28 protein-coding genes and 1 pseudogene are annotated in these 42,562 nt (G+C 40.5%); 26 read left to right on the plus strand and 3 right to left on the minus strand.

What is annotated here, in order from left to right:
- The first annotated feature begins 332 nt into the window (after nt 1-332).
- Together ACZOVS_RS09530 and ACZOVS_RS09535 are read left to right on the plus strand one after the other, a co-directional pair.
- Nucleotides 333-3,983, plus strand: coding sequence for a C25 family cysteine peptidase (locus ACZOVS_RS09530; protein ID WP_483996999.1), 3,651 nt, complete (start codon nt 333-335; stop codon nt 3,981-3,983).
- A 64-nt stretch (nt 3,984-4,047) separates the two neighbouring features.
- On the plus strand, nt 4,048-7,629 hold the full coding sequence (locus ACZOVS_RS09535) for a C25 family cysteine peptidase (RefSeq protein WP_483997000.1): 3,582 nt from the start codon (nt 4,048-4,050) through the stop codon (nt 7,627-7,629).
- Between the two features lie 167 nt (nt 7,630-7,796).
- Here ACZOVS_RS09535 and ACZOVS_RS09540 read toward each other — a convergent pair whose 3' ends face one another.
- Nucleotides 7,797-9,140 carry a sodium-dependent transporter gene (locus tag ACZOVS_RS09540; protein WP_483997001.1) on the minus strand — a complete coding sequence of 448 codons (1,344 nt, stop codon included), beginning with the start codon at nt 9,138-9,140 and terminating at the stop codon, nt 7,797-7,799.
- 497 nt (nt 9,141-9,637) lie between these two features.
- Between ACZOVS_RS09540 and ACZOVS_RS09545 the strand changes: the two genes are divergently transcribed.
- From ACZOVS_RS09545 to ACZOVS_RS09600, 12 genes are all read left to right on the plus strand, one after another.
- A complete protein-coding gene (locus ACZOVS_RS09545; protein WP_483997002.1) occupies nt 9,638-13,120 on the plus strand; it encodes a C25 family cysteine peptidase in 3,483 nt (1,160 codons plus the stop codon).
- 7 nt (nt 13,121-13,127) lie between these two features.
- The gene (locus ACZOVS_RS09550; RefSeq protein WP_483997003.1) at nt 13,128-14,531 is read left to right on the plus strand and encodes an MBL fold metallo-hydrolase RNA specificity domain-containing protein; all 1,404 of its coding nucleotides are present in this window, start codon (nt 13,128-13,130) and stop codon (nt 14,529-14,531) included.
- Nucleotides 14,532-14,692: 161 nt separating this feature from the next.
- Nucleotides 14,693-17,734, plus strand: coding sequence for a tetratricopeptide repeat protein (locus ACZOVS_RS09555; RefSeq protein ID WP_483997004.1), 3,042 nt, complete (start codon nt 14,693-14,695; stop codon nt 17,732-17,734).
- 17 nt (nt 17,735-17,751) lie between these two features.
- Nucleotides 17,752-19,464 carry a TonB-dependent receptor gene (locus ACZOVS_RS09560; RefSeq protein ID WP_483997005.1) on the plus strand — a complete coding sequence of 571 codons (1,713 nt, stop codon included), beginning with the start codon at nt 17,752-17,754 and terminating at the stop codon, nt 19,462-19,464.
- Between the two features lie 442 nt (nt 19,465-19,906).
- Complete coding sequence (gene gyrB, locus ACZOVS_RS09565; RefSeq protein WP_483997006.1) at nt 19,907-21,871, plus strand: DNA topoisomerase (ATP-hydrolyzing) subunit B; 1,965 nt, start codon at nt 19,907-19,909, stop codon at nt 21,869-21,871.
- A gap of 29 nt (nt 21,872-21,900) precedes the next feature.
- Nucleotides 21,901-22,512, plus strand: a complete 612-nt coding sequence (locus tag ACZOVS_RS09570; protein WP_483997007.1) for a V-type ATP synthase subunit E — start codon at nt 21,901-21,903, stop codon at nt 22,510-22,512.
- 49 nt (nt 22,513-22,561) lie between these two features.
- Nucleotides 22,562-23,395, plus strand: a complete 834-nt coding sequence (locus tag ACZOVS_RS09575; RefSeq protein WP_321584783.1) for a DUF2764 family protein — start codon at nt 22,562-22,564, stop codon at nt 23,393-23,395.
- A 29-nt stretch (nt 23,396-23,424) separates the two neighbouring features.
- Entirely contained in the window at nt 23,425-25,188 is a 1,764-nt protein-coding gene (locus tag ACZOVS_RS09580; RefSeq protein WP_483997008.1) for a V-type ATP synthase subunit A, read from the plus strand.
- Between the two features lie 26 nt (nt 25,189-25,214).
- Nucleotides 25,215-26,534: a V-type ATP synthase subunit B gene (locus ACZOVS_RS09585; RefSeq protein WP_483997009.1), complete on the plus strand. Its 1,320-nt coding sequence runs from the start codon at nt 25,215-25,217 to the stop codon at nt 26,532-26,534.
- 32 nt (nt 26,535-26,566) lie between these two features.
- Nucleotides 26,567-27,166 (plus strand): V-type ATP synthase subunit D, encoded by a 600-nt coding sequence (locus ACZOVS_RS09590; RefSeq protein ID WP_483997010.1) that lies wholly within the window; start codon nt 26,567-26,569, stop codon nt 27,164-27,166.
- A gap of 8 nt (nt 27,167-27,174) precedes the next feature.
- On the plus strand, nt 27,175-28,980 hold the full coding sequence (locus tag ACZOVS_RS09595; RefSeq protein WP_483997011.1) for a V-type ATP synthase subunit I: 1,806 nt from the start codon (nt 27,175-27,177) through the stop codon (nt 28,978-28,980).
- A gap of 37 nt (nt 28,981-29,017) precedes the next feature.
- Nucleotides 29,018-29,464 (plus strand): V-type ATP synthase subunit K, encoded by a 447-nt coding sequence (locus ACZOVS_RS09600; RefSeq protein WP_483997012.1) that lies wholly within the window; start codon nt 29,018-29,020, stop codon nt 29,462-29,464.
- A gap of 85 nt (nt 29,465-29,549) precedes the next feature.
- On the opposite strand, the gene ACZOVS_RS09605 is transcribed toward ACZOVS_RS09600, so the two are convergent.
- Both ACZOVS_RS09605 and prmC read right to left on the minus strand, forming a co-directional pair.
- On the minus strand, nt 29,550-29,879 hold the full coding sequence (locus tag ACZOVS_RS09605; protein WP_483997013.1) for a cupin domain-containing protein: 330 nt from the start codon (nt 29,877-29,879) through the stop codon (nt 29,550-29,552).
- Between the two features lie 24 nt (nt 29,880-29,903).
- Nucleotides 29,904-30,773, minus strand: coding sequence for a peptide chain release factor N(5)-glutamine methyltransferase (prmC, locus tag ACZOVS_RS09610; RefSeq protein ID WP_483997014.1), 870 nt, complete (start codon nt 30,771-30,773; stop codon nt 29,904-29,906).
- A 246-nt stretch (nt 30,774-31,019) separates the two neighbouring features.
- Between prmC and ACZOVS_RS09615 the strand changes: the two genes are divergently transcribed.
- The 12 genes and pseudogenes from ACZOVS_RS09615 to ACZOVS_RS09670 all read left to right on the plus strand — a co-directional run bounded on the left by ACZOVS_RS09615 (nt 31,020) and on the right by ACZOVS_RS09670 (nt 42,461).
- A complete protein-coding gene (locus tag ACZOVS_RS09615) occupies nt 31,020-31,634 on the plus strand; it encodes an IMPACT family protein (RefSeq protein WP_483997015.1) in 615 nt (204 codons plus the stop codon).
- A 193-nt stretch (nt 31,635-31,827) separates the two neighbouring features.
- Nucleotides 31,828-33,258 carry a chromosomal replication initiator protein DnaA gene (gene dnaA / locus ACZOVS_RS09620; protein WP_483997016.1) on the plus strand — a complete coding sequence of 477 codons (1,431 nt, stop codon included), beginning with the start codon at nt 31,828-31,830 and terminating at the stop codon, nt 33,256-33,258.
- A 4-nt stretch (nt 33,259-33,262) separates the two neighbouring features.
- Nucleotides 33,263-33,985, plus strand: coding sequence for an SAM-dependent methyltransferase (locus ACZOVS_RS09625; protein ID WP_483997017.1), 723 nt, complete (start codon nt 33,263-33,265; stop codon nt 33,983-33,985).
- A gap of 3 nt (nt 33,986-33,988) precedes the next feature.
- Nucleotides 33,989-34,312, plus strand: a complete 324-nt coding sequence (locus tag ACZOVS_RS09630) for a hypothetical protein (protein ID WP_483997018.1) — start codon at nt 33,989-33,991, stop codon at nt 34,310-34,312.
- Between the two features lie 45 nt (nt 34,313-34,357).
- Nucleotides 34,358-34,792: a C-GCAxxG-C-C family protein gene (locus tag ACZOVS_RS09635; protein WP_483997019.1), complete on the plus strand. Its 435-nt coding sequence runs from the start codon at nt 34,358-34,360 to the stop codon at nt 34,790-34,792.
- Nucleotides 34,793-34,919: 127 nt separating this feature from the next.
- Nucleotides 34,920-36,206: a site-specific integrase gene (locus ACZOVS_RS09640; RefSeq protein ID WP_483997020.1), complete on the plus strand. Its 1,287-nt coding sequence runs from the start codon at nt 34,920-34,922 to the stop codon at nt 36,204-36,206.
- Between the two features lie 70 nt (nt 36,207-36,276).
- A complete protein-coding gene (locus ACZOVS_RS09645; RefSeq protein WP_483997021.1) occupies nt 36,277-37,572 on the plus strand; it encodes a PDDEXK nuclease domain-containing protein in 1,296 nt (431 codons plus the stop codon).
- A 7-nt stretch (nt 37,573-37,579) separates the two neighbouring features.
- Nucleotides 37,580-38,599 (plus strand): hypothetical protein, encoded by a 1,020-nt coding sequence (locus ACZOVS_RS09650; protein WP_483997022.1) that lies wholly within the window; start codon nt 37,580-37,582, stop codon nt 38,597-38,599.
- A gap of 222 nt (nt 38,600-38,821) precedes the next feature.
- The gene (locus ACZOVS_RS09655) at nt 38,822-39,130 is read left to right on the plus strand and encodes a DUF3853 family protein (RefSeq protein WP_483997023.1); all 309 of its coding nucleotides are present in this window, start codon (nt 38,822-38,824) and stop codon (nt 39,128-39,130) included.
- A gap of 14 nt (nt 39,131-39,144) precedes the next feature.
- Entirely contained in the window at nt 39,145-40,221 is a 1,077-nt protein-coding gene (locus ACZOVS_RS09660) for an AAA family ATPase (protein WP_483997024.1), read from the plus strand.
- 207 nt (nt 40,222-40,428) lie between these two features.
- Nucleotides 40,429-40,839, plus strand: a pseudogene (locus tag ACZOVS_RS09665) (CHC2 zinc finger domain-containing protein); the annotation flags it as partial.
- 236 nt (nt 40,840-41,075) lie between these two features.
- Nucleotides 41,076-42,461 (plus strand): IS110 family RNA-guided transposase, encoded by a 1,386-nt coding sequence (locus tag ACZOVS_RS09670; protein WP_483997025.1) that lies wholly within the window; start codon nt 41,076-41,078, stop codon nt 42,459-42,461.
- The last annotated feature ends 101 nt before the right edge of the window (nt 42,462-42,562 follow it).

Here is a 42,562-nt window from a genome sequence, read left to right on the forward strand (position 1 = left end):
AAATTAACCGAAGACCAAGGGAAAAATTAAACTTCTCCACTCCAAAAAAGGAGTTCTTCAAATTTATTTCGTAATATTGCACTTGCTGTTTGACTCTACCAGTTTTAAAAAAACCAAAAAAATATTTATTTTTTTTGATAGAATGATTATCTTTGCAAATTGAAAAGTGTGATTGTGAAAAGTGCTTTTGCTTGTAAAGTGTGGTTGAAAGGACAAAAACAGGAATTATACTTTATGTTGAGATCTTTTGAATAGATGCGTTTTCGTAAAACATATTTCAGAAATTAAGATAGATATAAATAATTTTTAACCAGTAATTTAACAAGTTTCAGATGAAAAGATTACAGAATTTTACTTTTAGGAAAATGGCAATGACTTGTGTCATGTTATTGTTAAGCATGTCACTTTTTGCTCAAAGTCATATCGACCTTAATCCGTCGAATGCCAAAGGCGTTCAGTCATCAAACATGTCGATGAAAGGTTTTAATGCCACATTCTCTATCAATAGCATAGAGGCTGGTAATGTCAATACCGAAAAAGGCGTGTTTTCAATCTTAAGTTTTAACAACTCAATTCCATCAGGAGAGGCAGGATCACCTCAATTGCCTGTTATTCGCGAGTTGTTGGCAGTTCCTTTCGGTTCGACACCGGTAGTCACAATTAAAAATTATACTACTAAAGAGTATAAATTATCAGAATACGGTATTGAAAAGGTGTATCCTAATCAACCGTCTGTAAGAAAAGATATTAATCCTGAGGATGTAGAGTTCGTTTACAATGCAGCATCATATAATGCAAGATCTTATAACGAACGACCCATAGCGGAAGTCGAGGTTCTCGGAACTATGCGTGGCATACAAATAGGTACTCTTCAGGTTAATCCTGTAAGTTATAACCCTTCAAACAATACTATCCGTGTCTATAATGACATTGAAGTGGAAGTGACTTTCAACGATGCAGATATCCAGTTGACTGAGAATACATTAATTAATACGTTCAGTCCTTATTTTAGTATAGTTTACCAACAGTTATTCAACAACAGGGCAATACAGGATGTTTATGATGATCATCCTGATTTATGGATGTCACCTGTCAAAATGCTTGTTATTGCAAACCGTATGTTTGAAGAATCCATGCAGCCATGGATTGAATGGAAAACCATGAAAGGTATTTATCTTGACGTTAATTATACTGATGAGATTGGTACTTCAAGTGCTGATATAAAACAATTTATAAAAGACAAATATGATGAGGGGGTGGCAGCAGGTCAGGCTCCAACCTTTGTTGTCATTTTCGGCGACAAAGACCAGGTTGCTCCTTCGACGAATTCTGCTTCTGAAACTCACATGGTGTCAGACCTTTATTATGGTACTGTCGATGATGATTATTTCCCTGATATGTATTACAGCCGTATGTCGGCCGAGACTACGGCACAGATGGACGCTATTATCAATAAAATTTTGGTTTATGAACAATATACCATGCCGGATCCTTCATATCTGAATAATGTATTGTTGATTGCCGGTGCTGATAGTTATTGGAATCCGTTGGTGGCACAACCAACCATAAATTATGCTACAACATATTATTTTAATGAAGAACACGGTTTTGATAATGTATATGCATATCTGAATAATTATACAGGATGTTATGAACATTTGAATACCGGTGTCGGTTTTGCCAACTATACTGCTCATGGTGGTGACACAAGTTGGGCAGATCCTTCATTTACAGTTAACGATGTACATAACCTCACCAATACAGGCAAATATTTTTGGGCAATGGGAAACTGCTGTGTTGCCGGTAACTGGGGGTATTCATCGGAGTGTTTTGCTGAGGCAATGATTCGTGCTGAAGAAAAAGCTGCTTTTGGTTACATAGGTTCTGTACCTAATTCATATTGGTATGAAGATTATTATTTTGGTGTAGGTGCTACATCTCAGGTAAACGGCCAGATGCCGTTGTATGAAAATACCACAATGGGTACTTATGATGCCATGTGGATTGATGGTATGTATAATACCCTTTCATCAACAGCTTTTGTCGGTAATCTAGCAGTATGTTATGCGACAGAAAGTGGTTATGAGATTTCTGTAGGTCCTTTGTATTATTGGGAAGCTTACCATGTATTTGGTGACGGTTCAGTGATGCCTTATCGTACACAGCCTGTCGTGAATGATGTTTCACACCTTCCAACATTGCCGATAGGTGTTTCGACATACTCTATCACAGCAGCTCCAGGTTCTTATGTGGGTATTTCTAAAGATGGTATCCTTTATGGAGCCGGTATGATTGATGAGACCGGAACAACGGAGATTCCGTTGACACCTATAACATCAGGCGGTGATGTAAATATTGTTGTGACACATCCTCAGTATGAACCATATATAGTTACAGTTCCTGCTGCAGCATTGGATGGTCCATACATCGTATGCAAAGGTGTTGATCTTAAAGATGAAAACCAACAGGCAGATTATGGTGAGACATTGTCATTCGATATGGTTCTCGAAAATGTTGGTACCGAAACTGCAAACAATATGACAGTGACACTTTCAACAGAATCAGAATATGTAGAATTGTTGAACAGTACGGCTTCAGTGGCTACAATAGAAAATGGTTCGACATATACTATTGAAGGTGTATTTGATCTCTCAGTTAATGTCAACGTTCCTGATAAAGAAAGTGTAGTGATATTTGTTAATGTTACAGACGGTACGGATGTATGGGAGAGTAGATTTACTCTTACATTACATGCACCTAAACTTAATATAAACGCTATATCTGCGACAGCAAATCTTGCAGCAGGTTCTGAAGGTGTTATGACAATAGAACTTGCAAATAATGGAACGAGTCCTGCCTATAATATTGTTGCTGATGTATTCTCGGCAGCTCAGAATATTGAATTCGAGACCATTTCATATACAGTGGAAGTTTTAGCTGCAGGAGAAACAGCAGTTGTTGAGGCTCCTTTCAGAGTATCGGATGATACCGGAATAGGTTCTATGTTTGAAGTGGCAGTATCCGCAAATGCAGGTCATTACGGAGCTGAGGCTTCGTATCAAATTATGGTAGGTGCCATTGCTGATGACTTTGAGACAGGAGACTTCTCAAAATTCGATTGGACTTTCGAAAATTATGATTGGACAATAGATAATGAAAATTATCATTCTGGAACATATTCTGCCAGAAGTGCTCAAATATCGAACAGTCAGACAACAACGATGAAGGTTTCTGTGGAGGTGTTGGCAGAGGGAGAGTTCTCCTATTATTATAAAGTGTCTTCAGAGGAGGATTATGACATTTTGTTATTTTATATTGATAGAGAACTGGTAGATCAATTCAGCGGTTCTATAGATTGGAGTATGGCTACTTATACGGTGACGCCGGGAATCCACGAGTTCAAATGGACTTATTATAAGGACAATTCGATATCTTCAGGAGAAGATTGTGTTTGGATTGACGATGTTAAATTTCCTGCCTCTTTTGTGGTATTATCATTAGACCCGGTCACAAATCTTACTGCTGATGTGGAAGGCAATACAGTCGATTTGACATGGACAGGTATAGCCGAGGCAGCTCATTATTTGGTATATCGCAATGGCGAACAAGTGTCGGAACAGTCATCGACAACATTCAGTGAGGCTCTTGCTGATGGTATTTATACTTATACTGTGGTTGCCGTCAATAATGAAGGTGTCATGTCAAGACCGGCTTCTGTCACTGTCAACGTCGGTACTGTTGATGTAATTGAGATAGAAGAAATACAGTTCTCTGTATATCCTAATCCTGTAAATGGCATATTGAATATCAATGCAGATGCTTGTTATGAGTATTCAATGATGAACAGTCTCGGACAAGTGGTGATGAAAGGTGTTGCATCGGGTTCAGAGCAACTTAATGTAAGTGCACTCGAACAGGGCGTTTATTTCTTGCGACTTGTAGTAGATAAAAATGTTATCGTTAAAAAAATATTGGTAAAGTAAATTAATCTATAGTTTTATTGGGAGACTCGTGAAAGCGAGTCTCTTTTAACTTTAAAAATTAAATATGAGAAAAGTTCTATTAATTGTTGCAGCATTTTTATTGCTATCCTTTAATGGATATTCGCAAAAATGGCATGGTATCACTGCTGAAAATCCTGTAAAACCCAAGAAAGTATTGGTGTCTTCTACAGAAAAACAAACAGTGGTTGATTTTTATTTGTGTGGATACTATTCCACTACCGTAAACACACCGGAAGGTGAGAAAATCGTGGTTACCGTTGATGACATGTATCCTATGCTTGAAGCCGGAGCACCGGATGTGCCATTGGCATATATACCTGTGTTGATAGGAGATAGAGCAGAGATGTCGGTAAGAGTATCCAATTCAGAATATGTTGATATAGAGGATGTGGAGGTAGCTCCGTCAAAAGGTAATTTCAGCCGACAGATAAATCCTGAAGATGTACCATATACATACGGAGAGATGTATCAGCAGGATGCCTTCTTCCCTTCGTCACAGGTGTCTTTGGAGTCTCCTTATATTTTGCGCGATTTCAGAGGTCAGAATATTATGATTTATCCGTTTGCATATAATGCTGTTACTAAGACATTACGTGTTTATACACGTCTTGAGATCGTAATGGAGAAAGTGAGTGACAATGGAGTCAATGCAAAGACAGCTCGTAAGGGTAATGTCATATCGATGGATCCGGAAATCAAATCGGCATACAGTAGAAGATTTATCAATTTTGAAGAAGCGACAGCAGCTAAATATGAGTTTTTGGATGATGCGGGAGAGATGCTTGTGGTATGTGCAGACAGTTACATGGAAGCAATGCAACCATACGTAAATTGGAAAAACATATCCGGTCGTCCAACAACAATAGTACCAACATCAGAGGCGGGTACTACTGGTGAGGCAGTAAAAGAGTATGTCAGTGCAATTTATGAAACGAATCCAAATCTTACTTTTGTACTCCTCGTTGGAGAATATAATGATATCAGACCGCATTCCATGTCTGGAGGTTGTTCTGACAACTATATAGGTATGTTGGAAGGAAACGATTATTATCTTGAGGTTTTTGTCGGCAGATTCTCTGTAAGAAATGTGCAGGATGTGGAGACACATGTTAATAAAGTATTGTATTATGAAAGAGACATGAAAGATGTTACATGGGTCACTACAGGTCTTGGTGTTGCAGCTAATGAAGGTGCGGGCGGCGGTCATCAAGGAGGTGAAGCTGACTATGTACACATGAATTATATTCGTGATACCTTGTTGCATTATACATATAGTGATGTGAAATGTCAATATTCCGGGGTAGGTTCCGGTACATCTTCTTCAGCAATAAGTGCAGATGTCAATGCAGGAACAAGTATCATCAACTATTGTAATCACGGCTCGGCAACAAGTTGGGCAGTAGGCAGTTATAGCGTAACACATGTTAATGCACTGACAAATGACAATATGTGGCCTGTTATATGGTCGGTGGCATGTAACAACGGACAATTTGATTATGATGAATGTTTTGGAGAGGCATGGATGAGGGCAACAAATTCCGAAACAGGCAATCCTACAGGAGCAATAGGAGGAATGTTCTCATGGATTTCCCAACCATGGACACCTCCGATGACAGGTCAGGATGAGATGGTTGACATCATGTGTGGTTGGATAAATGATTCTCATAAACATACTTTGGCAGGAACTTCTCTTAATGGCAACATGAAGATATTGGATGCACATCCGAGTGATAACGGTAGTACGCATAACACCTGGATTCTTTTTGGAGATCCATCGTTGATGATGAGAAACGATAATCCTACAAGCATGAATGTGTCATGCAATCCATCTGTCTTGATGCTTGGCATGTCTAATATGCAGGTTACGGCAGATGCAGAGTTCGGTATTGCGACATTGTCGAGAGAAGGAGAAGTGATAGCAAGTGCTAATGTTGTAAATGGTGTTGCAGATTTGTCATTTGAACCTCTTAATCAAGTCGGATCTTATGATTTTGTAGTAATTGGATACAATAAAGAGACTTATGTTGGTAATATAGAAGTCGTTCCGGCGGAAGGACCTTATTTAGTGTTCGATAGTTATGATTTCGAGGATGAGAATGGTCAGTTTGATTATGGAGAGAACGTGGAACTTAGTATGTCGGTTAAAAATGTTGGAGTAGAGACAGCCAATAATTTAACTGTGACCCTTTCAACAGATTCAGAATATATCGATATGGTGAATAATACTTTAGAAGTGTCTTCTGTTGCGGCAAACGAAGTTAAGGAGATAGAAGGACAATTTACTTTTAATGTAGCTGTAGATGTGCCGGATGGGCAAGATGTGACATTCGTTCTTTCAATTACAGACGGTAATGATGTTTGGGAGAGCTCTTTTAAAGCACAGTTACATGCTCCTGTTTTCGAGATGGTAGGCGTGACATTGGATAATAATTCTATACAACCTGGCAGTAATGGTGTGATGAATTATAGTTTTGTCAACTCTGGTTCAAGTTCTGCATATAATGTTTCATTTGAAGTGTTTAGCAGTTCTAATGATGTTGTATTGACGACGAATAATGTTAGTTTTGACGTTGTGGCAGCAGGAGAAACAGTAGTTGCAGAAATTCCGTTCACAGTATCTGATGGAGTTGAACTCGGCTCAACATACGAAATGGTATTTGGTGTCAATGCAGGTCACTATCTAATGGAAGGTAATTATGTATTAAGCGTTGGTGCTATTATGGAAGATTTTGAGACAGGTGATTTCTCGAAATATGATTGGCAATTTTCAGGCAATCAGCCTTGGATAATCTCAACAGATGCAGTTAATGGTACTTATTCTGCACAATCAGGAGAAATCAATGATAGTCAGTCTTCATCAATGCAAGTCGAATTAAATGTTTTGATGACTGGCGAGATGACATTCTATTATAAGGTGTCATCAGAGTCAAACTATGATAAACTTACTTTCTATATAGATGGTAATAAAATGGATGATTTTAGCGGTTCAATAGAATGGACACAGGCTAGTTATACAGTAACTGCAGGTGAACATGTTTTTGAATGGATATATTCTAAAGATTCATCAGTGAGCTCCGGCTCAGATTGTGCTTGGATTGATGACATTGAATTCCCTCCAACCAATGTGGTGCTTGCCATAGAGCCTGTATCCAACCTTGTTGCTGATGTTATGGGCAATACTGTTAACTTGTCATGGTCAGCAAGTCCTCAGGCTGCAGAATATGCGGTATATCGTAATGGCGAAGAGTTGACGGTACAGGCAGGGACATCATTAAGCGATGATGTTGATAATGGCGTTTATACATACAGTGTGGTCGCAAGATCTGCTGATGGAGCAAATTCCAGACCTGTATATGCTACTGTTAATGTCGGTACTGTTGATGTGGCTGAAGTAGGAGAACTGATGGTGTCAATTTATCCTAATCCTTCAAATGGTATTGTGAACATTGCCGGTTCAGATAACATGGAAGTTTCTGTGTTCAATTGCCAAGGTCAAATAGTTGTGAATCAAGTAATGTCCGACAAACTTACCCAAATTGATTTGTCAGGTCTCACAAAAGGCATCTATTTCTTGAGATTGACAAATTCAGATGGTGTAGTCGTGAAAAAAGTTGTACTTGAATAATATTATACTTATGACATTTGAAAAAAGTGCATCTTTATGATGCACTTTTTTTTATCAACACTACCTAAAAACTGAGGTAAAGCATGATGTTCTTGTCATGAGGACATATTTACCGAAATACGATCGGTTTCAATTTGTTTATTATCGTGTTTTTGTTTTTAGATTCTTTACAACAACCCTGTTATCATTATTGACAGAATGACAAAAGGTGCCACATAACGTATTATATAATAAACAAATGTGTATATACATTTCGAAATCTTTAGAGTGTGATTATTGGACATTTCATCTATTACTTCCGGTTTTTTCATTATCCATCCAACGAATATTACCAAGAACAATCCTCCTAAAGGCATTAGGATATTTGCCGACAGATAGTCGAATGAATCGAAGAAACTAAGTCCGAAAATCTTGACATCCGATAATATACCTTGAGACAATGAACTGAGTGAGCCGAGCACGGTACAAATGACAAGTGATAAAAGTATAGCAACCTTGCGTTTTAAATGGAATTCTTCTATTATAAAAGTTACAGCTACTTCGATAAGTGATATTGAAGAAGTAAGTGCTGCAATTAATAAGGTGAAAAAGAACACTATGGCTATTATGGAACCACCAGGTATCTGGCAGAATATTTCAGGTAATATGATGAATACGAGACCGGGACCTTCACTTGGTGACATGTTGAAAGCAAAAACTGCAGGCATTATGGCTATACCGGCTATCAAGGCAAAGACAGTGTCGGAGATGGCTGTCAGTGATGATGTTTTAAGCATATTGTCATTTTTTTTTACGTATGATGAATATGTGAGTATTGTGCCGCAACCAATACTTAAAGAGAAAAACGCCTGTCCAAGAGCTTTTATCAATGTGTCTCCGGTTATTTTTGAAAAATCGGGCTTAAAAAGGAAGGAGATACCTTCTGATGCACCTGGTAATGTGACAGAACGTATTGCAATCATAATCATCATAAAAAACAATACAGGCATCATTATCTTTGAAAACTTTTCTATTCCGTTTTTAATTCCACCAAGTATTACTCCACCGGTGAGCAGTAAAAATATCAACATGTATATCAGCGGTTCCCATGAGGATGTCACCATATTGTTGAACATGTTTGTGGCAGATTCTCCATCTATATGAAGTTTGAAGGTAAGTGCCTTGACAAGATAATTGACAGACCAACCCCCAACAACAGAGTAAAATGCAAGGATACATATAGCGGATGCCACTGCCAATATGCCTATGAATTCCCATTTGCCTTCAGGTTTCAATATTTTAAATGCCCTGAAAACATTTGTTTGACTTTTTCTTCCTACTACAAATTCAGAAATCAAAATGGGAAGACAGAGGACAAAAACAAAAATCAGATAAATAATAATAAATGCTGCTCCTCCGTTGGTACCAACCAAATAGGGAAATCTCCATAAATTTCCTAATCCGATGGCAGAACCCGCCATCGCTACTAAAACACCAAATGATGTTGTAAAATTATCTCGATTTGATTTCATTGAAGTTGTTTTTGCAAATATACGCAAATATTCATAATTCCATAGTTTTTTGTGGCTTTTAACTTCAAAAAGTTATGAAAAAAGAATTTAGTTCTCATAATATTAATTTGTCATAAAATAATATGTCATATTAGGTATAAATATTTGTATATCAATATTTTATATTTATGATTTATGTGTTTTTCTGTAATTTGTTGTTTTAATTGAAAATCTTGAGTTGCTTCCACAATTTATACTGTTGAAAATAACTTCTTCAGTGGAATAAGATACAATATGGTGTTATTGTCAACTTTTTTTAAAAAAAACATATTATTATTAGTTGTTTTGTTATTTTCGACAAGATATAAAATTTTTGTAAAAAACAAAACTGAATTGACGTAAATAATGTATATTTGCAAAAATATGTTATTATTATGAATAAACTTTATTTAATGTTAATCTTGTTATTTGGTGTACAAATAACATTTGCCCAAAGAGTGAATATAATAAATTCAACTATGTCAAATGTTTATGACGTTGAATTGATTACTTCTTCGGAAGAGGAAGTTGTAGTTGATTTTTCTATGGGTAGTTTTAAGATGAATGATGTTGTTACTCCAAGAGGTAATTCTGTTGTTTTGGAATGTGACGACATGATGTCTATTGTTGATGCAGGGCAGCCTGCTGTTCCGAGTTTCCCTGTAAGAGTGATGATAGGAGATAATGCAGATATGAAAGTTAAGGTGATATCATCGGAATATATGGATTATGAGAATGTGGACTTGGCTCCTTCTAAGGGAGACTTCCCCCGTAGTATCAATCCTGATGATGTGCCCTATACCTATGGCGAGATCTATGATAGCAACGCATTTTTTCCGGCAGATATGGTGACTCTTAACGAACCTTATATTCATCGTGACGTGAGAGGACAGAATATGATAGTGACTCCATTTGCCTATAATCCTCAAACAAAAACGCTGAGAGTATATCATCATATCGTTATGAGCATGTATAAGGTAGGGGATAGTGATGAAAATGTGAAGTCGCGTCGTTCTTCAACGGTTAAGATAGACCCGGAAATGATTGCGGTGTATGAGAACCGTTATATAAATTATGGACAGTCCATGGCAAAGTACACCGTACTTGAAGAAGAAGGTGACTTGCTTGTAATATGTCATGACGCTTTCATGAATGCAATGGAGCCTTTCGTTGAATGGAAAAACAGCATCGGTCGCACTACAACTATGGTATCTACCTCGGTTACAGGTACTACCAATGATGCAATAAAAGGTTATATCACGACACAATATCAGAATAATGACAATCTCACACATGTTCTTCTTGTTGGTGATGATGCTCAGATACCGGGTAAATATATGTCATTAGGTTCTTATAGTGGTAAATCGGACTATTGGTATGGACAAATAGAAGGTTCTGATTATTATAATGAGTTGTTTGTAGGTCGTTTTTCTGCCGAGACTGCAGATCAGGTTACAACACAGGTGAACAAAACTATAACTTATGAGAGAGACCTTACTGCTTCTGCTACTTGGCTGTCTGTAGGTCAAGGTGTGTCTAAAAATGAAGGTTTAGGTTCAGGTCATTATGGAGAGGCTGACTATCAACATATTGACAATATCAGAAATGACATGTTGGATTATACTTATACAGAAGTACATCGCGATTATCAAGGCGTGTCAGGCGTCACATCATCTGCCGCAATAGTAAGTGAGCATATAAATAGTGGTGTTGGCATGATAAATTATTGCAATCATGGCTCTGAGACTAGTTGGGGAGTGTTTTCTTACAACAACTCGCATGTCAATGCTCTTACCAATGACAATAAATTGCCTTTTGTCGTTTCAGTAGCATGTCTAAATGGAAAATATGATTATTATACACCATGTTTTGGAGAAACATGGCTGAGAGCAACCAATAACAGCACCGGAGAACCTACAGGAGCAATAGGCGGAATGTTCTCTTATGTATCGCAGCCTTGGCAACCACCACAATATGGTCAAGATGAGATAACTGATATTTTGGTGGAAAGTTATAGCAATAACATTAAACGTACAGCCGGCGGCGTGACACTTAATGGCAATATGAAAATATTGGACCTTTATGGTAGCAATACATCAGGAACGGGAACATATAACACCTGGATTCTTTTCGGAGACCCTACTCTTATGTTGCGTACCGAAGCTCCGTCAAATATGACTGTATCGCATTCCAACACCGTCAGTGCCAATGCAACATCTTTCCCTGTCACTGTCAGCAATGCCAACGGAGCTGTGGCAACTCTTTCGCGTGATGGCGTTATTCTTGGTACTGCAATGGTGAATAATGGAACCGCAAATATTACTTTGACGCCACCTACCGCTACAGGAGAGGCTACGCTCACTGTGATAGGATTCAATAAGGTTACTTATATTGCTACTATCAATGTTGAAGAGGGCGGCTCTCAACAGTTGTCGGTACAAGTTTCTGCCTCCCCAACTGTGATAGCTCGTGGTAACAGTACTACTTTGACTGCTTCTGCAACAGGAGGCACATACAATTATACCTACAGCTGGACTCCGACTACGGGATTGACTTCTCCATCGTCACAGACTACATCCGCAAGCCCGACACAGACTACAACATATACTTGTAATGTCAGTGACGGCAGCAACAATGTCTCCGGTACGGTTACAGTTACAGTGGTGGTACCTCCTACTAATCTCGTAGCACAGGTGTCAGGTTCCAATGTAAATCTCTCATGGACTGCTGCTACACCGTGCCAGAGTTACAAGATATACCGAAACAATGTGATGTTGGCACAAAATATTACTTCTACTTCATATATTGATAATAATGTTTCTGCAGGTTCATATACTTATACTGTCAGGACAGTGTATAACGGCATAGAATCGCCAAACAGCAATTCTGCCTCGGCTATTATTTATGCTCCGTTGCAAGTTACAGCTTCTGCAACACCAACAGTGATACCATTGGGTTCTTCATCTGATCTTAGAGCCAATGCTACCGGAGGCAATGGAAGTTATACATATAGCTGGTCCCCTGCCTCATCATTGAACAGCAGTACTGTACAAACACCTGTGGCGACGCCGGAAAGTAATACTACTTATACGGTGACTGTGACTTCAAACGGCAATAGTGTGCAAGCCTCTGTCGAGGTAGAAGTCGTAGTTCCTCCAACTGAGGTTACAGCAACGTTGGAAAATGATGCTGTCGTGATATCTTGGGCTTCTGTTGCCGGTGTGGATCATTATGCGTTGTATAGAGATGGAGATTTACTGTTGAACAATATTTCTACTACTTCTTATACTGATAATGATGTCTCAGTTGGAACATATTGCTATACTGTGAAAGCTGTTTACAGTAATGTGGAATCTCCGGATTCTGAAGAAGCTTGTGTTACTATTGAAGACTGTCCGGCACCAGAGAATCTCGAAGGTGAATATTATTGGTCCACAGAACAGTTTGGCGCATTGTTATATTGGGATAAAGCATTGTCTGAAAATGAACTCACGGAATTCAGAATATATCGCAGTAAGGATGGTAACGATTATGAAATGATACAACGTCTTGTAAACGTTCCCGGATTGAACAGCTATCAATATTTTGATTCATCTGTCGCTATAGGCACCTATTATTATAAGGTATCTGCGTATTATAATGCTAATCAATGTGAGTCTGACTTTGCCATCTCGGAGAGTGACCCGAATAACGATTATGTAATGATAAACGTAACGTATATCGATGAAAATACCGGCATGATGACAATTTATCCTAATCCTGCATCATCAACGCTTAATGTCAAAGTGACAGGAATGAAACATTATGTGATTTACAATATGGTTGGCAATGTCGTCTGTGCTCAGGATGTTGATGAGGATGAAACTGTGATAGATGTTTCCAACTTTGAATCAGGAGTATATGTCCTGCAGTTGATGACAGAGAATGGCATCATGACAAGAAAAGTCAATATAATAAAATGATAATAGTATGAAGATAAAATTCATTGGAGCTGCAAGAGAGGTGACAGGCAGCAAACATCTGATTGTCACTGACAAAGGAAAGAAGATACTTCTTGATTGCGGTATGTTTCAGGGGAAAGGTCTTGAAACTGATGCCTTGAACCGCAATACTATGGTAGATCCTGCCGAGGTTGACCATATCATCTTGACACATGCACATATAGACCATTCCGGGTTGATACCTTATTTTTATACAAGAGGTTTTCGTGGCTCCGTGATATGTACTCATGCTACACGTGATTTGTGTTCCATAATGTTGCCGGACAGTGGTTTTATTCAACAAAATGATGTGCGGTGGTTTAATAAGAAAAAATCACGTCAGGGTATGAAACCTGTCGCTCCAATATATACGGAGAAAGACGCTCGCGACTGTATGGAGCTGTTTATCAGTACGGCAGAAAACAGGAAGTTCCACATTGACGATGATATAACAGTGAAGTTTGTCAATACAGGTCATTTGTTGGGCAGTGCTGCGGCTAATATTACCATAATGGAAAAAGGCAAAGCGATAACTATATGTTATACAGGAGATATTGGACGTGAGCATGACTATCTGTTGAGAGCACCTGACGCTGTTCCTCAGTGTGATTATCTCATTACCGAGAGTACCTACGGCGACAGGTTGCATCAGGATAATAAGGGTGCTGAAGATGAGTTGTTAAGAGTGATATATCATACATGCATCGAGAAAAAAGGCAAGTTGATCATACCTTCTTTTGCCATAGGCAGAACGCAGGAGATAGTGTTTCTGCTCAACAATTTTTATAATGATAATAAACTTCCCAGAATCCCGATTTATGTTGACAGTCCTTTGGCTGTCAATGCGACTGATATTTTCCGCCGTCATCTGAATCTGTTTAACGATGATGTTGCCGAAGTATTAGAATATGATGATGATCCGTTTGGTTTCAATAGTTTGAAGTATATTACCAATGTCAATCATTCAAAGGCTTTGAATAGCAAAAAAGACCCCTGCGTCATCATTTCTGCATCGGGCATGATGGAGGCTGGACGTGTCAAACATCATATCGCTAATAACATTGACAATAAACGTAATTCTATTTTGGCAGTGGGCTATTGTGCCCCTACCACCTTGGGCGCACGTTTGCTCAGCGGTGAGAAAGAGGTGTCTATTTTTGGGACGCCTCACAAAGTAAGAGCTGAGATTTTCAGAATAGATGCTCTCAGCGGTCATGCCGATTATGCCGAGATGCGTAATTATCTGTCGTGTCTTGACCCTCATAAGATAAAAAAACTGTTTATTGTACATGGGGAATATTCTGCACAACAGTCGTATGCCAAAGTGTTGCATGATGCGGGATTTAGAAATATCGAAATACCTGAACCCGGGGATACGGCTGTCCTCGATTGATATTTTTTGATTTTTAATGAAGGCGTATGTGTTTTTTGATGATAACCATACGCCTTTATTGTGCAATATTTGAAAAAAAAGAAATAAAATGATGTACTTTTGACGAATTTTTTACGTTTCTCTTACGTTGATTTTTTAAATTTGCAGAAAAAATAATAACTATGAAGTTACTCTTGAAATTGTTGACTGTTGTTGTAATGGTCTTCAGTGTACACGAATGTATTATGGCTCAGAGACAGATAGGACAGTTGGAGCCTGAAGCATTGTATGACGAGGCGTTGATGCTTTATGAGAATCATCATTATGGTGCAGCGATAGAGCTTTTTGGCGAGTATTTGGAGAAAACGGAAGGACTCAATGATCAAAAGATGGTGGCAGCTCAATTTTATGAGGCTGCTTCTGCCTTATATCTCGATAATGGCAACGGAGAACAGATGATAACGGACTTTGTAAACAACAATTCAACAAGTCCTCTGGCGGTAGATGCTAATTTTTTATATGCCAATCTTCTGTTTAAAAACAAGAAATATCGCGATGCTATTAAGGTTTATGATAAAATAGAGGAAAGTGATTTGGACGATAATGAGATATCTGAATATCAGTTTAAAAAAGCACTGTGTTATTACAATACCAATAATATCGATGCTGCAGAGCCATTGTTTTTCAAGGCATCTGTGAATGATGGCGCGTATAAAGTCGATGCTCAATATTATTATGCTCATATCCAATATGTTAATGATAATCTTGATGATGCCGTATTTCATTTTGAAAAGATAAAAAATAACCCTAAATATAACAAAATAGTACCTTTGTATCTTCTTCAAATAGATTTTGACAAGGGGAATTATGAGGCGGTGACACAAAGTTGTGACAAGGTATATATATTGGCAGACAAACGCCGCAAGTCAGATGTTGCCCTGATGGCAGCCGAGTCATGGTTTCAACTCAAGGATTATGCCAAGAGTTTGGAATATTTCAATATGGCAAGAGAGAACAGCAAACGTGCCTTCCCACGTGAGGTGGAGTTCCGTATTGGTTTCTGCAAGATGAAAACAGGTGATTATGAGGGTGCTATAGATAATTTCCAGAATGCTGTGAAATCTGATGAAGACCAGTTGACACAATTTGCATCGTATTATCTTGCTCAATGTTATATCAACACACAGCAGGAGAAGTTTGCACGCAACGCTTTTCTTAAAGCTTATAAGGTAAATATCGACAGAGAAATTAGTGAAGACGCTTTGTTTAATTATGCCAAGTTGAGTTTTATTCCGGGAGTGGACCCTTTCAATGAGGCGGTTGCACAACTTAATGAATATATTACAAAATATCCTGACTCCAAACGGCGACCCGAAGCACAGGAATTGGTTATACATCTTCTCCTTAACTCCAAGGATTATGACGGCGCGTTGAAGACTTTGGAACAATATCCGCGTCTTACTCCTGAGTTGGAAAAGATTTATGCTCAGCTTAATTATAATCTCGGTATGCAGTATTACAACGACATGGATTACGATAAGGCTGTTGTTTATCTTACAAAGGTAAACTCGGGACGGGGTGCATCTTCATTGATGAAGGCCGATGCCACATATTGGCTGGCTGATGCTTATTACCAAAAGAAAGACTATAAGAAGGCAGAAAGCTATCTGTTGTCTTTTCTGAAAATGTCTTCTGCAGAGAATTCCGAGATGTTCCCGTTTGCATATTATAATTTCGGTTATCTTTTCTTCAATAAAAATGATTTCGAAAAGGCATTGAAAGAGTTCAAACATTTTGTCGATATCTATAGAGATGACAAGGAATACCTTAATGATGCATGGATGCGTATTGGAGACTGTTATTTCATGGAGCGCAATTATAAGAATGCTATAAATGCTTATTCCAATGCAGTGAAACTCGATTCAAAGAATGCCGATTATTCACTGTTTCAACAAGGCATGGGATATGGTGCACTTGGTGATATGAGTTCTAAAATATCTAGTCTTTCGGCACTTTATACATCATATCCAAAATCTTCATATTATGACAGAGCCGTTTATGAGACAGGTATGGCATATCTTGGTTCCAACGATACCCGTTCGGCTGTTGCATCTTTCGGAAAACTTGTTAAAGACAGACCGCGTTCGCCCTACGCACGTCAGGCTCTGATGAAAATAGGCATGTTGTATTATAATAATGACCAATATGAAGAGGCTCTCGTCAATCTGAAAAAAGTGGTCTCTGATTATGCCAATACAGAAGAGTCGCGCGAGGCTCTCAACCTGATACGCAATATCTATATGGAGACGAATAGAACACAGGAATATTTTAAATATACTGAAGAAAACGGTATAGGCAGTGTCAGTATAAGTGAACAGGATTCCTTGATGTTCAAAACGGTGGAGAACTTCTTCCAAGAGAGTAAATATGACAAGACTTTGGAAGGCGTGCGACAGTATATCGATAAAAATCCTGATGGAGCTTATTTGCTCAAGATACATTATTATGCCGCATATTCATTGGAGAAGGATAATAATCTGACAGAACAGCGTCCTCATCTTGAATATATTGTAAATCAACCTGATAACGATTATACAGACTATGCTTTGCTGCGTCTCGCACGCTTGGATTATGATGATGGGAATTATTCTGATGCAGCTTCCTATTATGAACGTCTGTTGACTCTTACTGACAATCAGATAATTAAACTTGAGGCTATTGAAGGTGCAATGAAGAGCGGTTATTTCAACGGTGATTACGATAAGGCGATACAATATGGAGGCGAATTGTATTCAATGCCGGAGGTGACACAAAATCAGAAGAATCAGACTGATTATATAGTCGGCAAATCGTTGTATGCAAAGAAAGAATATGCCGATGCCTTAGCTCGCTTTAAGATGTCTGCCGACAAAGACAAGAGTGTTATGGGTGCTGAATCTGCCTATCATGTAGCATTGTGCGACTATGCGATGCAAAAGTATGACGATGCAGAAAATGATGTCTTCTTTATGTCGGACAACTTCGGCTCTCATACATATTGGGTAGCAAAGGCATTCCTGTTGCTTGGCGACATTTATGTGGCAAAAGATAATGTGTTTCAGGCTAAAGAGACATTGAAGAGTATCATAGACAACTATCCGGGAGAAGACCTGAAACAGGAGGCAAGACAGAAACTCGCTGCTATTGAACGAAATGAACAAAATAATGAGGAGGAAGCACAATGAGATTGAAAATGAGATATATGACAGTTGTATTGTTGATAGTGTTGTCTGTCGATGCTTATTCACAGTCGCATAACGAACAGGTTACTGTAGAGGGTACTTATCGTCCTCAGATACGTAAATCGGAACGTATAGCCAAAGAAGCTTCCGCACCGAATAACAACTTCAATATACCTGATTATAAGGCAAATACTTCCGATTTTGATTTTAAATATGAAATGGAGATAGAATCTGTTAGTCCCAATAGTTATGTTGATGAACAAACACAGTTGATATACAATAATTTTCTGAAAGCAGGACTTGGTACCATGTTGTCTCCGGTGTTCCTTTACAGTCATTATTCCGACATAACAAGGTCTTCAAGTCTTGGTATAGGAGTGAGACATAATTCCACATGGCTCAACATGAAAGATTATTCGTCATCGTCTTTTATGAATAATGCATTCAATATAGGTATGCTGAACAAGTTTAAGGTCGGACAGTTGAAGACCGATGTCGATTATCGTTATGACATGTATCATTTAAGAGCCGTTGACATCAATGATCCTTTGATTTTTGTGAATAACGACAATGGACGTAACATACATTCTCTGAATGCAACTGCCGCTTTTGCTGCGTCAGGTTCGAGTTACAAATCTTTGTATGAAGAGATAAAACTTGATTATCAATATACGGGAATTTGCGGTTCTGTCAATGAACATCTCATACAGTTGAAGTCTAATTTGTGTTATTCCGACAATTGGATGGGAAATAAGGATAACAATGTACAGACACTCGGCGCTGATGTGGATATAGCTTTCAATAAACTGGGTACTATGCTTACGATAGTGAAATTGTCGCCGTATTTCGATATGAATGGAGCCTTTTACCGAATGAGGCTTGGCGTGAATCTCGATGTCAAGACAAATGACTCCGATTCTTTTGGCTTACATCCCGATATAGAGGCGGCATTGTTCGTGCTGAATAATAAATTGGAGTTTTTTGCTTCGTTGAGTGGTGATAATAGATTTTATACATTGAAAGACATTCTTGCAGATAATCCTTTTATCATAACTAATTTTAAATTTGGAGATTTCGGTTATGAGAAGACACGCGTTGATCTCAGAGCGGGGATAAAAGTCAATATTCTAAATGACGTGGATGTCCATGCGGGGATGCGATATAGAAAGATAAACAACGATATGTTTTTCGTTGCTACTGATGATTTTTATGCCAAATATGAAGGTGATGAAAATACTTACCGCCTGATGGCTTTCGACATCATGTACGCCAATTGTAATGAGTTTAATTTTATGGCTAACTTGAGATGGAAAATAAATGTTAAATGGTCGTTTTCTGCTGATTTTACCTACAATACCTATGCACTGAGCATGCCTGACGGAATGAATAATGACTCCGGATTAGATACGTTGTATTCTCATGCCTGGTATAAACCCGGATTTGAACTTTGTCTCAAGACGGATTATAAGATGAATGAGAAATGGCGGTTTGACTTGTCAGCCTTGATGTGGGGAAAACGTTATTCTTTGGAAGGAAATCTCGATGCGATGGAATATGTGGTTTCTGAACTTGAACCTTTGTTCGATTTGCAACTTGGTGCCAATTATGAGGTGAAAGACAACTTTACGGTTTTTGCTGAAATACATAATGTGTTGAATGATAAATATCAGATTTATTATTCGTATCCTTCCTATGGATTCCAATTGTATTTGGGAATAAAATACAGATTCTAATAATAGTTTTTTCGATGAAAGACGAGGCTGTCATTATGGCGGTCTCGTCTTTTTATTGATAAATAACATTTTTTTCAAATGACGACTATAAGCCGAAAATAGTGTTGTTATCCGTATTTAAAAAATCAATATGATAACAGAATTGAAAATTTGGAAGTTCGTAAAATCATGGCTTTTTGAAATAAAAAAACATGGTAGTGTATTTTGTGGAAAGTCGATTTTGAATTTTCTGTTTTCATAACGAATGTACAATCATAAGTGTTTCACGTTATATTATGGGTAATATTATGAGATGAAATAATTCTACAAAAGCACATAAAAAATCACTAAATGTATATATTTTTTATGAATGTTTTTTATGCAAGATTTAATTTTTTTTTATCTTTGCAGATGAATTGCAATCATGAAAAATGGTGTGATATACTAAGTAAAAAGTAAGGAAATGACAGAGGAAGAAAAAAGATATAATGCCGAAAAAAACTATAATGCAAGCAATATTCAAGTGCTCGAAGGGTTGGAAGCAGTGCGTAAACGTCCAGCCATGTATATTGGCGATGTTAATGTAAGAGGATTGCATCATCTTGTTTATGAAGTCGTTGACAATTCCATTGATGAGGCGATGGGTGGCTATTGTAACAGGATAGATATCACAATACTCGAAGATAATTCTATTTGTGTTGTAGATAACGGTAGAGGAATTCCTACCGGTATGCATGAGAAAGAAAAACGTTCTGCTTTGGAGGTGGTATTGACAGTGTTGCATGCCGGCGGCAAGTTCGACAAAGGCTCGTATAAGGTGTCAGGTGGTTTGCATGGAGTGGGCGTCAGTTGTGTCAATGCTTTGTCGAAACATCTTAAAGCTGAAATACATCGTGAAGGCAAGATTTTTGTTCAGGAATATGAGTATGGCAAACCTTTGTATCCTGTTAAGGTGATAGGTGAAACAAATGATACAGGTACCAAGATAACTTTTACTCCGGACGACAGTATATTTCTTGTTAATACATACAGTTATGACATACTTGCAGCACGTATGCGCGAGTTGGCTTATCTCAACCATGGTATAACTATTACGTTGACAGATAAACGTGTTGATCCTGAGACCGGTACTACTCGTAGCGACGTTTTTTATTCTGAAAATGGATTGACCGATTTTATACAGTATCTCGATGAGAATAGAGAGAGATTGACGCCTGAGCCTGTATTCATATATGGTGAACGTGATAATGTCCCTGTTGAAATAGCATTGGAGTATAATACTTCTTTTTCAGAAAATCTGCATTCTTATGTCAACAATATTAATACGCATGAGGGCGGTACACATCTTGCCGGTTTCAGAAGAGGATTGACACGTACGTTGAAATCGTATGCCGACAAGGCCGGAATGTTTGCCAAACTGAAGTTCGAGATTAGTGGAGATGACTTTCGTGAAGGTCTTACTGCTGTTATATCGGTGAAAGTGCCGGAACCTCAGTTTGAAGGTCAGACAAAAACAAAACTCGGCAATAATGAGGTTATGGGTATAGTTGACCAAATAGTAAGTGAACATCTTTCGAATTATTTGGAGGAACATCCCAAAGAGGCCAAGATGATAGTCGATAAGGTCGTATTGGCTGCTACTGCACGTCATGCCGCACGTAAGGCACGCGAGATGGTGCAACGCAAAGGCGCATTGACAGGCTCCGGATTGCCGGGTAAGTTGTCCGATTGCTCGGACCGTAACCCGGAACATACCGAATTGTATCTCGTAGAGGGTGACTCGGCAGGCGGCTCGGCAAAACAGGGCCGTGACCGTAACTTCCAGGCTATTCTGCCATTGCGTGGCAAGATATTGAACGTGGAGAAGGCTATGCCTCACAGAATATTCGAGAGCGAGGAGATAAAGAATATATACACCGCACTCGGCGTTACCATAGGTACCGAAGAGGATAGTAAGGCTCTTAACATTGAGAAATTGCGCTATCATAAAATCATTATAATGACGGATGCTGACGTGGATGGTAGCCATATCTCAACCTTGATATTGACATTCTTCTACAGATATATGCCTGAACTTATTGAAAAAGGTTATGTGTATATCGCTACACCACCGTTGTATCTCATCAGGAAAGGAAAAACTGAACGCTATTGCTGGACAGAAGAACAGAGAGCCGAGATAGTGGCAAGCCTTTCAGCAGACGGCACAGATAAGGGTATTCATATTCAGAGATATAAGGGTCTTGGAGAGATGAATCCTGAACAGTTGTGGATGACAACAATGAATCCGGAATATCGTACTTTGCGACAGATACATATAGAAAACGGCGCCGAGGCAGATTACATCTTCTCTATGCTGATGGGCGATGAGGTGGGTCCACGACGCGAGTTTATAGAACAAAATGCTACTTATGCAAATATTGACGCTTGATAATTAATAATGAAAAATAACCGTTTGATATGGAAAACGAAAATAAATTAGACCTCTTAACAAAAAAGATTTATCAGGAAGGCATTGAGAAAGCCAACAATGATGCTCAGGAGATTCTTGAAAAGGCTCGTAAAGATGCAGAGAATATCTTGAAAGATGCAGAGAATCGGGCGAAAGATATTGTGGACAAGGCTAATGATGACGCAGCCAACGTGAAACAAAAAACAGAAGCAGAGATGTCGATGAGTGTCAAACAGGCTGTCGCAGCTCTGAAACAGCAAATTGTAAACATAATGGCTGGCGATATCTCTAAAAATATAGCTAAAGAGGCTTTCAACGACAAAGATTTCGTACATCAAATGATGATGGAGATAATACGTAAATGGAATCCGGAAGGTAAATCGGAGTTGTCCCTTATACTCGGTGAGAACGAGAAAAAGAAATTTGAGAGTTATCTTGCAGCCAAACATAAAGAGATGTTGGATGATAAGTTGACAATAAAAGTGAATCCTGATATGAAAGATGGATTTGTCGTAGTCCCTCAAAACGGTAACTACCGTCTTACATTTACTGAAGAGATGTTCGATGAGTTCTTTAATGCTTATATAAAAGATTATTCCAAGAAACTTCTTTTTGGTTGATGTATGTTAAATAAATGATATTCAGAATAATAAAAACATAAACCCTACCATGAACATTGTTGGCGGAAATTATTATTGTCTTATTGCCGGCTTGCCGGAGATAAGCTTAGACGATAAGAAATTGACACTGTCCGTTCAAGATTTACGTGTTTATCTTAGTGATTATTTGACTGATAAGGAGATGGATGTGGTGAATCTCTTCTTCTTGCCAAATGATAATGCTCAAATTATAAGACTACTGAACAAACAAGAACCAGACCCTACATTGCATACCGTTTTCGATGCAATACAACTTGAACACGAAATAGAAGATCCTATGTTCCTGCCGTCTTATCTCAAAGATTATCTTCTCGACTTGCAAAAAGAAGATTATGAGGCATCAAATAAACTGCAGGAAACAGTGTTGAGCGAGAGATATTGGAACTTTATGCTCACACAAAAAAACAATCTTGTGAGGAAATATGCTGAGTTTTCTTTGAATATCAAAAATTTACTTACAGCACTCAATTGTAGAAAATATCATCTCGATATAGATAAGGAGGTGATATGCGACACTGAGTTTTCAAGACAGCTGAAGACTTCCCGTGCCAAAGATTTTGAACTGACAGACGATTACCCTTATGTAGATAAAGTTTTGACATTGTTCGAAAAAGATAATATTGCCGACCGCGAATACAGCATTGATATGCTGTTTTGGGATTTTCTCGATGACGCCACGGAGACTAAATATTTTACTTTCGACAACGTGTTGGCTTTCATGCTTAAATTAATGATACTCGAACGCTGGAGCAAGATGACTACGGAAGAGGGAAGAAGAATATTCGAGATCTTGCTTTCACGCTTTAAATCTGATTTCAAATTTGCTAAAGAATTTGACTTGTAAAAAATAGAAAAAATAAAATATATTTATACATGGATAAAACAGTAGGAAAAGTTGTTAGTATTGTCTCTAATCTGGTGCAGGTGCGCATCGAAGGACCGGTGTTCCAAAATGAGATATGCTACATATTCTTGGATGAAGAGAAATTGATGGCCGAAGTCATCAAGATAATAGGCGATATTGCCTACGTTCAGGTGTTTGAGAATACCCGTGGTCTTAAACCCGGTTCCAAGGTTGAGTTCGAAGGCCACATGCTGGAGGTGGAACTCGGTCCCGGATTGCTGTCCAAAAACTTCGATGGTCTGCAAAACGACCTCGACAAGATGGAAGGCGTCTTCTTGAAAAGAGGCTGTTATACTCCAGCTCTCGAAGATGACAAGAAATGGTCGTTTACTCCTCTTGCCAAAACAGGCGACAAGGTGCGTGCCGGCGACTGGCTCGGTAATGTGAAAGAAAATTGGCTCGACCATAAGATAATGGTGCCTTTTAAATTTGAAGGCGATTACATAGTGGAGAAAGTGGCTGATGCAGGAGAATATACCATTTTGGATACTATTGCAGTACTTAAAGACAATAAAGGCAACAGTCATAACGTCACAATGCGGCAACATTGGCCTGTCAAAGTGGCTATACGAGCCTATAAGGATAAACCGCGTCCTTTTACTTTGATGGAGACCGGCGTGCGTGTCATCGATACCATGAACCCTATACTCGAAGGTGGTACCGGCTTTATCCCGGGTCCTTTCGGAACAGGAAAGACGGTGTTGCAACATGCTCTTGCTAAAAATGCCAATGCCGATATCATCATCATGGCGGCTTGCGGTGAACGTGCCAACGAGGTGGTGGAGATATTCTCCGAGTTCCCGTACCTCGAAGACCCGCGCACCGGAAGAACATTATATGAACGTACTACCATCATAGCAAACACTTCCAACATGCCAGTGGCTGCCCGTGAGGCTTCTGTATATACCGCAATGACAATAGCGGAATACTACAGGTCAATGGGTATGAAGGTGTTCCTGCTGGCAGACTCTACCTCGCGTTGGGCTCAGGCTCTGCGTGAGATGTCAAACCGTCTTGAGGAATTGCCAGGACAAGATGCATTCCCTATGGACCTCTCTGCTATCATTTCGGGATTCTATGCCCGCGCCGGTATTGTATATCTCAATAATGGCATGACGGGCTCCGTGACATTTATTGGAACAGTGTCTCCTGCCGGTGGTAACCTTAAGGAACCGGTGACGGAGTCAACCAAGAAGGCTGCCCGTTGCTTCTATGCCTTGTCACAGAATCGTGCCGACTCCAAACGTTATCCTGCCATCGATACTCTCGAGTCTTATTCAAAATATCTGGAGTATCCTGAATTTGTGGAGTTCTCGAAAGAATATATAGATGATAACTGGGTGGAACTCGTCAATGAGGCTCGCGACATTCTCGTGAGAGGTAAGGAAACTCAGGAACAAATCAATATCCTTGGTGACGACAGCGTGCCGGTGGATTATCATATCACATTGTGGAAGTCCGAACTCGTGGATTTTATTATCCTGCAACAGGATGCTTTCGATAAAGTCGATGCCGCTACTCCTATGGACCGACAGAGATATATGCTGAGAAAGATTATAGGCGTGACACGTGCCGAGTTCAACTTCGAGAATTTTGAAGAGGTGTCTCCTTATTTTAAACGTCTCATCAATGCTTTTAAACAGATGAACTATTCTGTCTATAACTCTGAGGATTATAAGAAATATGAAAAAGAAGCCGACGAGATACTCGGCGAGAGAGTTGTCAATGCTTAATTAGAAAATAAAAAAATATATATATAATGAGTGCATTTCAAAAAGTATATACCAAGATTAGTCAGGTCACCAAGGCGACATGCAGTCTGAAAGCTACAGGTGTCGGCTTCGATGAGTTGGCTCTGATACAAGGTCGTCTTGCCCAGGTGGTGAAGATTTGGGGTGACGAGATAACTCTGCAGGTGTTCTCTGGTACTGAGGGCATTCCTACCAACGCCGAAGTGGTGTTCCTTGGCAAGGCTCCTACATTGAAAGTTAGTGATGAATTGTGCGGCCGTTTCTTCAATGCTTTCGGACAACCTATTGACGGCGGTCCCGAGGTGGACGGTGAGGAACGCGAGATTGGCGGTCCTTCTGTCAACCCTGTACAACGTAAACAGCCTTCTGAACTTATTGCTACAGGTATAGCAGGCATTGACCTTAATAATACCCTCGTCTCTGGTCAGAAGATACCGTTCTTCGCTGACCCGGACCAGCCTTATAACCAGGTGATGGCTAACGTTGCTCTTAAGGCTCAGACAGACCGTATCATACTCGGCGGCATGGGTCTTACCAATGACGATTATCTGTATTTTAAACATCTGTTCGAGAATGCTGGTATCCTCGACCATATAGTGTCGTTTGTCAATACTACCGAGGCACCTCCGGTGGAACGTTTGCTCGTCCCCGATATGGCCCTTACTGCGGCAGAGTATTTTGCTGTCGATAAGAATGAAAAAGTACTTGTCCTGTTGACTGATATGACATTATATGCCGATGCCCTCAGTATAGTGTCAAACCGTATGGACCAGATCCCTTCAAAGGATTCCATGCCGGGTTCACTCTATTCCGACCTTGCCAAGATATACGAAAAAGCCGTGCAGTTCCCGAGTGGTGGCTCTATTACTATTATTGCAGTGACGACATTGTCTGGCGGCGATATCACTCACGCTATTCCTGATAATACAGGTTATATTACCGAGGGTCAGTTGTTCTTGCGTAAGGATACAGAGATAGGTAAAGTCATCGTTGACCCGTTCCGTAGTTTGTCACGTCTGAAACAACTTGTGATAGGAAAGAAGACAAGAGAAGACCACCCGCAGGTGATGAATGCTTGTATCCGTCTTTATTCCGATGCTTCAAATGCTCGTACCAAGTTGGAAAATGGATTCGACTTGACAGATTATGACAGACGTGTACTTAGCTTCGCTAAAGATTATTCTAACGAATTGCTCGCTATTGATGTTGACCTTAAAATTGATCAAATGCTCGATACTGCTTGGACTTTGTTTGCCAAGTATTTTGACAAGACAGAGGTCTCCATCAAACAGGAAATAATGGATAAATATTGGAAAAATAATGATTGATGCCGTTGATTAACAATAATAAGATAATTTAGATGGCAATAAAATTTCAATATAACAAGACATCGCTGCAACAACTTGAGAAACAGTTGAAGATACGTGTACGTACTTTGCCTACCATAAAAAACAAGGAGTCGGCATTGCGTATGGAGGTGCGTCGTTCAAAAGATAAAGTGGATGAGTTCGATGTTAAATTGGAACAGATTCTTCAACAGTCGGGTGATATCTTGCGTCTGTGGGGCGAGTTCGACCCTGATCTGCTCTCGGTGACAGATGTCAAGTTCAGCACTAAAAAAATAGCCGGTGTCAACACTCCGGTGTTCGAAGGTGCTACCTATAATGTCAAGGAGTTCAGCATGATAAATATGCCGGCTTGGATTCTCGACGGTATAGAATATATGAAGTCGTTAGTCAATATAACCCTCGAGAGAGAGTTCTGGGTACGTAAAATGGAATTGTTGAGTAAAGCAAGAAAGAAAACTACCCAGAAAGTCAATCTCTATGAGAAAGTGCAGATACCCGGCTTCGAAGATGCTATACGCAAGATAAAACGTGTCATGGAAGACGAAGAGACATTGTCCAAAGCCTCGCAGAAAATCGTTAAAATGCGTCAAGAAAAGGAGGTGGAACTATGATTACACCAATGACAAAATTGTCTATCCTGATATATCATCGCGACTATCAGAACTTTTTGGAGAAATTGCGCCAACATGGCGTCGTTCATGTTCACCCGAAGAAAACTTCTCTTCAGGATGAACGCTACAGAACGAAACTCAATAGTATCAAACAGGTGTCTAACCTCATAAAACAGCTTGAGAAACTACCTGCTGCACAGAATCCTGTGGATACTGAACTTCGTAATGAGGCATTGTATAATTTTATAGATGATAAGTTTAAGGAGATAGAATCTTTGCAACAACAGTTGCTGTATCTTCAAAAAGAAGATTCAGTGTACGGTTTGTGGGGTAAATATCCTGAAAAAGTATTGGATGATATTAAAGCCAATAACTGGGATATACGCTTTTTTACTGTTCCGGCAAGAAAATATGACAACAAATGGGAAGAAGATTTCAATGCCTTTGTTATAAATGAATTGGCCGGATTGAGATATTTTACTACCATAACACCTAAGGGTAAAGATGTTGATATAGAAGCTGATACCTTTACTTTTCCTGCCATGACAAAACAGGAGATCGACAAGAAATTGGCTGATATGAACAAGATAATTTCCGATACAAATCGATATCTTTCCGATGTGGCGCCAAAGGCTGTACAATATCTTAAAGAATATGTCATTTCTATCAAGGAAGATAACGAGTTCTTTAAAGTCAGTGACGCAGCAGAACATCTTGCAGAGGAGAAATTGATGTCACTTGAAGGATGGGTGCCTACCGAGATTCAAGATAACACCATAAAATGGCTCGACTCACAAGAGGTGTATTATGAGGCTTCCAAACCTGTCATCAATCAGGATAACCCTCCAATAAAATTGAAAAACAATCGTTTTGCGAGACTGTTTGAGTTTATCGGTGATATGTATTCTATCCCTTCATATTGGGAGATAGACCTTACACCGTTTTTTGCTCCTTTCTTCGTGATGTTTTTCGGTTTCTGTATGGGCGATGCTGGTTATGGGTTGCTTATGATTGCTGTAGTGGTAGCATTATTGCTGAGTGGTAAGATGCCCAAAATGCGTCCCGTGATGTGGTTGGGTTTCTTCCTTGGCATCGGTACTACGATAATGGGTACTATCAGCGGTACTTTCTTCGGAATAGAGCTGATGAAGGTTGATATTCCTTTCGTCAACAGCCTCAAAGGTTTTATGTTCCGCGAAGACGGCTGGTATTCGGCTTTTTATTTCTCACTTATACTTGGAGTGGTGCAGATAATATTCGGCATGTGCCTTAAAGTGGTGAATCTGACCAAGATGTACGGCTTTGCATCGTCTTTGCCAACAATAGGATGGATAGTGCTTATCCTTGGCGGTATCCTGTCATATCTTATTGCCGGAGTAGGATTGCCTTTATACATTTGTGCCGGCGTTGGAGCTGTACTAATATTTCTACTCAACGGACCTTTTACTAAGATTTACAGTCCTTTTGTAAATATCGGTTCCGGTCTTTGGGATACCTATAATATGCTTACAGGGTTGTTGGGCGATATACTTTCCTATATAAGACTGTTCGCTTTAGGCTTGTCAGGTTCTATCCTCGGTTTGGTTTTCAATGACTTGGCTATGAGAATGAGTGGTAATATTCCTGTAGTGAGTACTATTATCATGCTGTTGATACTGTTGTTCGGTCATGCTATGAATATAGCTTTGTCGGGATTGAGTGCTTTCGTTCACCCTATGCGTCTTACCTTTGTGGAGTTTTACAAGAATGCAGGCTTTGTGGGAGGCGGAAAGAAATATGATCCTTTTAGAGACAGAACACATGAAGATGAATAAATTAACAAATTATAAATAATTAAATAAATAATTAAGTATGGGACCTATTTTAGTAGCTTACATTGGCATCGGACTCATGATTGGTCTGTGCGGTATTGGAAGTGCTTTTGGCGTAACGTATGGTGGCAATGCTACCGTAGGCGCTATGAAAAAAAATGATGAGGCATTTGGTAACTATCTGGTATTGAGTGCTCTGCCTGGCACTCAGGGTCTTTACGGATTCCTCGGATTCTTCTTGCTCCGTGGTGTTTTGACTCCTGAGATTACCTGGACTCAGTCAGTGGCAGTGCTCAGTTGCGGTTTGTTCCTCGGCTTCGTAGGCCTTATCTCAGCCTTGCGTCAAGGTCAACTTTGTGCCAACGGTATCACAGCTATCGGCAATGGACACGATGTCTTCGGTAAAACCATGATTATGGCTGTTTTCCCGGAACTTTACGCTATCATTGCTACCGCAGCGACATTTATGATTTCAACGGCTATATGATGTCATAGTCATGTCAAACTAAAAACGAGGTTGACTTTTCGTTGACCTCGTTTTTTTATGTCTTGTCAAATATAAAATGGTCATATTATTGCTGCGGTACTGCGGCATAGAATACAAGTTCTTTGTCGCTGTCGTTGATGAGGCTATGGCTGTCGCCTTTTTTGCAATAATGGCATTGCCCTTCTTCAATGGTTACTGTCTCGTTGTTGTCAATGACTTTACCTTTACCTTTGATAATGAATATGATCTCACTGCTTGTGTCATGAGAATGATAACCTATGCTCGCTCCGGGCTGTAACACACCTTTCATTATCCTGTTGTTCCCGTCGAAAAACATTTTTGCGCTAATCTCTTTTTCGCCACCTTTGAAGTTGGGAATTATAGTGGCTTCCATTTTGTTGAAATCTATAGTCATTATTTTGATTGTAAATATGATTTTTTATTCTTTGATGCTTTTCACAAATCTGTCGCGTCCGTTGATGTCTTTAATACATTCAGTGTTTCTGAAACCGTTCTGATTGCATAATGATACTACTTCTTTACCAAAAGCTTCATTTATCTCAAACCAAAGCATACCTCCGGTTTTTAATGTAGAAGCGAAGTTTTTCAATATGGATTCATAAAATATCAGAGGTTCGCTGTCTTCCACAAACAGAGCACTGTGAGGCTCATGGTCGAGTACATTCTTGTGCATCGATTTCTTTTCCGATATTCTTACGTAGGGAGGATTGCTGACGATAATGTCGTATTGTCTTGATGTAACAATATCAGATGGAGACATGACATCGTCTGTCAGAAATTTTACCTCAACATTGTTGATTGATGCGTTGTTGCAGGCAGTTGCGATGGCTTTTTCTGAAATATCGGTGCCGGTGACGTTGCAGTCGCTTAAATGCTTTGCCAAAGCTATGCCGATACAACCGGATCCGCAACAAAGGTCAATGATGTCGTAGTGTCGCTGCCGGCTGCATGCTTTTATGATCTGTCTTGTCATCTCTTCGGTCTCCGGTCTCGGTATCAACACATTCTCATTGACTTTTATTGTCATTTCGCAAAATTCAGTCTCACCAATGATATATTGAACAGGTCTGTGTTTCAGTAGTTCTTTTACAGCAAAATGAAAAGTAAGCAACTCAGATTCGCTGAGTCTTAACTCCGGATTCATTGCCAATGTCACCTTGTCATATCCAAAAAAGTGTTCCAACAGCAGCATTATTATCGAATTGGCTTCCCGTTCGTCGTAAAGATGCTGTAACGTTTCTGCATAATGGCGACGTATGTCTTTTATCAGATTTGATACGACTTTCATACTGCAAAGATAGTTAAAAACCGAGAGCAGAGTCAAATTTATTTGAACTATATCGAAGTACGTCCTTTTTTCGCGCTTTAGTGAATAACAATGAATAAAATAAATAAATTCATTTGATTTTTTTCAACTGCATCTTGTTTTATTCATAATTATTTGATGTTGAAATATTGTTTTCGTGAAGATAACTTGTTTATTGATGTTGTTTTGATCAAAATTCATATCTTTGCAATACTATAAGTTTCTGATATGATGTTAGATGACATATATAAGGTGATCACTACGGTAGGGGAAGGCTTGTATAAGGAAAAGGGCAGTAAGTTTTATGCTTTCTGTTATCCTGTCATTACTGAAGAGGAAGTTAAGACCATCATGTCGGATGTCAAGAAGAAATTTTTTGATGCTCGGCATCACTGTTATGCGTTTATGATAGGACCGAACAAGTCGTGTTATCGTTCGAGTGATGACGGAGAACCTTCCGGAACTGCCGGCAAGCCTATATTGAACCAGATATTATCTAAAGATGTCACTAATGTGCTTGTTGTGGTAGTCCGATATTTCGGAGGAGTGAAACTCGGCGTGCCGGGATTGATAAATGCCTATAAAACGGCTGCCCGTGAGGCACTCGACAACGCCACGGTAATTGAAAAAACTGTAGATGATGTATATTCACTCGAGTTCGATTATCCTCTTATGAACGAGGTGATGCGTGTCTTGAAAGAAGAAAATCTCGAACAACAGAACCCTAAATTCGAGATGCGTTGTTATCTTGAAATATCAATAAGAAAAGGCGATTCAGAAAGAATTGTTGATAAGTTGAAACATCTTTACGGTTTAGATTTAAAATACCTTAAAACTATTTAAAATCAATAAGTTAAACCCAATTTTAGGGTTAAAATATCTTTTTGCTCGTAATTTATGTAAAAGAAAATTAATAATCAATAGCAAAAAAATGTTTTTATTAACTTTTTTATGTTGATATTTGTAGAAAATTCCAAGATAGCAGTATTGGATTTAAAGTCATTGATTCATAATAATATTAATACTGTCAACATTGATGGATAAGGATTGTCATGAAATATGGAACAATTGTCTGAAAGTGATAAAGGCTAATACCGCACCTCAGGCATATAAGACCTGGTTCGAGCCTATCAAACCCGTGTCTTTCAATGACAATATGCTTACCATTCAGGTCCCCACACAATTTTTTTATGAGTTTTTGGAAACTCATTATATCAAGTTGTTGAGAATGACTATAGATAGAGTCATAGGTGTCAACGGCAGATTGGAGTATAGTATTGTGATGGATGACAGCGGCTCTGATGGTCCCGTAGTGATGCGTATGCCTAACAGTGGTCCTGTCAACACACAGAACCCTCCTGTTCAAATACCTATTGACATAGACAAGAAAGCAAAAGATGATGCCATTACGCCTTTTATTTTGCCGGGTCTGAAGAAATTGGAAATAGAGTCTCAACTTAATGAGAATTATTCTTTCGATAATTTCGTGACGGGTGATTGTAACTTGTTGGCAAGACAGGCAGGCAATACCATAGCCAAAATGCCTGGTCGTACTTCTTTTAACCCTCTTTTTATATATAGCCCTACCGGATTGGGCAAGACTCATATCGTTCATGCCATAGGACTCGAGACTAAGAAGAATTTTCCCAACTTGACAGTGTTGTATGTCAATGCAGAACAGTTCATACAACAATTCATGAGTTCTTGTAAAAACAAGACACGCAACGACTTCGTCAGATTCTATCAGTCTATTGACGTGCTTATTGTTGATGATATTGAGTTTATGGCAGGCAAGGCTAAGACACAGGATGCTTTCTTCCATATCTTTAATCATCTGCAACAGAATTGCAAACAGTTGGTTTTTACTTGTGATAAACCTCCGGCGGAGTTGAAGGATATGGAACCTCGACTGCTGTCGAGATTTAAGTGGGGCTTGTTTGCAGAATTGCAGATGCCTGATTATGAGACACGTAGAAATATTCTTAAGAAAAAGGCATATAACGAGGGTATAGAATTGCCGGAAGATGTTATTGACTATGTGGCGGAAAATGTCAAGACTAATGTTCGTGAGATGGAAGGATTTCTCATTTCCCTGATGGCACAGTCGTCACTCAACAAGAAGGCTATTACTGTCAACCTCGCAAAACAGATGGTCAGCCGTTATGTCAATAATTCTACACCGGAACTTACTATAGGGTATATCATTGGTGTTGTGTGCGAATCTATGTTGATAACACAAGACGAATTTTTCTCCAAGACGAGAAAACGCAACATAGTACAGGCTCGTCAACTGACTATGTATTTCGCTAAAAAATATACCAAGTCTTCTCTTATCAATATAGGTAATGAATGTGGAGGCAAAGACCATGCTACTGTGATACATGCCTTGAAAACAGTGGAAAATCTGATAGAAACAGATAAACAGTTTCGTCAGATTGCCTTGGATATAGAAAAGAATTTATCTTGATTTTATGACAAAAACATTAGGAAGGTTGTTTCTTGTCCCAGCATTGTTGGGAAATACTACACCGGAGAAAGTGTTGCCTCAAGGTACTCTCGATATGGTGAGGACATTGCGTTTCTTTGTTGTGGAGAACGTGAGAACAGCAAGACGTATGCTGAGTAAGATGAAAATGCCATGTCCGATAGAGGAACTTGTTTTTGTGGAACTTGACAAACATAATATTGCAAATCCTGATTTTATGACGTATCTTGCTCCTGCCTTGGACGGTCATGACATAGGCCTTATGTCTGAAGCCGGCACTCCCTGTGTGGCAGACCCCGGTGCTTTGATAGTGGAACTCGCACATCAGGCGGGTATTACTATAGTACCTCTCACCGGACCCAATGCTATGATACTTGCCCTAATGGCTTCCGGTTTCAATGGGCAGTCGTTCCGTTTTCATGGTTATTTGCCTATAAAAAATCCGGACAGGATAAATGCTATCAGAACTTTAGAACGAACTTCGGCGTCTAATGACGAAACGGAGTTGTTTATTGAGACTCCGTTTCGTAACAATGCGATGATAAATGACCTGCTAAAGACCTGCCGACATAATACCATGCTGTGTGTCGCATCCAATATCACCATGCCTGATGAGAAAATTGTAAGCAAATCTATAGCTGATTGGAAAACAGTAAAATACGACTGGAATAAAAAACCTGCCGTGTTCCTTTTATATAGCCGCTTTTAATGTATGATAAAAAATTTAACCCAAGATGAATTTTTGATTTATTGTCTCCTTTTTGCAGAAGAAGAGGACTTTAATTTTACAAAACGAGACCTTATTGAAATGATGTCTAATATAGAACCTCAGGACTTTATGAAAGTTTACAATCGTTTTGTAATGGAAACTGAATCTGAGAGATTACAAGTTATTGAACAACACAAATTATTGTATGTCAATGAATCATCGGATAAGATTTTGTTTTTTGACAGATTTAAAAAGATGTTTTTTTATGAAGAAAGATTTTCATCCATTGCTGATGAAGCTGTCAAAATTCTCGATGCATTGTTATAATGTTTGCGGTTTTTGAAATTATTTTGTGATAAATATATTATTGTTATGGAAATAGATATAGAAAAAAGAGTTGAAAAAGCAAAAGAATATCATCAATCAGGATACAATTGTGCCCAGTCAGTGTTTTTGGCTTACAGCGATATTTTGGGAATTGATGAAGATGTTGCATCTAAGTTGTCTTTGCCTTTCGGCGGTGGCATGGGTGGTATGCATGAAGTATGCGGATGTGTCAGCGGTATGATGATGTGTACAGGATTTATCAAAGATATAAAACGTAACAACTATCCTTATGTCCGCGATGTGGCGGCTGAATATAAGGCCGAAGTCGGATCTATAATATGTAAAGAACTTCTCGGTCTTGTGCCTGCAAACCCTCCTTTGGTGAAACGACCCTGTGTTGAATATGTCGGTATAGCTGCACGCATAATAGGTGAGAGATTAAAACGGGACTTTAACTTATACAATCAGAAAATCTCATGAGATTGCAATATACTGATAATAATCAAGTTATTACAAATCTACTATATTACTAAATATCATTAAATGCCTTTTGCTATTTCAATTATTGGGTGTATATTTGGGTGTTGAATTTCAAACGCACCCAATTATGAATATCAAACGAAACATCATTTTTGCTTTGGAAAGTCGCAAAAAGAACGGAGTGCCAATCGTGGAGAATGTCCCTATCCGTATGCGTGTGGTTTTTGCCAGCCACCGCATTGAGTTCACAACGGGTTACCGCATTGATGTCGCCAAATGGGATGCCGACAAGCAGCGTGTAAAGAACGGATGTACCAACAAGCTGAAGCAAAGCGCATCGGAAATCAATGCGGACTTGCTGAAATACTACACCGAAATTCAGAATATATTCAAAGAGTTTGAGGTGCAGGGATTCATGCCCACTACCGAGCAGGTTAAAGACGCATTCAACAGATTGCATGACGGGAAAAAGGAAGATGAGGAACAGGCTCCGGTGGTGTTTCTGCCTTTGGAGGTGTTTGACGAGTTCATCAAGGAATGCGGCACGCAAAACGGCAGGTCTGATGCCACCTATGAGAAATTTGCCGCAGTAAGGAAGCACCTTGAAAAGTTTGACAAGGGGCTGACCTTTGAATCGTTGGACGAACCCAAGCTGACAAAGTATGTGAATTTCCTGAAAGATACCGAAGATATGCGGAACACATCCATCATGAAACAGGTCGCCTATCTGAAATGGTTCCTGCGCTGGTGTACCAAGAAAGGGTATTGCATGAACAATGCCTACGAAGATTTCAATCCCAAATTGCGGAGCACCCCGAAAAAGGTGATATTCCTCACGTGGGAAGAACTGAATAAACTCAAAAATTATCAGATACCCGACACAAAGCAATACCTTGAACGGGTGAGGGATGTCTTTCTGTTCTGCTGCTTCACCGGACTTCGGTATTCGGATGTGCATAACCTAAAGAAAAGCGACATCAGGGACGGATATATAGAAATCACCACCGTAAAGACCGCCGAAAGGCTTATCATCGAGCTGAACAACCACAGCAAGGCGATACTGGATAAATATAAAGATGTGGAGTTTGAGGGGCATAAGGCTCTCCCTGTCATCAGCAACCAGAAGATGAACGATTATTTGAAGGAGTTGGGCGAGCTTGCCGAAATCAACGAGCCAGTAAGCGAGACCTATTATAAAGGAAGCAGACGCATAGACACCATTACGCCCAAATTTGCATTGTTGGGCACCCATGCCGGAAGAAGGACTTTCATCTGCAATGCTTTGGCTCTCGGCATTCCGGCTCAGGTAGTCATGAAATGGACGGGACACAGCGACTACAAGGCGATGAAACCTTACATTGACATCGCTGATGATGTGAAAGCCAATGCGATGAACAAATTCAACCAACTGTAAAAAACAATCATCAAGTTTCATGGAAAGCCTGTAATTCGGCTTATCTTTGTAACTTTCAATACATACAACAATGAGCAACAACGATAACAATATAGAGAAAAGGAGTTTCGAGGCTTTTGTCAATGCCATTGGGTCAGAAATAGAGCAGGCGCAAGTCCGGCTCATTAGTGCCGCCAATGCGCAGATGCTGTTCCATTACTGGAAGATGGGCAACTACATATTGTACCACCAGAACCGACAAGGCTGGGGCGGCAAGGTCATCAAGAAACTGGCGCAGGCGATACGGTTCAATTATCCCGAAAAGAAAGGATATTCGGTCAGGAACTTGGCTTATATGTGCCAGTTCGCACGTTCATATCCATTGACCGTATTACGGAGTTTCATCGAAACCGATGCGAAATTGATTACTCCAAGTGTGCGGAAAATCACGGATGAAATCCAAAGCCTGAACAATGTGCCATTTACGCAAGAACCTCTTGCGCAAATACAATCCTCAGACAACAAGGAAGTTGCAATTGTGCAAGAACCTCTTGCGCAAATTCAGGATGTAACCCAGACAGTAGCCGTCGTTTACCGGATGCCGATTGAGGACATGGAAAAACTGTTCCTGACATCACCTGTTGCAAGAATCAATTGGGCAAGCCATGTGATTCTGCTGAACAGTTCCCTTCCGTTAGGTGTCGATTACTGGTATATGAAGCAATCCGTGGAAATGGGCTGGAGCAGCAATGTTCTTAAAATGCAGATTGAAAGCAAATTGTTTGAACGGCAAATCAACAGTCACAAGGTCAATAATTTTACCGCCACGCTTCCTGCACCTCAAAGCGACCTTGCCAACTACCTGTTGAAAGACCCGTATATCTTTGACTTGGCAGGAGCCAAAGAACGTGCGGACGAAAGGGACATAGAGGAACAGTTGGTAAAGCACGTCACCCGATACTTGTTGGAGATGGGCAACGGATTTGCCTTTGTCGCAAGGCAGAAGCATTTCCAGATTGGCGACAGCGATTTCTATGCCGACTTGATTCTGTACAACATAAAGCTCCATGCCTATGTGGTCGTGGAACTGAAAGCGACCCCGTTCAAACCGGAATATGCAGGACAGTTGAATTTTTACATCAATGTAGTGGATGACAAGCTGAGGGGAGAGAACGACAACAAGACCATCGGACTGCTGTTGTGCAAGGGCAAGGATGAGATTGTCGCACAATATGCGCTGACCGGCTATGACCAGCCTATCGGCATCAGTGATTATCAGCTTAGCAAGGCTGTGCCGGAGAATCTGAAATCTGCGTTGCCGAGCATAGAACAGGTGGAAGAAGAACTGACGATGCTTCTTGACAATGAAAAGAACAAACAAAAGTAAGACACCTATGGCAGACAAGATACAGACGATGATTCCCCTATACGGAGAACTCAACAGAATATACAGGGATTATATAGATAATCACGCCTTCTCTTTTGACAGGCAGAAATTCATTTCCGATTTCTATCAGGAATATAGTGACACAAAATCTTTTGAAGCCGCCATCCTTGAACTGGTGTTTAATAGGCAGAAAGAGCAATACACTTTGATACTCAACAGCCTGAAAACCGAAATAGAAAAGAGCATACAGGCTTATGAAACGCACCCCATAAGTGACAGCGCGATAGAGCGTGTTTGTTATCAGCACATGGAAAGGTATTCACTTGAAATTGAAGCCCAACTGGATGTTACAAGAAGTCTGAGCAAGCCGCTGAATGAAGCCAACAACAGGTATGATTCCATTGGCTATAGGGAACATACTGCCGAAGAGGAAAAACAGGTGGAAAAGGAATATGAACGCTGCAAGGCTGAATATGACAAGGAAAGAGCCATACTGAACGAACTCTATGACCAGCAAAAGGCTGCAAGGAAAGAGGCATTCCAATATATGAAGAACCGTTGTGCGGACATATACCGTCAAAGCTGCCTTTTTCTGGATATACTGAAGAAATACATTCCTGACGGGAAACGACAGGACGAGCCGGGCAAACCCGTCAGCCAGCAGGAAACGATGGATGAACAACAAGAATACTTCGACATGAAATGGCTTTCACTTATTCATGAGGTATGTGTTGGAGAACAGTTCGAGGAAATTTCCGCACCGGATTTTTATGCCAATATGAACCTGCGCCCCTGCGACTGCAAGTTGAAAATCAAACCGAGAGAGAAAATCCGTGCATGCTATCTGATATTCCTGATGGGCGAGAAACTCTCCAAACAGGACAGGGAAAAATGGAAAGCCGGAATACTGGAATTGCTGGGTATTGATGACAGCTACTACAAGTCAAAGTACAAGGAGCCGGTTTCCGATTTCCCAAGTGACAGCAACCTGAAATTCGCCAAGGAAATGGAGCATATATTCAGATAATCCGTGATATATCCCGATACTTTACGAAAGTTCCACTTTTACCACTCAAATTAATTTTTGAGTGGTATTTTTATTTTCTGATATTCAATAAGATACAGAGATATTCGAATTATACCGTCCCCATCCTTACCACTCATAACCCTATCTAATTTTGCATCGTTCGAGAACAGAAATAACAGCCAGTGCGCAGGGCTGATTGTTGAACCAAAAACGAGTAGAATCATGCAAAATCTACAAGAATTATTATCCAAACCCGTCTGGCAGATGACAGGCGAAGAGTTCATAATGTTAAGCAGGCACGCATCCGGCCAGCCGGAAGCGCAGCCGCAGCCCGTAACGGACACAAGCAGGAAATATGTGTACGGCATACTCTGCATAGCCAAGCTGTTCGGGTGCAGCCTGCCCACCGCCAACCGCATAAAGAAAAGCGGGAAGATAGACAAGGCCATCACCCAGATAGGGCGCAAGATTATCGTGGATGCGGAACTTGCCCTTGAACTGGCAGGGAAGAAAACAGGCGGACGCAAATAACGGGAGGAACCGCTATGGACTATATGAAAGATATCCAGGAAATATCGGACGAACAGGCGGTAATCCTCTGGCAAGCCTCACGGCTGAGCCTGTCGGAAAAGTACGAGAAAGCCCCCGAAATTCTCAGTGTGAAAGGTTCCGTAATAGGTACGTTAGGGAATTTCAGCGCATCCATCGGCAAAGCCAAAAGCAAGAAGACATTCAATGTGTCGGCTATCGTGGCAGCGGCATTGAAGAACGGTACGATGCTTAGGTATGCGGCCGAACTGCCCGAAACCAAACGGAAAGTGCTTTACGTGGATACGGAGCAAAGTCCCTATCACTGCCTGAATGTGATGGAACGCATCATGCGCATGGCCGGGCTGCCCGATGACAGGAACAACGAGAACTTTGAATTCCTTGCCTTGCGGAAGTACACGCCGGGGCAGCGCATAAAGATTGTCGAACAGGCAATCTACCATACGCAGAACCTTGGTCTGGTGATAATAGACGGCATCCGTGACATGGTATATGACATCAACAGCCCCAGCGAATCGACACGCATCATATCGAAGCTGATGCAGTGGACGGACGACAGGCAGATACATATCCACACGATACTCCACCAGAACAAGGGCGATGAGAACGCAAGGGGGCACATCGGCACGGAACTGAACAACAAGGCTGAGACCGTCCTCCTTGTGGAAAAGGACAAGAGCAACGGGGACATCAGCAAGGTTTCCGCCATGCACATCCGTGCAATGGACTTCGAGCCGTTTGCCTTCCGCATCAATGACAGGGCATTGCCCGAACTGATGGAGGACTACCAGACAGAAACCAAAACACCCGGCAGACCCCAAGGCGAGAAGTTTAATGCCTACAAGGACATTTCCGAGCGACAGCACCGGATAGCTCTGGAAGCCGCATTCTCGTTGCAGGACGAGTACGGGTATAAGGAACTCGGCAAAGCATTGAAAGAATCGTATGCCTTGGTGGGCGTTCCGTTGAGCGACAACAAGCTGGTCAAACTCATCACTGTGTTGAAGAGCAAGCGGATGATAGTGCAGGAAAACGGCAGGAAGTACAGGTACGAACCGGATTTCCACTATTAGCCCAATCCTCGCAATCACTTCACTTTATTCTCAGGGTCTATATATTAGGATAAAGCGAAGTGGTTGCAGGGACACACCAAACCGCTTCACTTTAAGCCGTATCCTATATATACGACAATAAAGTGAAGTGGTTATACAGCCAGTAACCTATATGAACAGGTACTGGCGAAAAGAAAAACAAACGATAACCGATAAAGACAATCATTTATGGATATACAGACAGCAAAACAAATCAGGCTGGAGGAATATCTTCACAGCTTGGGATATAGCCCGGTGAAGCGGCAGGGCATCAATCTTTGGTACAAATCGCCGTTCAAGGAAGAAACCGAAGCATCGTTCAAGGTGAACACCGAGCGGAACCAATGGTATGATTTTGCACTGGGCAAGGGCGGCAACATCATCGCGTTGGCTTCGCACCTCTATGCAACGGACAGTGTGCCGTACCTTTTGAAACGCATAGAGGAACAGGCACCGCACGTGCACCCCGTTTCTTTCTCTTTTCGCAAGCAGTCCTTTACGGAGCCGAGTTTCCAACAGTTGGAAATCGTGCCGCTTTCTTCCCCTGCCTTGCTCGCCTATTTGCAGGAAAGGGGTATCAATCCGGTACTGGCGAAAAGAGTAAAGCCAAGCCTTTGTTTTGATTGAAATCAGAATGGAACACAAAACGTTTTTAGTTACCTTTGCTGTAGGCATAAGAAGCAAGCCGGTTTTTTCTTGGGCTTTTAATCCCACAAAAGAGTATGGCTCATTGTCCTGCGAATTGAAGATTGGTCGTTGGAGGCCGTATAGAAGAATGCTCATTGACAGGACATGGCTTATGCCTTTATCCATCAACAACAGTAACAATTATTATCATGGCAAAGAAAGCAAAAAAAGTCAAGACGGCCAAAGGTGCGGAACTTCGGATAGTCAATCCCGATGCGGCGGGGATAGACATCGCGGACGGTATCATGCAAGTTTGCGTCCCTGCCGACCGCTCAAAGGACAACAACCGCGCGTTCGGAGCGTATACATCCGACCTGCACGCCATCTCGGCATGGCTCAGAGAGTGTGGCATAAAGACAGTCGCAATGGAATCCACCGGGGTTTACTGGATACCGCTGTTCTGCCGTCTTCAGGAGGACGGGATGGATGTCGTATTGACCAACGCAAGGGACGTGAAGAACATAACGGAGAGGAAAACCGACGAGTCGGATGCCGAATGGCTGATGTTGCTGCACCAGTACGGGTTGCTCAAGGCAAGTTTCCAACCGCACAACGACGCCAAACGGATGAGGACACTCACCCGTCATCGTGACACCCTCTCCCGTGAGGCTTCAAGCATAGTCCTGCGTATGCAGAAAGCCATGCAGCAGATGAACATAAAACTTACGCTTGTCCTGTCTGACATTACGGGAAAATCCGGCATACGTATCATCGAGGCCATTCTTGCAGGTGAACGTGACCCCAAGAAACTTGCGGACTTGGCCGACATCCAGTGCAAGACTCCGAAAGAGGAAATAGCCATGGCGCTTGAGGGCAACTGGGAAGAAGACCTCCTGTTTGTCCTCAGGCAAAACTATGACACTTTCAAGCATTTTTGCGCCCAACTTGACCGATGCGACACGGAACTGGAGAAACTTATGGAAAACTATCGCACGGAGGTTGCCGGAACAGGGCGTCCGTCATACAGTCCGACGAAAAAACGTTGTGACTATCACAAGCGTAAACGGAATGTAGGCTTCGATGTGGAAAGAAAGGCATATGACATGTGGGGAGTGAATGTCTTTGAGATACCCGGAATAAGCCACCTGACCGCACTTGGACTGATGAGTGAGTTGGGACACGACTTTACCCGGAAGTTTCCATCTTCCAAACAGTTTTGCTGTTGGTGCAACATCGCACCGAATACCAAAATATCAGGAGGGAAAAGAATATCAAGCCACGTGCCACACCGTCGGAACAATGTCGGATTGATTTTTAGAAGTATCGCTTCTTCTCTCGCCAATGCGAAGAACCAGTTGGGAAACTTCTACCGCAGGATACGTTCACGGGCCGGAGGTAAAGCCGCAGTCATTGCCACCGCCCACAAGGTCGCTGAGATATTCTTTGCCATGGTTGCAAACCAGACAACTTATAATCCGGAAAAAGTAGGTATAGACGAGAAAGTATTACTCGAAAAACGGATTGCGAGATACAAGCGTGAATTAGAACGGATTACAGGAATGCATATTGAAATAGGCAATGCATGTGTTCCATAGAAGCGTGAATTAGAACGGATTACAGGAATGCATATTGAAATAGGCAATGCATGTGTTCCATAGAAGCGTGAATTAGAACGGATTACAGGAATGCATATTGA

It is taken from the genome of Candidatus Limimorpha avicola (assembly GCF_056978975.1).

Bases quoted from the DNA above. Each gene is read 5' to 3' on its own strand.
- ACZOVS_RS09560 (WP_483997005.1), top strand. From the start codon at position 17,752: ATGACAGTTGTATTGTTGATAGTGTTGTCTGTCGATGCTTATTCACAG.
- ACZOVS_RS09635 (WP_483997019.1), top strand. From the start codon at position 34,358: ATGGAAATAGATATAGAAAAAAGAGTTGAAAAAGCAAAAGAATATCAT.
- ACZOVS_RS09590 (WP_483997010.1), top strand. From the start codon at position 26,567: ATGGCAATAAAATTTCAATATAACAAGACATCGCTGCAACAACTTGAG.
- ACZOVS_RS09630 (WP_483997018.1), top strand. From the start codon at position 33,989: ATGATAAAAAATTTAACCCAAGATGAATTTTTGATTTATTGTCTCCTT.
- ACZOVS_RS09650 (WP_483997022.1), top strand. From the start codon at position 37,580: ATGGCAGACAAGATACAGACGATGATTCCCCTATACGGAGAACTCAAC.
- prmC (WP_483997014.1), bottom strand. From the start codon at position 30,773: ATGAAAGTCGTATCAAATCTGATAAAAGACATACGTCGCCATTATGCA.
- ACZOVS_RS09670 (WP_483997025.1), top strand. From the start codon at position 41,076: ATGGCAAAGAAAGCAAAAAAAGTCAAGACGGCCAAAGGTGCGGAACTT.
- ACZOVS_RS09600 (WP_483997012.1), top strand. From the start codon at position 29,018: ATGGGACCTATTTTAGTAGCTTACATTGGCATCGGACTCATGATTGGT.
- ACZOVS_RS09615 (WP_483997015.1), top strand. From the start codon at position 31,020: ATGATGTTAGATGACATATATAAGGTGATCACTACGGTAGGGGAAGGC.
- ACZOVS_RS09585 (WP_483997009.1), top strand. From the start codon at position 25,215: ATGAGTGCATTTCAAAAAGTATATACCAAGATTAGTCAGGTCACCAAG.
- ACZOVS_RS09595 (WP_483997011.1), top strand. From the start codon at position 27,175: ATGACAAAATTGTCTATCCTGATATATCATCGCGACTATCAGAACTTT.
- dnaA (WP_483997016.1), top strand. From the start codon at position 31,828: ATGGATAAGGATTGTCATGAAATATGGAACAATTGTCTGAAAGTGATA.
- ACZOVS_RS09530 (WP_483996999.1), top strand. From the start codon at position 333: ATGAAAAGATTACAGAATTTTACTTTTAGGAAAATGGCAATGACTTGT.
- ACZOVS_RS09605 (WP_483997013.1), bottom strand. From the start codon at position 29,879: ATGACTATAGATTTCAACAAAATGGAAGCCACTATAATTCCCAACTTC.
- ACZOVS_RS09655 (WP_483997023.1), top strand. From the start codon at position 38,822: ATGCAAAATCTACAAGAATTATTATCCAAACCCGTCTGGCAGATGACA.
- ACZOVS_RS09625 (WP_483997017.1), top strand. From the start codon at position 33,263: ATGACAAAAACATTAGGAAGGTTGTTTCTTGTCCCAGCATTGTTGGGA.
- ACZOVS_RS09580 (WP_483997008.1), top strand. From the start codon at position 23,425: ATGGATAAAACAGTAGGAAAAGTTGTTAGTATTGTCTCTAATCTGGTG.
- ACZOVS_RS09645 (WP_483997021.1), top strand. From the start codon at position 36,277: ATGAGCAACAACGATAACAATATAGAGAAAAGGAGTTTCGAGGCTTTT.
- ACZOVS_RS09660 (WP_483997024.1), top strand. From the start codon at position 39,145: ATGGACTATATGAAAGATATCCAGGAAATATCGGACGAACAGGCGGTA.
- ACZOVS_RS09555 (WP_483997004.1), top strand. From the start codon at position 14,693: ATGAAGTTACTCTTGAAATTGTTGACTGTTGTTGTAATGGTCTTCAGT.
- ACZOVS_RS09640 (WP_483997020.1), top strand. From the start codon at position 34,920: ATGAATATCAAACGAAACATCATTTTTGCTTTGGAAAGTCGCAAAAAG.
- ACZOVS_RS09570 (WP_483997007.1), top strand. From the start codon at position 21,901: ATGGAAAACGAAAATAAATTAGACCTCTTAACAAAAAAGATTTATCAG.
- gyrB (WP_483997006.1), top strand. From the start codon at position 19,907: ATGACAGAGGAAGAAAAAAGATATAATGCCGAAAAAAACTATAATGCA.
- ACZOVS_RS09575 (WP_321584783.1), top strand. From the start codon at position 22,562: ATGAACATTGTTGGCGGAAATTATTATTGTCTTATTGCCGGCTTGCCG.
- ACZOVS_RS09540 (WP_483997001.1), bottom strand. From the start codon at position 9,140: ATGAAATCAAATCGAGATAATTTTACAACATCATTTGGTGTTTTAGTA.
- ACZOVS_RS09550 (WP_483997003.1), top strand. From the start codon at position 13,128: ATGAAGATAAAATTCATTGGAGCTGCAAGAGAGGTGACAGGCAGCAAA.
- ACZOVS_RS09535 (WP_483997000.1), top strand. From the start codon at position 4,048: ATGAGAAAAGTTCTATTAATTGTTGCAGCATTTTTATTGCTATCCTTT.
- ACZOVS_RS09545 (WP_483997002.1), top strand. From the start codon at position 9,638: ATGTCAAATGTTTATGACGTTGAATTGATTACTTCTTCGGAAGAGGAA.